The organism is Prauserella muralis (genome assembly GCF_003202285.1).
GTDB classification, from domain to species: Bacteria; Actinomycetota; Actinomycetes; order Mycobacteriales; family Pseudonocardiaceae; genus Prauserella_B; species Prauserella_B muralis.
In genome coordinates, this window is the sequence record NZ_MASW01000009.1 from 1 (window position 1) to 55435 (window position 55435).

The following is a 55435-nucleotide window of genomic DNA, read 5'->3' on the forward strand; positions in this document are numbered from 1 at the left end:
GATGAACGGCTGGCTGAAGCGAATCGCGGAGTAGTGGCGCTCGACAGCGTCCTCGACGAGCGTGACGTTGACGTGGGGTGCTTGGCACAGCCCCTTCTGCCGGCCGCGGCAGAAGAAGTACAGGTACTCCGCGCCCTTCGAGTTGATGGTCCGTTGAATGATCATCCGCCGCTTGATGCCGGCGCGTTGGCAGCGTCCACAGAAGAGCGATCCCTTGAGGTAGTGGTGGTGGACGCGACGGCGTTCTTGTGCCGTCATGCGCGATTCAAGGATCTCCTGAACTGTGTCGAAGAGGTCCTCGTCGATGAGCGGTTCGTGCCGCCCTTGGATTTCTTCGCCGTCGTATTCGACGTATCCGAGGTAGTAGCGATCGCGCAGCATTTGCGAAATCTTGTTCTCGGAGACCTTCTTGGCTGGGTGTCGCCGGGTGGCCCTGGTGTGTAGGCCGCGGTCGTAGAGCTCGTCAGCCAGCTCTTCTTGCGTGTAGTCGCCGGTGGCGAAGAGCTCGAAACCCAGCTGGACAAAGGGCGCCCGGTCGGGATCGACGATGATCGTGCGGATGACGCGGCCGTCGGAGTGGTCGATGTGGTTGAGGTAGCCGAGTTTCGCGCGTCCGAGCGTGCCGCCGTTGCGGGCCTTCTGGCCCATCTTGTAGGCGATGTCGGCACCGGACTGGCGGGATTGGTACTCGTTGAATGTGGCCAGGATGCCGTGCATCAGCTGGCCTACTGGGGTGTCGTCGATGGCCTCGGTGGCCGAGACCAGGGTGACGCCGCGCTTGCGCAGGTCTGCCATGACGATCGCGTCGTCGTAGCGGTTACGCGCCATGCGCGAGAGCTGGTAGATGATGATGACGTCGACGTCGCCCTGGCTGCGCACCCGCGCGAGCATCTGTTGGAATGCTTCGCGTTTAGTCATCTCCATGGCTGAGCGTCCGGGCTCGACGTACTCGTCGATGACCGTGACGCCCAGGTCCCGCGCCTTGCGCAAGCACGCTTCCCGTTGGGCCGGAATGGAGATGCCTTCTGGGTTGTAGTCGGTCCGGACTTGCCCGGTCGAGGACACGCGCAGGTAGATCACTGCGCGGGTGCCGGGGGCAAGGTCGTCCATCGGCGGCTGGATGGGGATGGTGACGTCCTGCTGCAGTTCATCGATGAAGTCGGCATAAGCGCTGGTCATGACACCTCCTTCTGAGGGCGGCCTGGACGGAGGACCGTGCAGCCGGCGAGTGGGTCCGGGCGGCTGGATCGCGCGCTGACGGTGAGCGGCGAATTCGTGGCCGGTTGCTGTTTCTCAACGGCTGCGGAACGGCGCGAGCATGCGTTGGAACAGCTGGCGTTTCGGCCGTCGCCAGAGTCGAGCGTGTGGGTCGACGTACTCGTCGATGAGCGAGAAGCCCAGTTCCCTGGCCTTGCGCAGACATGCCTCACGCTGGGCCGTGACGCTGTGGTCGGTCTCGGCCCGTCCGGGCGAGGCCACGCGCGTGTAGATCACCGCGTGGGTGGTGGGCATAGGGGCATCCGACGGCTGGAGTTCGTTGTCCGAGTTGGCGTAGGCGGTGGTCATGACACCTCGTTATGAGTCGGTCTGGATGGGGATGTGTGGGTCGGCGTAGTGGGCCCCGGCGGGATTTGCAGTTAGCCGGCGAGCGGCGACTCGTCGGCGGATTGCTGGTCGTGGCGACGCCGGTCGCGACGATCTGCGAGTGCGCCGGTCTGCTCGATCTCCGCGACGGCACTCAACACGCGTACGAGGAAGAGGCCGTGCGCGGTCTCCGTGTCGAGGGCGGGATCAGCGGCCGAGACGACCCGCACGCCTCGGGACGTTAACTCGTCGAGCACGAAGGCGAGGTGCTGCGTCTTGCGGGAAAGGCTGTACAGGTGGTTGACGACGAGCACGTCGATGACTCCGGATCGGGCTGCCGCCAATACCCGTTGCAGCCCAGGACGCTTCAGCGTGCCGCCTGATGCGTAGTCGCTGCTGCGGAGAGCGATGTGCCAACCGGGTTGGGACGCGACGTAGGTCTGCAGGTGGTCGCTTTCGCGGAGGGTGGGCCACCGCTGGTAGAGGCCGACGCGTACCGGCCGTCGAGCCCGTGGGTGTGCGGCTCGGCGGCTGCGGGGATCGCAAGTGGCAGGCGGCATTGTGGTGAACCTTCCTTTCGAGTCATTGGCGAGCGGCTTCGATCCGCTGGGTTCGTTGCGCAAGCGCGAACGCGCGACGTCATGCCGCGTCGCGGCAGTGATCGGGGTGGCTGGCGTCCGCGGTGCCTGGCTCGGCGGGCAGCGTTTGCTCGCTGGCTTCGGTCTGCGCCAGGTCTGCCGCGAGGCTGGCGACCACCCGCGCGAGCTTGCGCATGTCGGGGGGATCGCGGCGAACGCCGCGCACCACCACGTTGCGCACAGCTCTGCTCGCGCCAACGCGCCGTCGGGGTTGCCTGCTCGGCGCGCTGACGGGGCTTCCCTGCTGCTCTTGGTCGGCCGGAGCAGGAACGTCGGCGCAGTTGTTGTCGGCCTGATCGGGGTTGCGAGGTTGAGCGCACATGAGCGCCCCCTTCGTGCCCGTGAGGCCCGCGGCTGGCGGAGGTTCACGGGGCTGCTGGTCGGCGACAGGAACCGTCGACACAGCGGGCACTCCCAGCTGCCGACACCTGCGGTCGCCGATCCGCGCGAAGCGGGTTTCGCGGCGATGCGGGCACGCACCATGACGTGCGTTAAATGAGCTGGGACCGCCAAAGCTGTCACGACCAACGGGCCTCTGCTCCCCGCATGCGTCCGTGTGGGGCCGGCGCTCGTGGCCGTGCTGGACTCTTGCCGTTCGGTAGGACTGTGTGCCTTGCCGAACTGGTGCTGGGTCACCTCGTCAGCTCGGGGTGGGCGGTCGACGCGAGTCCAGAAGAGCGCTACCGGCGCTGACCGCGAACCGCGGCGCGTCGGCATGGCGATGAACGTGATGGGTGCCGAAGCACCTCCTCTCTGTTGAACCGGGGACAGATGCGCCATTCAATTAAGGTAACACCTGAATAGATCTAGTACAGCCTGTGTATCTCAAGTTCTATCTGTTCGTGGGTGTGTGTCTGCTAAACACGCCGAACGTGCGGCGGCCAGCTTCGGTCGCCGTCGGGGACACTGAGAGTCGGTTGGCGACGGCGCGAAGCGCCTCGGAGCGACGAACACGGGACGGCAGCGGGTGCAGATCGAGTGGCGGCTGCGGAAGGTCATGGCCTCCCGCGACGTCTGGACCGCGACCCAGTTGCGCGAAATCCTCATCCAGCGCGCCGGGTTCGAACTGTCTCTCCAGTCGGTTGACGTGCTGATCAAGAAGCAGCCGGTCCAGGTGAAAGTGGCGACCTTGCAGGCGCTGTGCACGACGCTGCGGTGCACGCCCAACGAGCTGTTCGGAATCGACACTCCACGCGATGTCTCGCTCGTCGAACCGGACACCACGGAGTCCCGCGGCGAGCAGTGAGCCCGCGGCGGCGAACGCGGCGACGGCCATCACGCGGCCCTCCCCAATACCTGCGGGGACACGGTGTCCGCAGACAGCCCTGCCGAACCCAGCGTGGTTCGGATCTGCCGATACCAGCTGAGCGCGAAGCGCAGACAGTTCGACTCGGTGCGATGGCTCGGACCGCATCCGGATACGTATCGACCGCGCATGCTCCAGGACATCGAGTCCGAACTGGCGAGAGCTTCGGCGTACCGGTTGAGGCCGGTGATCTTGATGCCGAAACCGTGGAGGTTCAACTCGCGCGTGGCGAAGGCGCGCATGATGCGCTCCACGTCGGCGCTGCTCTGGCGCCGGCACACCGTGCCGATCCCGACGAGCGGCTCGGCGGCCAGATCGATCCCGGCCTGCTCGTAGAAGTCGGCGCAGCGTTCGTAGTCCGACAGAGTCCAGCCTTGCAGCGTCGGCACCCAAGGGAGCTCAGGCGCGAGTTCCCGCAGGCGGACGAGGTTGCGCACGGTCCGCCGTTGATGCTCGCGGATCGTCAAGCCGGTGCGTTTCAGGATGCGCTGTTCGCACATCCAGTCCTGCGGCGCCGCCCAGGCGAGGTTGCCGATCTCGTCGGCGTAGCGCCGGACCGTCTGGACGTAATCCTTCTCGTCGATCTGCCAGCGTCCGTGAAGCTGCAGCTCTGTGAAGCCGCCGGAGTCGAGCGCCCATTCCGTGATGGCGCGGGGCAGGGTGCGGCGGTGGCCGAGCCGCCGGTGCGACACCAGCAGCGGGATGTCGGGCACGCGGGTCAGCCAGATGGGTTGGTGGACGCCGAGGTAGAACCTCACGCTGGCATCGCCCTCCGGCGAGCGCGGACACCAGCAAGCACAGCGACCGCCAGGGCCGTGGTGGTGGTCTTCCCGACGAGTTGGCCGGTGAGGTAGGTCAGCGAGCCGAAGGCCAGCGGCAGGAACAGCAGGCTGTCGACGAGCAGTCCAACCGTGTTCGACGCACTCACGGCGGCGAGGTGACTCCAGTCGCGCAGCGGGGTGTAGATGGCGAGGTCGACAAGTTCGGAGACGGCGAAGGCCGCCGCGCTGGCGAGCGCGATGCGCGGCTCGGCGACCAGTCCGGACAACGCCGCGCCGAGGGCGATCGCGAGCAGCGTTGTCCGGGTGCCGACAGCGTCCTGCAAGAGGTCCCGGACGGTGAATGCGAGCCCGGCGAAGAACGCGCCTGCGGGAACGTGCAGGCCCGCGATAGCGACCGCTGGCCAGAGTGAGGTGGCCCAGTTCGCGCCGGCGATCGTCGCCGCGTACCCGGCGAACAGGACCACGGCGGCGACGGTCCACCGGCGGATGTTCATGCCGCGCTCGGCGGGGAGTCGGCCGGGTCTGTCGCACTGGGCGGGAGTTCAGTGGGGCCGGGCTGGGCGCGGTGGAAGGTGCGCTCGTCGACGAGTGGCTCGTGCACCTTTGGCGCCGAGGTGACCCACTGCTCGATGGGTGCCGGGCGGCCGGCGATGGTGCGGGCCCAGACCTGGCGGCCGGTGTACTTGACGTTGGTGACGATCCGCCGGACGGCCTTGGGGGTCCACCGCCCGTTGGGCACCGGGGCTGCGTACTGGCTCGGGTCGCTGTTGAGTCGTGCGGCGATGACGGCGAACGTCAGGCCGTGGTCGGCCCGCCAGATGAAGATCTGCTTGACGGCGGCGGCGGTCTGCCAGTCTGGGACGAGGACCGCCCGCAGTTTGCTGTGTCCGCTGGGGTCGGTGACCCGGATGCGCAGGGCGCGGTAGCCGTAGGGCGGGGGCCCGATCTGGTAGCCGGCGCGGACGAGTTCGACCATCGCCTGGCGGGCGCGTCGGGTGGTCTCGGCGTGGTGCGCGGCGGGCGCGGCCCACTGGATGTGGTTGCCGCGGGCGTCGACCAATTCGCTGTTACTGGTCGGGTCGTCCGCACCTGCTTCGGTGTCGACGGCGGAGGTATCCGACTGCCTTGTCCACAGGTTTGTCCACAGGTGGGACCACCAGGGTGGACGCGTCTCGGGCACAGGTGTGCCGGTGCACTGGTGGCGGGCGGCGGCGCGAAGTGCAGCGCGCTTGCCGCGGAACTCGGGATGCCAGCCGCATTCACGGCAGTACAGGCGCGTCGTCATGCTGCTCGTCCCCAGCCGGGGTAGGTGACGCGGTTGACGGCGGGCCGGATCACCTCGTCCTCGGTCGGCCACGGGATGCCGACTGCCGCGGCGGCGGCGAGTTCGGCGTCGTGGGCGAGCTGGAAGACAAGCACTTCGTGGTGCGCGGAGAGCGCGGTCGGCGCGCCGGCAGCGAGTGCTCGGGCGGCAGCGCGGCGTTCGGCAAGCGAAGCGCGGGTGACCAGCCGGCTGCCGCGCAGTCCGGCGGTCAGTGCGATGCACCGCTCGACCGGTGCCAGCCCGGCCGAAGTTCCGGCGGCGAGCACCGGTGTGGCCAGGTCGACCAGCGAGCCGTCCGGACACCGGAGGGGCCGCGCGACGACGGCGACGTGTCCGCCGGATCGCAGCAGCGGCTCGCAGTAGAGCAGTGTTGTGGCAAGGTCGGCGAGGGCGGACTCGACCGGGTCGCGGCCCGGACCGGTCGCGCGGTCAGGCGCGGTGCGCAAGCTGGTCAGGATGAGTCCGACTCGTCCGATCAACCCTGCGGCCCGGATGGTCGCGAGCACCTTGGGGCGGGCGTCGAGGACCGAGCCGTCGCGCCACGCGCCTGTGGTCTTGGCGGCGGTGACGTTGGCGCGAGCGAGCGTCCACCACTGGGTGCGGGCGGTCAGTCCGAGCGCGCGACGGTCGGCGCGCAGCGCCTCGGTCAGCACGGTGCCGGCCCCGCAATCCGGGTCGAGAACGAGGTCGCCGGGACGGGTGTAGGTGGCGATCGCATGGGCGGCGACGGCGGGTGGAATCCGCTCGGTGTCGGTCTCGGTGCCGGGCACACAGCCGGTGTCGCGCAGCTGCGCGAGAGTGTCGCGCTGCCCGGTCGGCCAGACCGATAGGGACGGCATTGAGGGCTCCTCCCCCGGTGGCAGGGGGAGTGGCCAGGGCGACGTGGGACGGTCAGCCATTGGAGGTCTCCTCCCCGTCGGCGGTGTCGGTCGGGGCCGGCTGGCGGGTGAACACGAAGAGGTCGTCGTGCACCTGGATGTGCCGAGCGGGCGTCGCGAGCGGTCGTGCCGGAGCCTGGGAACGGGAGTGCGTGGCCGGGGTCGCGACGGCGAGTGCGCCGTCGCGGACGGGCACGCGCAGCAGGGCGATGCGATCGATATAGCGCAGTCCGGCATGGTGCGCGGCGCGCACGAGCGAGCTTGCGGGGTCGGTGAGCCGACCACGGGCTCGCTCACCGTGTGTGATGACGGCAAGGGTGCCGGTCGGGGTGAGCAGACCGGCCCAGTCGGCCGGACGGACCCCGTCGAGGGTGCGCGGTTCGGCCGTGGTGATGACGAGGTCGTAGCGGTCCGGACCGACGCCGGTCGCGGTCGAGTGCGGTCCGGGACGACGGTGTGCCCACGGCTCGGCGGGCTGGTCGGTGGTCGGACTGGCGGTGCGGGGTCGGGGTCCGGACTCGGCCTCGGCCGACGCGTCGCCGGAGTGTTCGCCGGCCAGGTTGGGGTGCGCGACGGCCGTCTGAGTCCGGATGCTGCGGCCGAGTCGTACCACGGTCCAGCCCGCTTCGTGTAGTCCGGCGTACGGGCCGGGCCGGGACTGGTTACGGCCCGCCGTTGGTGACCACGATGCGGGCGGCGCGAGGTAGGGCGCGGGGGCAAGCAGGAGCATTCGCTGGCCGGGCTGGGTGTAGGTGGTGACGATCTTGATGACCGCAGTCAGCAACCAGTTGGCGAGCAGCCCGGTGCCCTCACGGAGTTCGTCTTGAGCGCACGGCCAGACGGTGCTCGGCTGGGCGGGACGAGGATGGTGCAGCGTGAGGCGCAGGGTGCGTAGGCGTGGTGTTCGCCGCCTCTGCGGTAGCGGGATCGGGACGGTCGGGGGGTCGGTCGGGCCGTGCTCCTGGGAGCCGTCTCCTGGGGAGCCGTTGCCGTGTGTCGGGGTCATCGCGGGTCTCCTCCGACGAGGTGGGGCTGTGCGTTCTGACGCCCCTTAACTCTGTATTTCGACCCCGTTTTGGACACGCCTCGCCAAACTTATTTGAGATGGCAAAGGTGCATGTTAATGGCGACTTGGCGTGATTCGAACAGTTCTGCCAAAGCCTCGACGCTGAGCCGCTCGTTCCGTCGACCCAGGTCGGCGCCCACCGTCTTCTGGGCCACTCTGTGGTCAGATTTTTCAAGATTTTTCGGCGGTGCCAGGTTGAGCTTGAGTGCCGACTGTATCCGGGCGCAGTTCGGCTACTAGCGTCGTACTAGTGACCAACTATAACTGCAGTTCGTCGGCTACTAGCGTCGATCGGGTTACGCGGGCCACGAGGGCGCTTTGTTGATCTTGCTTCATGGTGTTCGTGGGATGAAATAGTAGTTCGCTAGTAGCCTCGGCGCGGTTCGCTAGTTGGCGCCTAGTAATGATGTGGTATTTCCGTGGTATCGGTCGTGGCTTCCTGACGTCGTTGTTGTTCACATCGACGCCGTGGGAGTCACGACATGGCAGCACAATCCGTTTTCCGTCGCGCTGGCGACGAGGCCGTCCCGAACTCATTGGATATCGCGCGGGACACGTTTACCTGGCTAGTGACCGGGCCGCACCCGATATCGCTGAACGGCCGGCTCTTTCCCGGTCTGCCGGACCGGCACATTGCGCTGGACGAGGTCCGCGACCGACTGCTGGCGCGCCGGTGCCCGCAGGCGACGCGGGACGCGGTGTGGGCGCATCTGGTGCTGCGCTCCCGTACTGAAGGAGCGACCTGGACGATCGCCGCGGTCGGGGTCGCACTGCCCGCGCTGACTTCTGTCGCGGCGACCTTGACCAACCGGTTCGCCAACGATCCGGCCGACGTGCACGCCGAGGTTCTGCGCGGCTTCCTGACCGCGTTGTCGACCATCGATCTGCGTCCGCCGCGAATCATGCTGCGGCTGCGGTGGGCCGCCTACCGGTCCGGCTACTACGCGCTCGCCGAGGCGCTGGCGGGTCCGACTCCGGTCGCGCCAGGGTTCCGATCCACCCCGCCGCACGCGCCGTGGGGTCACCCGGATCTGGTCCTTGCCCGCGCGGTCGCGGACGGAGTCCTGACTCAGACCGAGGCCGCGCTGATTGGTGCGACTCGGTTGGAAGAGGTGCCCGTCGCGGACTGGGCTGCGCGGCACCAGACCGGCGAGTGGGCGGTCTACAAGGCGCGCAAACGCGCCGAGCTCCGGCTCGCCGCGTACCTGCGCGAGGGCGTCGCCGAGACCGATCCGACCGACCCGTTGACCGACCAGGTAGCCACCGCAGTGGCCCTGGCGCGACCGGTCGCACCGGCCCGCGACTTGCCGCGGTCGTCACTGTCCGTGTCGGTTAGTGAGGTCGAGTCGGGGCAGAAAATTCAGGGTCGCGTGTCCAAAACGGATGCGAAATCCGGAGTTCAGGGCTGCGGGACATCCCCGCGCTCAGCCCGACCTTCGGAGGTGCCCCAATGCGCCTGATCGATCGATTCTTCCCCGCCGCGAGCGGACCGCGCAGCGCCCGCCTCGATGGCACTCCGCAGCCGCCGGCCGAGGCCCCAGCGTCGAGCACGCCGGCCGAGATCACCGGCAGCGAGCCGACCAGTGCTCCGGTCACTAGGCCGGAGGCCTGGGTTCCGGTCCGTCCCCGCCGCTGGTCGCACGTGGCGTTGATTGTCGAGCTGGCGGTCCTCGCGCTGCTGGCGTCGGCGTCGGCGGCGCACGCCGACACGATGGTCGTCGCTCTGGCAGATTCGGTGACCACGGTCCTGAACAACGTCCGCAACTGGATCATGGGCATCTTGGCCGGCTTGGCCACGGTGTTCCTGTCCATCGGCGGTGTCCGATACGTGATGGGCGGTGGCGACCCCGGCGAGGTCGAGAAGGCCAAGACCGCCTTCAAGTCCGCCGGGTGGGGCTACGGCCTGGCAGCGCTCGCGCCGCTGGTCGTGGAGATCCTCAAAGGGATCGTGGGGGCCTGACCGATGGCCGGCACCCCGCCCACGGTTCGCCCGTACCGCCGGTCCGGCGGACCGGTCGCGACCGCTGCCGCCGGACGAATCGACGGGGACCGAGCGATGCTCTCCCCGGTCTCCGACGCCAGCGCCGACCGGCCGCCGGCTGGTCGGCACTGGCGCTGGTACGCGGGCTGGATGCTGGCGCTGAGCGTCGTCGTGCTCCTGGTCGGGGTCCTCGCGGTCAGCGCCTCGGCGCAGCCGACCACACCGAACCCGGATCCTTGCTTGGGGCCTGAGCCGCGGCCGATCCCCTGTGCCCCGCCTCCCACACCGACACAGCCCACACTCCCAATGCCGAGCGCGCCCAGCCCATCGACGGCGCCGCCAAGCACGCCGTGCACGGGTGAGGACTGCATCCCGCAGCCGACCACGCCGCCACCGACAAGTGGCCCGCAGCAGCCCGGCAGCGGCAACGGTGTCAGCGACTCGGACTGCGGGATCACCGACATCGGTGCCTGCATCACCGAGGCCATCAACTCGGCGTTCCGCAGCATCGTCGAAGCTGCGCTCTCGCCGATCCTGGAACTGATCGGGCACACCGCGCTGTCCACACCGACGATCAGCGACCTACCCGGCATCGGCGAACTCTGGAACAACTCGTGGGAGCTCGTGGTCGCTGCCTACGGCCTGCTCATCCTCCTCGGCGGCATCGTCGTGATGGGCCACGAGAGCGTCCAGGCGCGCTACTCGATCAAGGAGATCGGGCCCCGGATCCCGATCGCGTTCATGGCCTCGGCATTGAGCTTGTTTTTCGCCGACAAGCTCATCCGACTGGCCAACGGCCTGACCCTGGGCATCCTCGGCGACGGGGTCAACGCGCCCTCGCTGGGCAACACCCTCAAGGACGCCGTCGCCGGCATCCAGACCGGCGGACTGTTCATCATCCTGGTCGGCCTGGTGCTCGTCGTGGTGGGCCTGGGCCTGCTGGTCGTCTACGTGGTCCGGATCGTCATCACCCTCGTCTTGATCATCTCGGGCCCCTTGTTCCTGATGTTCCACGCCCTGCCGCACACCGACCCGCTGGCCCGCTGGTGGTGGAAGGCGATCACCGCGACGCTGGCGATCCAGGTCGCTCAAGCGCTGGTGCTGATCACCGCAGTGCGCACGTTCCTGTCCGGCGGCGTGCATCTGTTCGGCTCGACGCTGTCCGCGCTCGGCACGCTGGTCGCCGCGATCGCCTTGTTCTTCATCCTGTTCAAGATCCCGTTCTGGTTGTTATCGGCCGCCAAAGTCAGCTCTGGCCGGTCGTTCCTCGGAGGGCTGGCGAAGGCCTACATCGCGGCGAAGACCTTCGGCATGGTCGCCGGGAAGACCGGCGCACTGGGCAAGGTCGGCGGCGCGGTCGGGGCGAAGAGCGGCGGCGGAGGTGGTGGGGGTCGCGGTGGCGGGTCGGCAAATTCGCCGTGGCCTGCTCAGGCGCGCCTTGCGCCCACCCCGGAGATGGTCAACAAGCGGCTCAAGGCGGCCCAGGACGCCGAGCGCGTCCGCGCGGCCCGCCGGTCGCGGCTGCCCTCGCAGACGCCGCAGTTCCTGCAGCCCTCACCCCAAGACACCACCCACGACCCCGCCGTCACCCCGGCAAACCAGGGACCAGCCATGCCTCCTGAGTTCAGTTCCGCACCCAGGCCCGCCACGCCGATCTCACCGCCGCGGCGAGGGCAGCGGCCGGGATCGGCGCCCCAGTTCCAAGCAGCCGGTGGGCCGCGTCGACGCGGCGCCACCCCGCCGCCGGCCCGCCCGATCCGCACCGCGTCTGTGCCCCCGCAGTTGCAGTTCCGACCCGCCACGCCGCCGGCACCGCAGCCGTCGTCGCCACCCACGTCGGCGTCCGCGCCTGCCGCGCCGGTGTTCCGGCAGGCACAGCCCGAGCCGCGCATCGGCGACGCCTACCGGCGCACCCAGTCCGTTCCGCCGGCGCTGTTCCGCACGCCGAAACCCGCTCCAAGAGGTGAAGGGAAATGAGTCAGCCCGTCCGGATTCCTGCCGACGTCGATCGCGAGGACCGGGTGATCGGTCCGCTGACGGCGCGGCAGCTGCTCATCCTCGCCATCACTGGGATTGTGCTGTACGGGACGTACACGATCACCCGCGAGTTCGTGCCGCTGGTGGCGTTCCTCATCGTCGCCATCCCGATCGGGGTGACCGCCGCGTTCCTCGCGCTCGGCCAGCGCGACGGCATCACCCTCGACCGGTTGGTGCTGGCGGCGCTGCGGCAGCGGATGAGCCCGCAGCACCGAGTGGCCGCGCCGGAAGGCATCCGCCCGGCCCCCGAGTGGCTGGGCAGACAGGTCACGAATACCAGCAGCAAGAGCCGCGCCCAGGGGAAGGACGGCGGGGACGCCGCGGCGTCGACGGTCTCGCCGGCCGCGCTGCGGCTGCCCGCCGAAGCGGTCACCGATACCGGCGTCATCGACCTCTGCAAGGACGGGGTCGCCGTCGTCGCGGTCTGCTCGACGATCAACTTCGGGCTGCGCACCCCGGGCGAGCAGGAGTCCCTCGTCGCCTCCTTCGGGCGGTATCTGCACTCGCTGACCGCACCCGTGCAGGTGCTCATCCGCGCGGAACGACTGGACCTGTCCGGGCAGATCGCCGAGCTCCGCGAACAGGCCGGCGGCCTGCCGCACCCGGCGCTGGAACAGGCGGCGCGCGAGCACGCCGAGTACCTCGACCAACTCGGCCGCGCCACCGACCTGCTGCGCCGCCAAGTGCTGCTGATCCTGCGCGAACCGCTGCTCACCACGGGCCCGACCGACGGACTCGGCAGCGCCTCGCCACTGGCCGCGTTGACCGCGAAACGCAGGGCCGCCAAGCAGGCCGCCCTGGTCGACGACGCCACCCGGCGGGCCGCCGAAGCCCGGCTGGTCCGCCGGCTCAGCGAGGCGGTCGAGCTGCTGTCCCCCTCGGGGATCGTGGTCACCCCGCTGGACGCCGGACAGGCCACCGCGGTGCTCGCCGCGGCCTGCAACCCCGACAGCGTGATCCCGCCGAACTCCGGTCTCGCCGCCTCGGACGAGGTCATCACCACCGCCCCGGACGACGGCTGGGACGCAGGCGCGTTCGGCCGCGCCGCGTTCCCCACCGACGACGAGTTCGGCGAGGCCGAGGACGCCTGGGATGACGGCTTCGACGACACCGCCGAGGACCCCGACGACTACGTCAACTCCGCGGGGAGGTACCGCTGATGAAGACCAAGGACAAGCGCCGCGGCCGGAAGGCCCAGAGCGTGCAGCCGCCGCTCGGGCGGGCCAGCGCGTTCACTCCGGACGCCATCTCCGTCCGTCCTCGTGCGCTGGAAGTCGGTGGCGAATGGGTCGCGAGCTTCGCCGTCGTCGGCTACCCGCGCGAAGTGCACAACGGGTGGCTTCAGCCGCTGCTGACTTACCCCGGACGGGTCGACGTCTCGCTGCACATCGAGCCGATCGACCCGGTCACCGCGGCCAACCGTCTCAAGAAGCAGCTGTCGAAGCTCGAAAGCGGTCGCCGGCACACCAGTGAGAAGGGCCGGCTGGTCGACCCGCACGTCGAAGCCGCCACCGAGGATGCCTACGACTTGTCCGCACGGGTCGCCCGTGGCGAGGGCAAGCTTTACCGGCTCGGGCTGTACCTGACCGTGCACGCTCCCACCGAGGAGGCCCTCAGCGACGAGGTCGCCGCGATCCGGTCGTTGGCGGCGTCGCTGCTGCTGGACTGCAAACCGACCACGTACCGCAGCATGCAGGGCTGGATCACCAGCCTGCCCATGGGTCTGGACCTCGTCGGCATGCGCCGCACGTTCGACACCAGCGCGCTGTCTGCGGCGTTCCCGTTCACCTCACCGGACCTGCCACCGCCCGACCCGACCTCGGTCGGCGCACCGAGCGGCGTGCTCTACGGCTTCAACGTCGGAAGCCAGGGGTTGGTCCACCATGACCGGTTCGCCCTGGACAACCACAACTCGGTGATCCTCGGCCGCTCCGGCGCGGGCAAGAGCTACCTGGTGAAGCTGGAGTTGTTGCGGTCGTTGTATCGCGGGATCGAGATCCACGTCATCGACCCGGAGGACGAGTACGCCCGGCTGGCCGCCGCGGTCGGCGGAACGTATGTGCACCTCGGTGCCGAGCAGGTCCGGTTGAACCCGATGGACTTGCCGATCCACACCCGCCCGGACGGGCGCCGCACTGCACCGCGCAACGCGCTGATCCGCCGGTCGTTGTTCCTGCACACGGTGATCTCGGTGCTGCTGGGCAGTGAGCTCGAAGCGACCGAACGTGCGGCACTGGACCGGGCTATCACCGCGACCTACCAGCGCGTGGGGATCACCTCGGATCCGCGGACCTGGACCCGCCCGGCGCCGCTGCTGGCCGACCTCGCCGAGGTCCTCGCCGGGACCGGTGACCCCGCCGGGGTGGAACTCGCGGCGCGGCTGCACCCGTATGTCACCGGCGCGTTCTCGGGGCTGTTCTCCGGCCCGACGTCGACCCGTCCGGAGGGACACCTGGTGGTGTTCTCGCTGCGGGATCTCGCCGACGAGCTCAAGCCGATCGGCACGTTGCTGACGCTCGACGCGGTGTGGCGGCAGGTCTCTAACCCGGCCATCCGCAAGCCCAGGCTGGTCGTGGTCGACGAGGCGTGGCTGTTGATGAAGGAGCCCGCGGGCGCGGAGTTCTTGTTCCGGATGGCTAAGGCGTCCCGGAAACAGTGGGCCGGTCTCACGGTGGCCACCCAGGACACCGCGGACGTCCTGGGCTCGGATCTGGGTAAGGCAGTGGTGGCCAACGCCGCGACGCAGATCCTGCTGCGGCAAGCCTCCCAGGCGATCGACGAGATCACCCGCACCTTCGACCTGTCTATGGGTGAGCGCCAGTTCCTGCTCTCCGCGGACCGTGGCCAGGGCCTCCTGTCGACCGGGACGCAGCGCGTGGCATTCCAGTCCATCGCCTCACCGGTCGAGCATCAATTGGTCACGACTGACCCCGCCGAAATCGCCGGGTATTCCGACACCTCGTCGGGAATCGAGAACTCCTTCGTCGAACTCGGCGCGGACGACACCGCGGGAATCGCGGACTCGTTCGACGATGGCAACGCGTCGCAGATCGAACTCGACGCCGCCTAATCGCAGGAATCAATCCGTATACACCGAATCGCACCCAGGGGATACCCATGTCTACGTCATTGCCCATTTCCGCCACCGTTAACCGGCCCACGCGGCTGCTCACGCAAAACAGCGAGATGCGCCAGATTGGCGTGTGGAACTGGTCGCTGCCGGCCTGGGCCGGCCGCTTGGCTGACGGTCGCACTTACAACACCTGTCCGTCGGCCGGAATCTGCGCGCAGGCGTGCTACGCCCGGCACGGCACCTACACCTGGCCGGTCGTCCGCGCCAAGCACCAGGCGAACCTGATGTACGTCCTGGACGACCTGGCCGGCTGGCAGGCCGCCATGGTCGCGGAACTCGGCGCGGCCAAGTTCCGGGGCGCCTGGATCAGAATTCACGACAGCGGCGATTTCTTCTCCGACGCCTACCTTCAGGCATGGCTGGATATTTGCCGGACTCGACCCGACACGAATTTCTACGCCTACACCAAAGAGGTGTCCCGATTCCGGACGCTCGTCGAGCCTGGCCCGCCGCCGAATTTTCTGTGGGTCTACTCGTATGGCGGGACACAGGATGCCGCGTTGAATCCCGCCGTCGACCGGATCGCAGATGTGTTTCCCGACGAGCCTGCGATCGCCGAGGCGGGCTGGGCCTCGCAGGAAGCCAGCGACCTGCTCGCGGTCCTGGGCCCGCGGCTGGTCGGGGTGCCGGCCAACCGCATTCCCGCCTACCTCAAGCGGCTGGCCGGGCGCCGGTTCTCCGCGTGGCAAGCCGAGGTCGACGCCGACCGCGCCGCCCGCCGAGGCCGCCGGCACCTGCGGCTCGTCGTCGACAACACCCGCCCCGACCACAGCCAGCAGCCCACGGCCGAGCCGGCTGACCAGCCGTGGGCGGCTTGACCGCAGCTCGCATCCGTCCCGTCGACCGCTTTGCGTGGGGAGGTCCCCGATGTCCTGGCCAATCACCGCCACACCCCTGTCCGCCCTCATCCCACCGCATATTGAGCAGACCGCGGACGTGCTCGCCTCACCGGTCGGCGACTACCTGCGTGACCCGCTCGGCGCGTTCCAGAACGTGCTGGCGCACCTGCGCGACCTCGCCCTGACCTGGGGCCCGATCGTCGGGCCGGTGCTCGCGGTCGCTGTCACCGCCGCGGTCGTCGCGCGCCGTCGGTGGCGCCGCCGCTACCACCAGCGCCTGATGATCGATGCTCGCCTGATCACCGTGCTCGCGCCGCCGACGGTCGACCCGTCCGGGGCGATCACGGTGTGGTCCAACCTCGTCGGATTGCTGCGGCCGGGGTGGCGGCGTCGCTTCGGCGGGCAGCCGCACCTGAGCTTCGAGCTGACATTCACCGACGACGGCGTGCAGATCCGGCTGTGGGTGCCGGGCCTGGTGCCGCCCGGCATGGTCGAGCGCGCGATCGAGGCCGCCTGGCCCGGCGCGCACACCCGCACCACCCCCGCCAAGCCCCCGATCCCGACCACGACGGCAGCGGGTCGGCGGGTCGAGGCGGTCGGTGGCGAGCTGCGGCTGGCGCGCTCGGAAGCACTGCCGATCCGCACCGAGCACCCGGCCGACCCGATTCGCGCGATGCTCGGCGCACCGGTCGGGCTCGGCCCGCACGAGCGGGCATGCGTGCAGATCCTCGCCCGCCCGGTCGCCGGCCACCGAGTGACCAAAGCCCGCCGCGCCGCCCGGCGGGTGCACGCGGGCGGGTCGGTTCATCTGGTCGGCCGGCTGCTCGACGTCATCACGCCGGGCAAGACCCCGAAGTCGTCGACCAGCACGCGGACGCCGGGCCTGGATCGGCAGACCAGCCTGGAGTACGCCGCCCAGGACCGTGCTGTGGTCGAGAAGCTGCGGGCGAACCAATTCGAGACCCGTATTTGCTACGCCGTGGCCACCACCGTGCCCGAGGACGCCACGTCGGGCGAGGTTCAGGCGGTGCGGGAGGTGCTGCGGGGTCGCGGGCACGCGATCGCCTCGGCGTTCGCCGCCTACTCCGAGCACAACTACTACCGCCGGGTTCGGATCCGTCGAGATCCGGTCGCCGTGCTGGCCGAACGCCGCCTGGGCAAGGGCGACCTGCTCTCGATCCTCGAGCTGGCCGCAATCGCGCACCTGCCGATCGACGAGTCCACCCCCGGCCTGCAGCGGGCCGGCGCGAAGGCCGTGCCGCCCCCGCCGGGTATCGCCACGGCCGGGGAGCAGATCAAGCCCCTGGGGCTGTCGGACTCCGGGCACTCCCGCCCGGTCGGCCTGCACGTCGCCGACGCCCGCCACCACCTGCACATCCTCGGCGCCACCGGTAGCGGCAAGTCGGAGCTGATGGCCCGGATGATCCTGGCCGACGCCGAGGCCGGCCGAGGTGTCGTCGTGGTCGATCCGAAGGGCGACCTCGTGTCGGACATCCTGATGCGCCTGCCCGAGGAGCTCGGCGAGAAGGTCGTGCTGTTCGACGCCGACTCCCGCGCCCGCCCGCCGGTGCTCAACCCGTTGGAGGGAGCGGATAAGGCCCGCGCGGTCGACAACCTGGTCTCGATCTTCTCCCGGATCTACGCCTCGTCGTGGGGGCCGCGCACCGACGACATCCTGCGCGCCGGGCTGCTCACCCTGACCGCGATGCCCGGTACCCCGACGCTGGTCGACCTGCCCAAGCTGTTGACCGTGCCGGCGTTCCGGCAACGGGCCTGCGACCAGATCGATGACGAGGTCCTCAAGGGCTTCTGGTCCTGGTACGACGACCTGTCCGAAGCCAGCCGCGCACAAGTGATCGCGCCGCTGATGAACAAAATCCGCGGCTTCCTGCTGCGCCCGTTCGTCCGCGCCGCCATCGCCGGTGGAACGTCCACTATGGACATGGATGAGGTGCTCAACACCGGTGGGATCTGCCTGGTGCGCATCGCTCGCGACGCGCTAGGGATGGAAACCGCGCGGCTGGTCGGTTCCATCGTCGTGGCCCGCACCTGGCAGGCCGCGACTCGCCGAGCTCGCGTCCCGCAGCGCCAACGCCGCGACTGCGGGCTGTACGTGGACGAGTGCCACAACTTCCTGAACCTGGCCTATCCATTGGAGGACATGCTCGCCGAGGCCCGCGGCTACCGACTCTCCATGGCGTTGGCACACCAGTACCTCGGACAGCTACCGAAGGAGCTCGAAGAGGGCGTCAGCACCAACGCGCGCAGCAAGATCTTCTTCAACGCCTCGCCCGAGGACGCCAAGCGGCTGGCCCGGCACACCATGCCGCGGCTGAGCGATCACGACCTGTCCAATCTCGGCGTGTACCACGTCGCCGCTCGGCTAGTCCTGGGCGGCGAGGAAGCGCCGCCGTTCACCGCGGTTACCGAGAAGCTCCCGCCCGCGATTCCCGGACGCGCCAAGGCAATCCGCAAAGCAGCCAGGGTCAATACCCGCCCGCCCGTCACCAACGCCGACAACGCAACGGGCCGCCCCGGTCAGCCCACTGTAGACCCCCGCCGCGCGGTCTGACCTGTCGGGCCTTGTTCTCCCGCAACGCATGTGGGCTCACCTATCGCGCCCGTTCCGCTCCGGTGATCCCGCATGCGTTGCCTTCACCTTCCCCCATTCCGGCCCAACGACTGGGAGGTGCCGACCCATGATTTCGAATCCCACGCCTCAGAGGGCATTGCGCGGGCACATGCCCCAACGCCCCACGCCACGGGCGGCCACCACCGGGGAGCACCACGCCCAGCTCGCCGGACGGCTCACCCTCCGGGACCGCTGGCTTGCTCGGATGCTGCACGAGCACAAGGTCTTCACCACCCAGCAGATCGTCGAACTCTGCTACCCGACCATGCGCGCGGCCAACCACCGCCTGCTCAACCTGTTCAAGTGGCGCGTCGTCGACCGCTTTCAGCCGTTCGTCAGCTCCGGCACCGCACCGATGCACTACGTGCTCGACATCGCCGGCTCGGTCGCCCTCGCCTACGAGGATGGTCTCGACCCCAAGCAACTGGGCTACCGCCACGAAGACGCCATCGGCATCGCCCACTCCCTGCGCCTCGCACACACCGTGGGCGTCAACGGCGTTTTCACCAGCCTCGTTGCACTCAGCCGACGGCCAGGTGCCCGCGGCCGCCTGACCGCGTGGTGGTCCGAGCTTCGCTGCGGCCGGCTCTTCGGCGACATGGTCCGCCCCGACGCCTACGGCCGTTGGCGCGAAGACGGCCACCAGATCGAGTTCTTCCTCGAATTCGACTTCGGCACCGAGGACCTCGGCAAGCTCGCCCGCAAGCTCCACGGTTACGAAAAGCTCGCCATCGCAACAGGAATCACCACACCCGTCCTGGTGTGGCTGCCCACCAACCGCCGCGAGACCAACGTGCTCACGGCGCTCGCCGACGCCCTGTCCCAGTTGGACCGGCCAGCGCTCGTGCCCGTAGCCACCAGCGCCGCAGATGTCGCTGGCGTGGCTGGCGAGGACAACCCCGCCGTCGCGCGGTGGTTGCCGATCTCCGGTCCGGCGTCGCGACGGCCGGGTCGACTGCGGCTCGTCGAGCTCGCGCGGTTCTGGCCCCACGTCGCACCGCCCACCGCTGTCCAGTCCTCGACATCGGCTCAAGCGCAGCAGGCGCCCGCGGACCTGGCCGCGCCGGACCCGCACCCACCACCCCTACCCACCAGCCACTTCCGGAAGGTGACTCCATGAAGATCGCCGTTGCCGCTGTCGCGGCCATCATCGCTATCCCCATCCTCATCGGGGGTGTCGGCAAAGCCATCGTCAGTGCGCTGTTCGGTACCGGTGGCACCGAGCCGAGCCAGGCCGCGGTCGCCGAGATCCCCAACGACTACCTGTCGCTCTACCGAGCCGCAGCCTCCGTGTGCCCAGGGCTGGACTGGACGATCCTCGCCGCGATCGGCGACGCCGAATCCAAGCACGGCCGCGGATCCGGCGACGGCATCACGGAAGGCGAGAACTACATGGGGGCCGGCGGCCCCATGCAGTTCCTCAAGCCCACCTTCGACGGTGTGATTGCACGCCACACGATCCCGCCCGGTGGCTCGAACCCGCCCTCCCGCTACAACCCGCACGACGCCATCTACGCCGCCGCGTTTTACCTGTGCGATTCCGGCGCACAGAAAGACATCCGCAAGGCGCTCTTCGCCTACAACCATGACGAGGAGTACGTCAACGGCGTTCTGGCTCAGGCAAAACGGTACGGCACCGCCACCGTCGGAACCGGCGACTGCAACAAGATCCAGGCACCCAACCCCGCCGCGATCATGGCAATCAACTTCGCCTGCGGCCAACTCGGCCTGCCCTACGTATGGGGTGGCAACGGACCAGCCGGCGGCCATGCCGGCTTCGACTGCTCTGGCCTCACCAAAGCTGCCTACAACGCCGCCGGCATCAACCTGCCTCGTACCGCGCAGACTCAGTACAACGCGGGTCCACTGGTGCCCGCCGGCCAACCGCTGCTTCCCGGCGACCTGGTCTTCTACGGCACAACCGGCAACGTCCACCACGTCGGCCTGTACATCGGTGCAGGGAAGATGGTGCACGCCCCGACGTTCGGCGAGCCGGTCCAGGTCAGCAACTACCGCTGGAACGGGGATGACTATCTGGCGGCCTCGCGGCCCACGGTCGATTCGCGCTTGTAGCAGAAGAATCGGTGCTCGTCAGCAGCGGACGACTTTCTTTGCAGCACGGGTTAGAGCAACGTACAGGACGCGATCGTCAAAACGTTCCTGTTTCAGCCCTGCCGTCAGCCTGGCCACCTCGACATCAGCGAGTCGCAGGCCGACAACTGGCCATTCACGTCCCTTTGCTTGGTGCACTGTCATTCCGGCGACCACATGTGGCTGGTTCATGCGGCGTGCCAAGGCGAGTAGCCGGTCTAGTTGGACAGCCTCCCCGGCTTCTGGCATGCGACGGAGTTGGCGAGGGCTTCCAAGTAGGCGAAGTACCGCCCTGAGTGCTGTGATCGCTGCCGTAGCCGCTTGCGTGGTTGCCGGTCGGAGTGTTTCAAGTACTGCTCCAAGGAGGGCTCCTTCAGCGCGGACTATGTCTGGCTCAAGACCGAGCAGCGCTGCTGCTTCGTCGGCGTAGATTGCAGCGTGTCCGAAGTGTCCCTGCACGAGCCGGTCCAGCAGAAGCGCGATCGCGGCATCAGTTTGGTTGTCCAATCGGCCGAATGACAAAGGCAGGATGCAGTCGGGGCCTGTCCAGAGGTTGTCCCACCTGTGCGCGAGAACTACGTTGCATTCGGTGGCGTCGTTGGTCACGTCGAGAGCGATCGGTCGGTGTGCTCGCGCCAACTCGGCGATGCCGATCATCGCCGGTGTCTCGAAGCGGAAAGACGCCGAGACGGGGAAAGATTCGAACCCCTCGTGTTCCACAAGTTGGGGAACGAGCTCTGGACGGGCACCACGGAAGTCGTACAGCGCCTGCCAAGGATCACCGATCACAGTGGTACTGATTCTGGCGGACGCCGCGAGACGAACGAGTTCGAGATCGAGCTCGTTTGCATCGAACACCTCGTCGACGATGATCGCTTTCGTGGTAGCGGTAAGGTACTTGGCTACCTCCATGCGCAGTTCGGCGCGTCGAAGAACAGCGGCGATGATCTGACGCACTTCGGTGTGCGTACATCGTCCAGCCGCCAGGTGCTCCTCGAAGTGTCTCTTGGCGCCGATGTTGTAGTCGGGCCTCGTGATCTTGACGCCATGCGATCCGACCGTGGTCCCGTGCAGCACGGCGATCCGCCGGTAGTCCATCTCTTTCGACATCCAGCGGGCCCCGGTCTGCCCTCTCCACGTGTCCAGAACGGTTAGTTCCGTATGGTCGCCCATCCAGGAGATGACCTGCCGTCGCAGGAGAAACGCCAGGATTTCGCAGTGCAGTGTGTCGAGCGTGAGGGCTTGGTGGGGCCAGGAGAGCGCTCCGCTACCCCAGCGGCGACGGATTCGAGCAGCGAGTTCACCGCGCGCCGATCTGGTGAAGCTGAGCGCCAGGATCCTGCGAAGATCGGTGGGAGTGTCGTACCGGATCACGCCAAATCGCTCTGCGGCAACGGTGGTTTTCCCTGATCCTGGTGCTGCCACGATGAACGCGCGGTTCGCCGTGGTCGTCGCGGCGGCGCGCTGTTCAGAGGTCAGCGGCGATCGGGTCGGCATCGTCGTCCTTTGCGGCGGCGTAGAGGAAATCGAACATCTTTGCCACGTGTTCAGGCACCGTGACATGTTCGCCGTCTTCGCTGCGGCGCATGAGTTCGTCTGCGAAGGCGAGCGCGAACTCGGCCTTGCGCTTCTTGCCTGTGGTGGCGAAAAGGGTGTCGATGGCGTCGGGAGTGAAGGGTTCAGGTGGCGTGACGCTGATCTGTGTCAGGGCTTCGCGCACGGCTTCCTCGTTGCCGGGGGTGAAGGCTGGTTCGAGCGTCGGCTGGTTGTAGAAGCCCTGCACGTTCTGGGGATCGCTTTTGCTGAGCCATTGGGGTTGGGTGAAGGTCTCGGGAGGCCGCTTATCGGTGTCGGTGAATATGGCGATGCGGCTGGCAATCTCGTGCCCAGGTGCCGCCAGAAGGTCGACTGGCCAGCGGCCTGGCTTGCAGCCCATCACGGTGATCGTGAGCGCCTCGATGAACCGGCGCTTGAGGTCGTCGGGTCCGGCCCAGAAGCGGCCGAACTGCCGTAGTACCGCCCCCTCGGTGACGCCTTCGGTGATGATCATGCGCTCCGCGAAGAGCGCGGACGACCGGGTCGTGTCAAGGTGCAGCCGTGCCATCCGCAAGGTTCGCTTCTTGTCGTGAATGGGCATGGTGGCCATGACGCGCGAGGCGCGTCGTCCGTCCTGCAGCCGCCGCAGCACGACCAGTTCATCCGGCTTGCACGCCGAGATGATGTCGCCTGCGTGACTGCTGATGATCGTCTGAAGCTCCGGCCGTGCGGAGGTGATTTGCCGCAGGTACCGGGTCAGGCCGTGTTGCAGTTGCGGGTGCAGGTGCGCCTCGGGCTCCTCGATAACGACCGTGACGTGAAACCGATCAGGGAAGAACGCGTCTTCTCGCGATTCCGCCTCAGCTTCGCGTTGGGCGTCCCGTTCTGCTTCAGTGAGTTCATCTGCTCCTTCCTGAGCGCCCGCATCGGCTCCGTCCTCGTCAGCTCCCGCGTCCCCTCCCTCTGGAGCCTCGGCGGACTTGGTCATGTCCGGAATGGCGGCGAGGGTGACGGCGATGTGCAGCAGGTTGACATATCCCAGGCCAGATACTTCGAGTCGCTGGGCGAAAGCTCGGTCGTCGATAGCGCCCAGGAGCAACTCCAGCACCCTGGCGAGGTACGCGTCGTCGACAACCTGCCCCCCGACGAATGCGAACTGGTGGCTGACTCCGGACGACAGCGCGGTGAGGTGACCGCGGACGCGCTGCTCGACGGCCTCGATGAGGCCGGTCTTAGTGAGGGCATCGAGCAGTCTCCTCGCGCGGGAGCGGAGGTCAGCCAAGTTTCGATGGCCGCTGCGGGCTTGTTGCTCCGCGCGGAACAACTCGATCAGGACCTGCGCCTCCCGGCGGGCCAACTCGTCGAGCGGGTTGCGGTACGCCGGCAGGTAGATGAGCCGCAGCGCGTCGAACTCTTCAGGTTCCGAACCAACGGTCTTCGCGCGGACGCGGCCAAGGTTCCGTTCGAGCTGACGGGTCCAAGTCGGTGCCGGCATCGCGAGGTTCTGCAACATCTGCCCGACCGGGCCCTCGTCCGCCTCGGCGCTGAATGCGTACGAGATGTCGATCTGGCGGGGCGGGGCGGTGGCGAGGGTGGCGACAGTGGGTCGAGAGATCTGCGGGAAGCTGTGCGGGTGCGCCAGGTACAACGCGTCCGCCACCGTGCTCTTGCCAGCGTTATTCGCCCCGACCAACAGCGAGAAGCGTCCGGGAAACTCGCAGACGATCTCCTCGTCGCCGGCAGCTCGGAACCCGCGCACAGCCACCCGCTGTAGATACACCCATCCTCCATGCGTTGGGGCCGGCGCCTGAGCGTGGTCGCCAGCGGTTCGGCGATAGCGCGGACGTCAGCCGGCCGTGGTGTCTTGTTCGGTTTCCTTGCCTTCGAGCAGCTTGTACAGGTTGGTCCGGTCCATGCCCAGGGCGCGGGCGACCTGCGCTTTCGGGACCTTGTCCTCGATGGCCGCGGTCATGCGATCGAACCGCACGTCACGGGCCTTCTTGAGCTCGTCGAGTGTCGTGACCCGCTGGGCCTGAAGCGCTGCTTCTTGATCACGGACGCTCTGGAGCCGATCCTGGAGTTCCTTGACCTCGGCAGCACTTTCCCGAAGCAGCTCGAAGTGCTGTTCCTTGTCCACTTCCTGCCTCCTTCCAGGTCGCTCGTGGTGCAGATCGTGTCGACCCGCACTCCATGTTGTATCACGCTGTAGAGGACAACACTCCAGTTCGACATCTGGTGGGTTTCGCGCCGGACCTGGCTGTTCGCACTGCGTCCGGCGCGGGACCCACCAGATTGTGCCAATGCGCCCCTCTTGCCCTGCGGTTTCAATCGCCGAGCCAAGCGTGACGGCCGACCTCGGCGAGTTCCGTTCGGCGCTGCTGCCAGTCCGGCATCCAGAGGTACATCCGCCGTTGTCATGCGCGGCCGTGGGCGCGCGTCCGTTTGGCTGGGTGGCGTGCGCCTGTTCGTGGACGAGCACGTACTCGATGAGCCGCATCGGCAGGCCGAACACGGCCCAGTGCAGCGTCGTCGTTTGCTTCGGCGGCCCCTCGTAGATGCCCTAACGGGCGCCGTCCGAGGTCGCGCACGGCGTAGCTCAGGCCGGCGATGTGGCCGTCCAGTTCGTAGTGGCGCCCTTCGCGGCGCAACCAAGCGAGCCCGACCTGCTGGTACAGCCCGATCACTGCCCGGCGGACCAGCTCTGGCCGCTGCCTCCGCGCGGACAAGACGCCGTCGGACGTGGTCAGAGGCAGCTGTGCGGTGCCCGCGGGCGAGGCGTCGACGAGCTGGAGCCGGTAACGCTGGCCGAGCAGGTCGAACTCCTCGCCGTCGACGAGCTCCTTTACCGCGTGATCCGGGGCCAACCGCGTGGCTCTCTCGACCTTCTCGGCGGATCCATCGACGATGGCTGCCGACAAACCGCGCAACCTGCTCCGGGGTGGCCGTCGGTGGGATCAGCACGGCGCCGCCTCCGGATTGACCTGAATGCCGGTCTTGCGCCGTCGTGGACGGATGGCCACCTCGACCTGCCACTCGGGCGGCAGGTCGAGGGCGGTCAGTGCGGTCAGGAAGGCGTCCGGGCCGGTCATCGCACTCCCTCCTGGTAGTTGATGTGCTCGACCGAACTGGCCACGGTGGCGGCGCCGGTGCGCAGCAACTCGTTCACGCCCTTCGACGTCACGAAGTGGATCGAGCCCGGCACGCCGTAGACCCGGCGGCCGAGTTCTCCAGCGGCACGGGCCACGGCGAGGGCACCGCTGCGCTGTCCTGCCTCGACGATGACGGTCGCCGCGGCGAGAGCAGCCAACAGCCGGCACCGCGCGTGGAACCGGATGCGGGTCGGTCGTGTGCCGATCGGGTACTCGCTGACCAGCAACCCGCCCTGCTCGATCACCGCCTGGTAGAGCCGGGCGTGCTGGTGCGGATGGGTCCGGTCAACCCCGTTGGCGAGCACGACGACCGTCCTGCCGTCTGCGGCCAGTGCGCCGCGGTGCGCTGCTTCGTCAACGCCGAGGCTGCCGCCGCTGAGGACGGTCACCCCGGCACGGGCGAGTTTGTAACTGACGTCCCCCGCGACTGTGTTTCCGCACTCCGTCGACGCGCGGGCGCCCGTGATGGTGACGGCGAGGCTGGTGAGCTCGGCCAACGAACCGCTGCCGCGCACCCAAAGCGCGAGCGGAACGCCGAGGCCGGCTAGGCCGATCCGCCTTCCGAGCGGCCAGTCGCCGTCTTCGGGCTTGAGCAGGCGGGCCGTGCAGTTGTCGAGTGCCCGCAGGTCGTCGTCGATCCGAGCGTCAGGCCGGGTGACCTCGCTGAGCACGGCGGCGGGGGCGGTGCCGCGCCGAATCTGCGCGACGGCGTCGACCGGCCCGTGGACGGCGACGTAGTGGTGAAGGGCGGGCGCGGGTGGTTCGGCCGCGCGCAGAAGGAACAGCCGGGCGTGCAGTTCGTCGTGTGAAGGCATGGTTCAACTCCTCGATGGGCAGGGCTTGCTCGGGTCGGTGGACTCCACAGCTGCGGTTGGCGCTGGTCCGGCTAGGGCTCGGTGCGGTCGTGCAGCGGGATGGGCAGTCAGTGCCCGATCAGCTCGCGCCAGCGCCCATCACCCGTGTGGAGGTGAGCGCCGGAGGCCATGAACCACTTGCCGGGCGGAGCGTCTGCCGGGCGCACGACGTAGCGGCCGTACTGGAACAACAGGTAGACGCTCGGCGCGTCGTCGGAGGGTTCGGAGATCGGGGCGAAGGCTGGCAGCGTCCGGTCTTCCCCAACACCGAGGATGGTGACGTGGCGGACGCGGTAGGACAGGCCCTTGTTGGGGCAGTGGATCGGGCCGGTCAGGACCTCCGCGCGCAGTCCTTTCTGGATCACCGGGACCTCGATGACGCCGTCGCCGACTTCGGGGATCTGGTCGAGTTCCGCGATGCCCCAGGGTGTCTCGGTGTAGGCAGCTAGAAGCCGGTAGGCCGGGACATAGTCGGTGCCATGGCGTACGGTCGCTTTGGCCTCGGCGGGCAGCCGGGTCAGCACCGTCTCGCGTAAGCGACGTGTCCAATCGTGCGCCTCGCTTGGTGCCCGACGATCGTGCCGCTGGCCTGGTACTCGTAGCATTCCAGCAGGCACAGCACGGCGATCGGATGCAGCGTGCGGTCGGTCACCGTTGCGACGTAGTCTGGCGGCTCGCCGTCCTCCTGCTCGACGTCGCGATGGGGTCGGTGCTACTGAAGTGGCTCTGGTCCGCCGCCTCTTGCACGAGAACAGCGTCGCCGTGCAAGATCGCTTCGGGCCTGGCCTGCTTCTGCTTCTGTTCGGGCAGCCATTGTCCAAACTAGCCCGACTGAGACGTGACCAGATCGTCCATGAGGATGGCGAAACTCGGATCGTGCTGGGCGCCGAGCCAGTGGACTTGCCCAGTCCGCTGGACGGTCTCGTGTGCCAATTCGCCGACGACCGGCGCGGGCACGCCGTCCTCGGCCACACCGACCAACCATCCGTTGGCTGTTTCCCGGAGGCGCTCCGGGACGGCCGATCAGCGCCGCCCGCCTCATGACCAGACTTCACCCACTGGGTATCCGGGGCCCGGCTCCGCACGCAGCACTGTCCTCATGGACCTCGCCAGCCAGCTGCCACCAGTCGTGCTCAGCAAGCTGCTCGGCATCCACATCAACACCGCCACATACTGGGCCCACCAGGCCAATAGGTCTGGCGCCGCCTACGCCGCCGACCTAGCCCGCCGCACAACCCGTCAGGGTCCGTAACGCGAACGGAATTTCCGGCGTGGCCGGCTCGCCCGCACCGGGGGTGAGCGCTGGTCCACCTCCTACTTGTCAACGTGCAGCAGGTCGTCGAGCTCTGCCACCCGACCATGCGTGCGGCCAACCACCGCCTGCTCGACCTGTTCAAGGGGCGCGTCGTCGACCGCTTCCAGCGGTTCGTCGCACTCAGCCGACAGCCCGGCGCCGCCCGCGGACGACTGACCGCGTGGTGGTCCGAGCTGCGCTGCGGCCGGCTCTTCGGCGGCATGGTCCGCCCCGATGCTTACGGCGCGTCGGCACGAAGACGGCTACCCGATCGCGTTCTTGCTCGAACTCGAACTCGACCTCGGCATCGAAGATGAATTGTTGCGGTTGACCCGGCCCCGCCGATGGCTTCGAGATGCAACGGGAGTTGTCGCGCGACAGGTCGAGCTACCGGACGTGGCGCATCTGATGCTGGATTCGGGCATGAACTTCGTGGTCCGACCCGCAAGTGTTCGAAGACCATGCTGGGGAACTGGCCCGACAGCAGGAGAGCCGGTTTCTGGTAAGGCGATCGCGATCGCACCGCAGGCGGTCCAACCTCTCCTTGGATGTCTCGGTGCACAGCAGCAGGCGGGTCACATGGGGCGCATTCCGCAATCCCGCATGAGCTGCGCCATACCGGGAGAGTTCATCATTTGCCGCATCGCCTGCGCCAAGGCAGGGTTGTCCTTGGCATTCTGCATGAGCTGCTGCATGGCTGAGCTGTCCATCATCTCCTGCATTGCCTGGGCCAATCCCGGTGGGCAGCGGTCAGCACCTGCACCACGGTTCTCCGACGCAGCGGCTGCTGGGGAGACACTCCCTATGGTGAGAGCGGCAGCGAGGGCGGTGGCGCCGATCGACAGAGCAGCTGAGCGCAGCGTGCGGGGCATCATGACGTCTCCTCTATCGCCTACTGATTGCTGGTCCACCGGGTTTCCCTTCGCAGGCCTGCTCAAACCATTGCCGTACTCGGCTTGCTCGAACGAGGGATGGCACGAGTAGGCGCCTCACTGCTGGGGCGTTCCGACCATCAATCGTAGCGCGAGCTGACGGGGGAGGTCCCGGTCCGAGACACCGGCCGCCGTAATTCGTGGACATCAGCGTCGTCTGCAAGACACGGCGTGCGAGCCAATGTAATTCAGCCCGGGGTTTTGGCTACGGTGACGCCGGGTTAACAAGCACAGGGTGCCTGGGTTTCGGTACCGCTACTGCGCCAGATCGGGCAAGCGGATTTCGAGAGCGCGAAGCCTCCGAAGTACTAGCACGTTGGGGACGACGAGGGCAGCAATCATCCCCATGGGCAGTAGTGGCATCAACGGAAATCTGGGAGGTTTCATGGTCATACTCCACGTTCCGGCTGTCCTTGACGGCAGCACAATGGCTGGTGTCGGTTGATTGATTGGCTCAGTTCAGGTCGGTTCGTCGGCTGCGGTACTCCTGCTCGTCGATCTCGCCGCGGGCATATCGCTCGTCGAGGATCCGGTGCGCGGAGGAGGTGCCCTCTTGGGCACCGCCGTGTCGGTCCTGCATGAGCCGGTAGATCAGGTAGGCCAGCAGGGCTAGTCCGATCAGCAGGAGTACTGGCCAGAGCCAGAACCAGCCCATCATGGAACCGTCCATCATGGTCGTCACACTCCAGTCGCCCGTGCTTGCGTCGCCTCTGCGGGTTTCACGGTCCGAGGCACCGCTAAACGCTGCGGTGGGTCAGAGCGTCGAGGGCGGTGTTGATGCGTTGTCCGGCTTCGTCGGCGATGGGCTGAAGTTGGTCGAGTTCGGGCACGGTGACCATGACCTGGGGATCGAGGGCCTGGACCACGGTCTGGTTGTCCCCGTCGGCGCGGACCACGACGTTGCAGGGCAGCAGCAGTCCGATTTGCCGGTCGATGTCGAGGGCGCGGTGCGCGAGTTGGGGATTGCACGCGCCGAGGATGACGTACGGCTCCATATCGGCGTCGAGCTTGGTCTTCAGCGTGGCCTGCACATCGATCTCGGTGAGCATACCGAACCCCTGCTCCTGAAACGCCTCCTTCACCGTCGGCACGGCCTGTTCATACGGTAGATCGAGCGTGATCGTCCGGGCGTAATCCATGATGATCTTCCTTGACGTGTGGGTTGCTTTAACGGTGTCATGCTGTACTCGGTCGCGCTGGTCACGGCCAATGCCAGTGGCTAACGCCGTTAGCGCGTCACCGCACTGTGCTGGGCAGCGGCACGGAAAGGGGCGCCGGTTGCGGCAGCCTGGTCAATGTCGTCGTCAATCACGACGACATGGCGGCCGGCGGCGGCCAGGATGGAGGCGGCGATGGAGGCACGGTAGCCGGAGCGGCAGTGCACCCATACCTCGCCGGGGGGGACGTCGGTAAGCCGGTCGAGTAGGTCGTGCAGCGGGATGTGGACGGCGCCGTCCAGGTGACCGGTGGCCCATTCCTGGTTGCGGCGCACGTCGAGGACCACGACCGGACGGTGGTGGAGCACTGTGGCCAGGTCGGCGAAGTCCGCGACAGCCAACGACTCCAGGGGCGTGTCGCCGGACCACTCGTGCGGGTCGCCGGTGGCCGCGGCTTCGATGCGGTCGAGGCCGATGCGCACCAGTTCACGCTGCGCCTCGGCGACCTGCTCGGCGGTGTCGCCCAACAGTGTCAACGGGGTGCCCCAGGGGATCAGCCAGCCGAGGTAGGTGACGAAGTTGCCGTCGGCGCCGAAGTTGAGGGTGCCGGGAACGTGGCCGGCCGCGAACGCGGTCCGGGTGCGCAGGTCCACCACCCATTCACCGGACTCGAGGCGTCGGCGCAACTCGGGGGCGTCGGCCTGCTCCGGCGGGGACAGATCCGGCGCCTGTGGCCCAGCAGTGTTGAGCGGCATCATGTGGGTGTAGTAGGCCGGGTAGTCGTCCAGGCCCTGCAGCAGGGAGTGGACGTAGTCCTGCTCGTCCTGTGTCAGGGCGGGGTTGGTCTGCTTTTCCTGGCCGATGGTGGATTGCTCGCCCTGTGCCTGAGTGGCCGAGCAGAAGCTGCCGAACCCGTGGGTGGGGTAGATTTCCGCATCGTCGGGGAGTTCGGTGGCCAACCTCCGTGCCGAGCCGTACTGCGCGTGCGCGAGTTCTTCGGTGTGCACGGTCCCCAGCAGATCCGGCCGCCCGGTCGAGCCGTAGAGCAGCGAGCCGCCGGTGAACACCGCCGGTGGGCGGCCGGGGGTTTCCAGCACATAGGACAGATGCGTGAAGGTATGGCCTGGGGTGGTCAAGGCGCGTACCCGCATCGCCGGGCCGATCTGTACCTCGTCGCCGTCACTGATCGGCTGGCGATCGAAGGACACGGTGTCAGCCGCGTTGACGTGGTAGGCCGCTCCGGTGGCCTGCGCCAGTGCCAACCCTCCGGTCACGTAGTCGTTGTGAATGTGCGTTTCGAACACGTCGGTGACACACACACCCCGCTGCTGGGCGAGCGTGAGGAATCGGTCGATGTCGCGCTGCGGGTCCACCACGAACGCCACGTCGCCATCGGTGACTAGGTAGCTACGGTCGCCCAGCGTGGGCGTGTCGAGTGCGATGATGTCTACCATCTTGCTTCTCCTCGTCTCACAATCTTCAGCTCAGACGTTGTCTGGTCGCAGGCCCCGCTCCACGGGATTCGGGTACTCGGCGTCCGCGCTGACGATCGCGATCGGATCATCACGGTCACTGTTCGGCGAGTTCTTGCCGAACCTGGCCCATATCGACCTCGCGGGCCTTCCCGATCAGGTCCTCGAGCGCACTCTCCGGCAGCGCACCGGGCTGCGCATACAGCACCACGCCATCACGCGCGACTATCAAGGTGGGAATCGAGGAGATACCGAACCGCGCCGCCAGTTCCGGCTGCGCCTCAGTGTCCACTTTGCCGAACCGGACATCCTCGTGACGCTCGGATGCGCGCTCGAACACCGGCGCGAACTGTCGGCACGGCCCGCACCACGCCGCCCAGAAATCCACCAGCACCATGCCATCCGCGCTGATGACCTCGTCAAAAGTGTCATTAGCCAGCTCGATTGTTGCCATCATGCACCTCCTTCTCATACCCCCCTGGGTATTATAACAGTCTCGCAGTGGCTGGCATTCCACGTATCGACCGCGCGGTCGTTCAGCTGGCGGCGACATACCCCCGGGCGTACAACGGTGGTATGGGACAGGATGCGCAAGCAAGAAGCAGGGAAGAGCAGGCCCGTGACCTGCTCGACGCGGCAGACACCGTGCTCGCGGTGGTCGCGCACCCGGACGACGAATCGTTCGGACTTGGCGCGGTGCTCGACCACTTGGCCACTGCGGGAACGTCGGTGACGGTGCTGTGTTTCACCCACGGTGAGGCCTCCACCCTGGGCGGAGAGCACGCCGATCTGGGCGCATTACGGGCCGACGAGCTGGACGCGGCGGCCACAGTACTCGGTGTCAAGCGCAGCGTCCTGCTGGACTACCCCGACGGAGGCCTGACCGACGTGTCCGTGGACGAACTCGCCGGTCACGTCGAGTCGCTGGCCGCCGAGGTGAGACCGACCTACCTGCTGGCGTTCGACACCACCGGCGTGACGTCCCACCCCGACCACGTCCGTGCCACCGAAGCTGCCCTGGCCACCGCCGACCATCTGGGTCTGCCCGTCCTCGGCTGGACGTTACCGGCCCAGGTCGCCGACCAGCTCAACCCGGAGTTCGGCAGCCCCCTGGTTGGCTCACCGCCTGACTTGGTCGACCTCACCCTGCCCGTCTCCCGGACACGCCACCATCAAGCCATCGCCTGCCACCGTAGCCAGTCCACCGACAATCCACTCCTGCACCGGCGCCTGGACCTGCTCGGTGACACCGAACACCTCCGCCTGCTCCGCCCACACCGGCCGGCCCCGCGCGCTCGCGCGGACGACCACTGAGGCCACGACTCAGGCTGGTGACCAAGCGGCCTGGGCCTGTCCGCGGTGGGGCGGGGTGCCGTTCGGGGCGCCAGGTGGCGACGAGGGCAGCGGCGAGGAGGAGTTCGGCGATGTCGCCGCCGTAGTACATGATCTCGGCGCCTCCCCGGACCTCGACGATCGGGGCGTGAATGTTGATCCAGAAGCCCCCGTACATCAACTGCGAGATCACGGCGTGCAGCGCGATGGCGCAGCCGAGGTAGACCAGCCGGGTGCGGACACCGGGCCGCGCGGGCGCGGGGTCGGGGCCGGCGATGGCGTAGGCGAACAGGTAGCCAGCGAAGAGGAAGTGGGCGTGCAGCAGCCAGTGACCGGTCGGCTGACTCGTCATCGCGGTGTAGAGCGGCGTGAAGTACAGCACCGCGAGGCTGCCGGTGGACAACATCAGGGCGGTTGCCGGGTGGGCCAGGAGATGGGCCGGGCGGCTGTGCAGGATGGCGGTCAGTTGGCGTCCGCGGAGCGTGGGCAGGGCCCGCAGCAGCACGGTGACAGGTGCACCAAGCACCAGGGCGAGTGGGGCATACATTCCAATGAGCAGGTGCTGCGCCATGTGGCCACGGAAGTCAGTGTGGGCCCATGCCGCGACCGGCGGCAGCAGCGCCACGGCCAGCAGGAAGAGCCCGGTGAGGAAACTGGCCGTGCGCCACCGGCTCCAGCCCTGCACCGGGTTGCTCACGCGGGCACGCCGTGCCAGGTAAAGATAGACCCCGGCACAGACGAGGAGCGTGAGCGTGACCAGCAGCAGCTGGATGGCACTGCTGGTTGCGCCATAATCAGGTGGATGCGGGTCGTGGCCCATCAGTCATGTCGTCCTGCCTGCCCACCGCTGACAGCGTGGGGGTCGACGGGTCGGCCACTGCGCTGGAGCAGGTAGCCGCCGACGAGCAGGAACGCGCCCATGACGAGGAAGCCGAGGTCCCACCACAGCTGATGAGGGCCGCCGTGAACGTGATGGATCCCCAGGATGTGGTGGTCCAGGACACCTTCGACGAGATTGAAGATGCCCCAGCCCGCCAGGATCCAGCCCCACAGCACGCGGGAAGTCCACACCTGGCGGCGGTTGTGGGTGACCCGGGAGTACAGGATAGCCAAGCCCAGCAGGACGGCGAGCCAGCACACGGTGTGGAAGACGCCATCCCAGACGGTGTTCATCTCCAGGCCCGACACCGTTTCGGGATCGTAGTACTCTACTCCGATATTGTCGGTGTTCGTGCTGGTCAGCATATGATGCCATTGCAGCAGCTGGTGCAACAGGATGCCGTCGACGAACCCGCCGAGCCCCACGCCCAGCACGATGCCCGGCAGTTGGAGGCCTGCCGGCGCCGCGCCTACGGGAGCCTGCCTCTCCGCACTCGTCATCGTGTTCCCTCTCTTGTGGACAACTGTCGCGTCCTTCCCGGCGCCCCTGCGCTACGGTCAGGCAGCGAGTGCCTGCAGGGCGGCGTGGATGCGTTGTCCGGCGTCGTCGGCGATGGACTGGAGCTCGTCGAGTTCGGGCACGGTGACCATGACCTGAGGGTCGAGGGCCTGCACCAGGGTCTGGTTGTCGCCAGCGGCGCGGACCACGACGTTGCAGGGCAGCAGCAGTCCGATTTGCCGGTCGATGTCGAGGGCGCGGTGCGCGAGCTGGGGATTGCACGCACCGAGGATGACGTACTGCTCCATGTCCGCGTCGAGCTTGTTCTTCAGGGTGGCCTGCACGTCGATCTCGGTGAGCGTGCCGAACCCCTGCTCCTGAAAGGCTTCCTTCACCGTCGGCACGGCCTGCTCATACGGCAGGTCAAGGGTAATAGTACGGGCGTAATCCATCGCAGTCCTCCATGAGAGAGCGCTTGTGTCAGGTTGTGGTCGGGTAGCTCGCACGCTGCCACGCGGTCATACCGCCGGCGACGTTGATCACCGGGATGTCGCGTTCTCGCGCGAGCAGGCTGGCGGCGACCGACGAGCGGTAGCCGCTGCCGCACGTGACGGCGACAGGTTTGTCCGCGGGGACCTCGTCGAGCCGGTCGGGTAGTTCGGCGCCGGTGATGAACGTGGCGCCGGTGACGTGGCCGGCGGCCCACTCCGCGGGCTGGCGCACGTCGAGCAGAGTGACCGCGTCCTCGTCAAGCCTGCGTTTCAGCTCGTCCACTGTGATCTGCGGGGTGCGGTCGATCGGCCGTGCCGAGGTGCGCCAAGCGCTCATGCCCCCGGCCAGCCACCCGACGGGCATGCGGTAGCCGATGCGCAGCAGTTGCCAGACCGTCTCCCACAAATCCCCGGAGCGGTCGAGCACGAGCAGGATCTCCGCGTCGGCGGGGAGCACGGTGCCAGCCCAGGTGGCGAAGGACGAGCCGAGGCCGACATTGACGGCGCCGGGGATGTGGCCGCCGCCGAAGGCTTCCGACGAGCGGGTGTCGAGCACGACGGCGCCGCCGTCGAGGGCAGCGGCGACGTCGTCGGGTGGTAGTGCCGGTGGCTCGGTGAGTACGCCGAGGGGGTCGACGCCGGCCATGTTCTGGGTGCGCATACGCCGCCAGTACGGGGGCACGGCGGGGAGGTTGTCCAGCCGGATGCATTGCCGCACGAATTCGTCTTTCTCGGCGACCTCGGCCAGGGTCGCGTTCGTGCGTTTCTCGTATCCGAGTGTGGTCGACAGGCGGGACCCGATGTTGCCGCCGCACAGTGATCCGGCCACGTGTGTGGGGAACACTTCGACGTGGTCGGGCAGCGTGAGCAGCTTGGTCTGGATCGTGTCGCAGTAGACCTCGGCGTGGCGGCGGGCCTGCTCCTGGCCACCGAGCAGGTCGGGGCGGGCGAGGTCACCGACAAGCAGCGCCCCGCCGGAGAGCAACAACGCTGGGGTATCGGCGCTGGCGGAGCGATCGTAGACGAGCAGGCTGATGTGCTCGGGGGTGTGCCCGGGCGTGTGCATCACTTCGATGCCGACGTCGCCGAATTCGATCTGCTCGCCGTCGGCGATCGGCCGGTGTGCGTAACTCAGCTCGCCGGCGGCTGAACCCCATACCTGCGGCGGGTGCGCGGATCCGGCCAGTTCGCCTAACCCGGACAGGTAGTCGTTGTGCCCATGGGAATCACACGCGTAGGTGATCCGGAATCCCTGGTCGCGGGCCGTCTGTCGATAGATCTCCACATCGCGGCGGGGGTCGAACACCAGCGCCTGACCGGTCTTCTCGTCCCCGATCAGGTAGGAGGCGTGTCCGAGGCTGTTGAGGTAGAACTGCTGGAACCACATGGTTCACGCCACCCTTCCCGGCTTGCCGTCAGGGGTGGTGAAGGGGAGTGCGGCCTCCTGCCATGCCTGCATCCCACCGTCGGTGTTCTCCGCGGAATAACCCTGTTGCCGCAGGAATTCGGCTGCCTGTCCACTGCGGTGACCGCTGCGGCACACGGTCACCACGGGCCGCGTGGTGTCGAGCTCGGTGAGCCGGGTGGGCACCTCGGCCATCGGAATGTGCCGGGCGCTCTCGATGCGGCCGGCCTGCCATTCCTCGGGCTCGCGCACGTCCACCAGCTGTACCTCGTTTCGTCGCCGGTAGAGCTCCTCGACCTGCATCCTGCACTCCTTCCTTTCCGTGGTTTCTCATGTCAGCGCGCTGGTGTTGATCAGGGCCTGAACCGCGACGAATACCGCGACCGCGATCACCAGGTAGGCGAACCAGCGGCGCAAACGGTCGGCGTCCACGCGGCCGGCAAGCCTGCCCGAGGCCACCGACGCCGCGAGGGCGGCGATCGTGAAGGCCGCGACCACGGGATAGTCCAGTTCGGTCACCGCGTCCCAGTGAGCCGCCAGTCCGGCGATCGAGTTGATCGTCACGATGAGCAGGGAGGTGGCAACCGCGGCCGGCATGTCCAGCCCGAGCATCAGGACCAGGGCGGGCACTACGAGGAAGCCGCCGCCGACGCCGAACAGGCCGGTCAAGAATCCGACGGCCGCACCCACACCCAGTGCCCGGGGCAGACACGAGCGCCAGTTCACCCTCCCACCAGAGACGGTGCACGCCCCGCGCGGTTCGGTCGGCCCGAGCAGCATCCGCACCGCCGCGGCCACCATCACGACGGCAAACGCCAGCAGCAGCACCTGCGCGGACACCAGCCGGCCCACGGCTGCTCCACCGAAGGCCGCTCCCGCGCCTGCCGCACCGAACACCCCCGCAATCGGCCACCGCACAATGCCCTGACGTAACCGGGGGACGACCCCACCCATCGCCGAAAGCCCCACCATCACCAACGACGCCGGGATCGCCTGGCGCACCGGCTCGCCCATCCCGTAGACCAGGGCGGGCACCGCCAAAATGGACCCACCCGCGCCGAGCAGACCCAGCGTCACGCCGATCACAAGCCCGAAACCCGCCGCGAGGATCACCCGAGCCCACCAGCGACCGGAACACGTGCTCCAGCTGTTCCGACGGGCGGCTGCATCCACGTCCTCCCTTCATCCTGCCCGACTACCCGTGGGGGTATCCGGCGAAACACCGCTCACCTACTGCTGCAACGCGCCCCTGCCGCTACTGGCGAACCGCAGCTCGGGCAGCGGTCTGACACGCAAGCGCAGGCCCTCCCCTTCACCCACGCCCGCACGACGATACCCCATGGGGTATTTTTTGGTAGTGTCGTTCGAGGAGATACCCACATGCGGAAGATCCGGCGGCTCGGGGATCCGCTTCCTCGACGGCGCCGACGTTGTTGCGACGGCGCAGCAGAACCTGGCACTCCAGGCGCCACCTGATCGAGCGTCCCCGGCACGGGGCCGCGGTGGCACATGCCCGACGACATACCCCTAGTCCATATCTGGAGGAAACCGGATGACCGCGTCAACCCGTACCGACAGCCACCCGCCGGACACCGCGGCGTTGTCCCTGCAGCGAAGCGGCCCGTTGGGCAGACTCGGCACGCGGATGGCCGCCCGGGCGTGGTGGGTGGTCGCGGCGTGGGTGCTCGTCGTCGGCGCGCTGGGTTCCCTCGCTCCGACAGTGTTCACCTCCCTGGCCGGCGCCGGGTGGCAGGCCAACGGATCCGAGTCGGTGCAGGTCCGTGAACTCGCCCAGCAGCACTTCGGCGGGAACGCATCCTCGGCCATCCAGGTCGTCGTGCAGTCCGACGACGCGCCGATCAGTGATCCAGCCGTGCAACAAATCCTCGGCCAGGCGGCGGATGTGCTCGCCCAGGACAACCGCATTGGGCAGCTCGTGCCGCCGAAACCGGGGATGACGATCAGCCCGGACGGCCGCACCGGCATTCTGCTCGCCGGAGCCAACGCGAACACCGATGACATGGTCCGCGCGGTCGATGATCTCAAGGCCGACTTGACTGGGCTGTCCACGTCGTCGGTGCACGTCTACCCGACCGGGGCCTCGGCACTGTGGAGCGACTTCAACGAAGCCAACCACGACGCGATGATTCAGGCCGAAATGGTGTCGTGGCCGGTCACCCTGGCGATCATGGTGCTCGCGTTCGGCTCGCTCGTGGCCGCAGGGCTGCCGTTGCTGCTGACCCTGGCCGGGCTCGGCGCCTCCGCCGGTGCGCTGGTGCTGCTCAACGAGATCACCCCGATCTCGGTGTGGGCGATGAACTTCGCCATGATGTTCGCCCTCGCCCTGGGCATCGACTACGCGCTCTTCCTCGTCGTTCGCTTCCGCGACGCTCTGCGCAAGCTGGCGGACGCGCGGGCCGCGGTGGCCGAAACCATGGACACCGCCGGCAAGGCCGTCCTGTTGTCCGGCATCACCGTGCTGGTCAGCCTCTCCGCCGTGCTGCTCGTCCCCGCACCGGCGGTGCGGACCATGGCCGTGGGCATCATGCTCGCCGTCGTCTTCGTCCTCGCCGCCACCCTCACCCTGCTCCCGGCCGTGCTGGGCAAGCTCGGCGGCCGGGTCAACTCCCTCGCCCTGCCCTGGGCCAAGCGCACCGAGGCCCACTCGCCACGGTTCTCCCGCTGGGGGCAGTTGCTGAGCCGTAAACCCTGGCCCTTCGCCCTCGGCGCGCTGCTGGTGTTGATCGCCCTGTCCCTGCCGGTGTTCGGGCTCAAGGTCGCGATGCCCTCCATCCAGGTCGTCCCGAACGATGCCCCGGTCCGGCAGGGCTACGAAGCCGTTCAAGACAGCTTCGGCGACGGCGCCCCCGGCATGCTGCAGATCATCACCCCCGCCGCCGACGCCCAGGCCACCGCCGCCCAGGCCGAGGACACCGACGGCATCGCGCTGGTCACCCCGCCGCAACCCGCCTCCGACGGCTCCGACTACGCCCTGGTCCAAGCCATGCCGACCGTCGATCCGTCCTCGCCCCAACTGGGCGACACACTCGACCGGCTGCGCGACACCCTGCCCGACGGCGCACTCGTCGGTGGCGCGCCGGCGGAGAACCTGGACCTGCAGACCGCACTGAACGACTACCTGCCGTTGGTCGTCGGGGTGATCCTGGCCCTCGGGTTCGTCCTACTCCTGGTCGCCCTGCAAGCCCCGGTCATCGCGCTGCTGGGTACCGTCGTCAGCCTGCTCTCCACCGGCGCCGCGTTCGGCGTGGCGAAGCTGATCTTCCAGGACGGTCACCTCGCCGGGCTCCTCGGCTTCACTCCACAGGGATTCCTCGACGGCTGGGGGCCGGTGTTCTTCTTCGCGATGATCTTCGCCATCGCCATGGACTACACCGTGTTCCTACTCGCCAGCGCCAAAGAACACTACGAACTCACCGGCAGCCCGCGGCGCGCCCTGATCGATGGCCTGGCCCACTCCGGACGCGTGATCTTCGCCGCCGCCGCCGTCATGGTCGCCGTGTTCTTCACCTTCGCCCTCGCCGACCCGCTACCCCCGAAGGAAATGGGCATCATCCTCGGCGTCGCGGTCCTGCTCGACGCCGCACTCATCCGACTCGTGCTCCTGCCGGTCCTGCTCCGCATCACCGGCCACTCCGCCTGGTGGTCACCGCGCTGGCTCCGTAAAGCACTGCCGACCATCACGTTCTCCCACTGACACGTCCCGAGGGGTGGTCGTGACCACTGCTGTCGCGACCACCCCTCGGACCCGAAACACATCACCCGTGGGACTCGGTGAGATGGCTCCGCGCGTGTGGCGCTGGTGTGGGTCACAGGCCGCATCGTCGACGACGAGAGGAGAAGATCAAGCCATGACCACACCCCCGCCAGCCCGGGCAGCCGCAATCCCGACGTCACAGGCACGACGCTCGATCGCCGGGATGGCCGGTTTCATCCTGGCCCTCAACGCGCTCGGCTGGGGAATGCTCCTTTTCGTTGTCATACCACAGCACCACACCCTCAACAGCTCACAGGTGTTCGGCATCGGGCTGGGTATCACCGCGTTTACACTCGGCGTCCGCCACGCCTTCGACGCCGACCACATCGCCGCCATCGACAACACCACCCGCAACCTGCTCGCTCAGGGACAACGCCCACTCTCCGTGGGATTCTGGTTCTCCCTCGGCCACTCCACAGTTGTGTTCGCGCTCTCCATAGCGTTAGCGATGGGCGTGCGGGCACTGGCCGGTGCAGTACAGGACGAGGAATCGGCACTGCGTCACACGGCTAGTGCCCTCGGCTCGGCGGTATCAGGCACCTTCCTCTACGCCATCGCGATCATGAACCTTGTCGCGCTGGCCGGGATCATCAAGGTGTACCGGCAGATGCGCCACCGGGCGGCCACAGAAGCAGATCTCGACAACCAACTCAACAACCGCGGGTTCCTCAACCGACTCCTCAAAAGCACCACCAAGGCAGTCCGCAAACCCTGGCACATCTACCCAGTCGGAGTGCTCTTCGGCCTCGGATTCGACACCGCTACTGAAATCGGTCTACTCATACTCGCCGGCGGAGCCGCACTGTCCCTGCCCTGGTACGCCATCCTGGTACTACCCGCCCTCTTTACAGCAGGCATGACCATGTTCGACACAGCCGAGGGTGTCCTCATGAACGTCGCCTACAACTGGGCCCTCACCAAACCCCTTCGCCGAATGTTCTACAACATCATCGTCACGACACTGTCCGTCGGCAGCGCGTTCCTCATCGGCACGGTGCAACTGGCATCACTACTCACCGACACACTCCACCCCGATTCCGGCCCCATCACCACCATCGCCGAATTCGACCTCAACTACGTCGGATTCGCACTTGTTGGACTGTTCATCCTCGTCTTCGCCCTCGCACTGCTGACCTGGCACCTCGGCAACTTCGACACGAAACCGCCGAAACACGACATAGAGCCGACACACGACATAGACCAGAAAGCCACGATTCGCAAAGACACGACATGACACCGCCCGCGCTCTACGCGGACAGCCGACTCCTCCAGTACCCCCGCGCTCAGGGCTCCATGACAGCCGTTCTTTGACCCATGGGCCGGGGGACATTCACTTTACCGTGTTGCGGCAATGACTATTCCGTTTCAACCATCACGGACACACATAGGCTCAAGGAATGCGCCCCTCTCACGCTTTCCGGTCCATTGGAGTCAGGGCGAGTGAAGGGCAGGATCAGCGTCGACGCAGATCCTGACAGGGTGTCGCGGGTCCTTAAACATCGGTGACGAACGTGCAACTCGTACCGTTCGAGGGTCCTGTTCGACAGCGAGCCGAGCACCTCGGTGTGGCGCCCGGCTCCCTGTGGCCGCAGTGATCAACGGCGGCCGAACATTTTCCACCACTTCCGCTCGGATCCGCCCTGCTCTGGTTGACACTGACACCGCCGTGACGCGGGCACACCGGCGAGCACCTGCTCGACATGGCGCCCACACCCGGTGTAGGTGGCCTTCCCGCAGGTCGAACACACAGCACGTTGACACATCGTTGAACCTCCTATGGCGACCAGGTTTACTATAATACCCCAGGGGGTATCAGCCAATCAAAAATGGGGCCGTCATCGTCTCTCCCCCGGCCACTGTCGCTCGTTATCCCGCCCGCCGACGGGTGCCAAGGAAGGTTCAGAAGTCGCGCGAGGTGTGTGGGGGCGAGTCAGCTGTCAGCGGTGGTCGCCGCTGGCGGCGCTGGAGTCGGGCGTGGGCGCGACCGGTGGCGAGGTACCACTGGACAGCGAGGACGGCCGCGAGAGCGATCTCCACCAGGTCGCCGCCGTAGTACATCAGCTGCGCACCCGTGTGCAGGTCGACCGCACTGTAGGTGGTGGCGGGCGGGCGGGCGACGTACAGGGTCTTGGCAAGGATGGCGTGGCCGGCACCGGCGGCCAGCAGGGTGAGGCCCCGCCAGGCGAGGTTCCAGCGGTGGCGTAGCGGGTCGAGCTGGCAGATGGCGAAGGTGAACAGCAATCCGGCCAGCACGACGTGGACCTGGACTGCGGCGTGTATCAGCGGCTGGTGATGTGTCGCGGCCAGCAATGGGGTGCGGTAGAGCAGCCACAGGCCGCCGATGTCCAGCAGTGCGGCCAGGGGCGGGAAGACAAGCCACGTGACGGGCCGGGAGTGCGCCAGGGCCAGCAACACTCGCCGCGCACTCTGAGGAGGCAGGGCGCGCTGGGCCAGAGTGAGGGGACGGGCGAGGACCAGCAGCAACGGGGCGATCATGGCGACGACGAGGTGCTGGGCCATGTGGGCGGTGAACGGCCCGCCGGACAGCGGGAACAGCACCGCGGACGCTGTGCGTCTGCGCGAACGGCCAGGGCCGCGCCGACGGTCAGCAGGACGAGTCCGGCGCCGTTCCAGGCGAGGTCGTAGGGCAGGATGTCGACGCCGTAGCGGACCTGATGGATGCGCAGCAGCTTGTGGTCGACGATGCCGTCGAAGAGCTGGAACGCGCCTAACCCGAGGAACAGCCCGGCCCAGGCCTGCGGCGGGGCCAGAGTGTGGTGGCGCCGCAAATCCGCATACAACACGAAGCCGGCGACCAGCCCAAGCAGTTCGGCGGTATGCAACAGACCGTCCGAGAGCAACCCGACGGCACGCGTGGAGCGGTCGTAGAAGTGGTGCCAGGCCAGGATCTGGTGAAAGACGATCTCATCGAGCGCGGCCATCACCGCCACACCCAACAGCGCACACCGGCAGAGACCGCCGCGGCCGCTGGCGCCCAAGGATGCAGCAGGTCGAGTCGCACCGGCCGGGCCCCGGGCAACGACACGCCGCGATCCTGCCCGGCCGCCACTCCGACGTCGGACCACCGCCCCGCGAGGACACCTACAGCCGCTAGGCAGAGCGCGACAAGTCAAGGCACCGCTCTCACGCGGGCCCTACGCCCACCAGCCTTCTTCACCTCGGACTGTGCACGCTTTCGGGCGCGTCATCGAATGATCGACGCCCAACCTGTCGATCACGAGTTCGGCCTGCTGCCCATAGCCGAAACTGTTGACCAACAAGTGCAGGTTGCTGGATTTTCGTACGAGTTGGCCCGGTGGTGCGGTACGCACGTCTCACAGGTCTCGTTGCGGGCCAGCCTCGGCCACACTGGTCCACGCACACGATCGACAGTACGAATCGCCGAATTTCGTCCACCAGGCAGCCGCCGCCTGTCGCCTCAGCCCGAGACTCCACCGGCGCCGTCAGGAAGCGAAGCGAACTCCCCCCACTGGCGATACCTCACGGGGTATACTGGTGCCAGGTCGGGATTACTTTAGGAGGGTTCGTATGACTGGGGACGAAGAAACCATCACGCAGGTACTCAATCGGCTCCGCCGTGCGCAAGGGCAACTCGCGGGTGTAATTACCATGATCGAAGCTGGCCGAGGCTGCAAAGACGTCGTCACTCAGCTCGCCGCCGTCTCACGCGCCCTCGACCGTGCCGGATTCAAGATCGTAGCCACCGGCATGCGCCAATGCCTCACCGGCAACGATGACAACAACCAGGAACCCCTGACCGAGGCCGAACTCGAGAAGTTGTTCCTCGCCCTCGCCTGAACCCCTGATACGCCGGTGGACACGAGCTTGGGAGCGTGGCGGTTAACTACCACGGCCCCGACTCCCGACCGCGCCGCATCTGGCCGTGACGTCTATATCCGGACAGAATGGGGCAGGTGGGCGATGAACGATCATCCCGGCAGGCTGCCAACAGTGAGGCGCTGGGGCAGGTAGCGCACGCTCTCAGCGAGGTGGCCCGGTCACTGACCGCGGAACCGGATCTGCACCAGACCATGAAAGGGATCGTGACTGCCGCGGTGGCAACGATCCCTGGCGCGGAGTACGCCGGGGTGTCGCTGCTGGAGGCCGGGCAGCTGCGCACCGTCGCGCCGTCTGACGATCTCGTGGCCCGCTTGGACGAGTTGCAGCATGAGCTGGGCGAAGGCCCATGCGTGGATGCCATCGCCGAGCACCACACCTACCGCACCGGCAACCTCGCCGACGACTCCCGCTGGCCCAAGTTCGCCGACACCGCGGCCAGCCTCGGTGTGGCGTCCGTGCTGGGGTTCCGATTGTTCGCCACCAGCACCACCCTGGGCGCGCTGAACCTGTACTCCTCACAGCGCGACGCGTTCGATGCCGATGCCGAGCACATCGGTGAACTGTTCGCCGCTCACGCCGCCGTCGCCCTGATCGGCTCCCAGGAACAGGCCCAGCTACGCACCGCGCTCGGGACCCGCGACGTGATCGCCACGGCCAAGGGCATCCTCATGCACCGCCACCGCCGCACGGACGCGCAAGCGTCCACGATGCTTCCGACGGCTGGCAACTGAGAACATTGCGCCTCACTCACCAGCAGGGGTGGCCATGGGTCGCGCAACTTCTGCACGTGTCGGCCTACGTGGCGCGCCACCTCGGAGCGCATTGCACGCGCCGAACCGGACGTCCAGGACGGGGGAAAGTTGCGGCAGAGGCGGGCGATTAGGCCTGCTGGCCATCTACTTCAGCTCAGGCATTCGGCAAGTCGTGATTCCGGTGATTACCAGTAAGGTCCGGCATTTCGGTGGTTTACGAGTTCATGAATAACCTCTTCATCAACGTGACGCGATGAGTGTCCTGATTGGACGAGCAGTGGAATCGTTCGACGATGCGCGAATGGCGCGAGCGCGGGCCGACGCTCGCGCGATCGGTTTGTCAGCCCCCGAACGTGACGTCGCCCTGGACGCAGATGCGCAGTGGAACCGTGCTGTCCCTGTCGTTGCGCAGCAGCCACGACTCGGTATCGTCGAGATCGATCGAAACTCGGACCTGCCGGCTGGCCGGATCGACGTAGAGCGCGACGACAAATCGGTGTTGCCGGTGCTGTTCATGATGATCTCCTCGGACGGCGGGCTGCCGTCATCACGGCCCGCGCGGACGCGGGCGGTGCCGTGCGGGTGGGGTGGTCCGGCCGTGTGGCCGGAGGCAAGCGCGGTGCCTGGTACTAGCGGTCGGCGTCTGGGTTGCGCTGTGCCTTGGTGATGTCGCGGTAGTCGGTGCTGCGGTAGCCGGTGTCGCGGTCGGTCGTGGGCGTCCAGCCCAGAGCGGCGAGCAGCGGCCGGATGCCGGCCCACCAGCCACCGGGGAACCGTCGGAAGACCCATTCCTCGGCGGTGTAGCGGTCTTCGTCGTCAGTGGGGCCGCGGGATCACAATCGAGATGGGACGCGAGGTGAACAGGTCGATCGTGATCACCAGCGCGCGGAAGGTGCCGCCGGGCGCGGTACCGACCATGCTGGCGCTGGGTGCTGCGTTGATCAGCGTGGCGTGGTAGCGGGTGGCGTCACCGGGGGCCCACCATGCCCAGCGCGGGCGTTCCGTGGGGATGTTGATCTCGGCGATGAGTTGCCGGGCGTCGTGAATGTCGTTGGTAGTCATGGCGATTCGAGCTACTGCGGATGTGTATCAGCCCACGCAGCGCGATGCCCTCCCCGTGGCGAGTTGGTGCTGGGGAGGGCATCGCGCCGATGTGGCGTAGCTGGTAGCCGGAGTGGTCAGGTGTGGCGGTGTCGCCGGAGGGCGTGCTCGACAGCTTTGGTGATCGTGTCGCCGTTGGTCTGCGCGCTCGCGTGCTGGTAGAGCGGCCAGGACCAGACGCAGTCGCGGCCGTCGCAGTAGATGCGGACGTGCCCGTCGTCGTTTTCCTGAAGTACCAAGGGAAGGCGGTGCCGCTCGGGCTCCGGCCGCCGGGGCGTGCTGCCTGATGTGGTGAGGCGCGAGCCGTCCTGAAAAGCCACGTCGACCCCGCGCTCGGCGAGGTGCTGCACGACGCGGCTGACCAGGTCTTGCGCGTTGACCTTGCCGACGGCCGAACCGGGCCGGGCCGGGCGGGATCTTCGAGGTAGTTGTAAACCAGGTCTTCCAGCGTTTCGACCAGAATCATCGGTAGGGGTCCTCTCGTGGGAAGCGGATAGGTGCGTAGGCAGGGGACGCGTTCCAAGCCAGACACAGGCGACAGAGGGCGCCGCTACTTGTATTCGCGCTTCCACCTGGCTTCGACCTTGGGAGCCAGTTCGGCGCGCAAGTCGTCCTCGGTGCGGCCAGCGCGGCCAGCGCGGCCAGGATGAGCTGCGCGTCCTCGCGGTACTCGGCGATGGTGTCTCGGTGGTGGGCGATGCTTGCCCTGGTCAGATACCGGGCGTAGGCCAAGGCGTCTAAGTAGGAGCGACGGGCCGTGAACTCGGTGTCGATCTGCCCGTACCCCTTAGTGCGCAAGGGTGTTCCGTCCGGCGCGGTGATCGCTTTCGCGGCCTTGGCTTTCGCGCGTTCGGCTTTCTCGGCTTCCCGCGCGAGTTGCTCGGGGGTCTTGATCCGTCTGGGCTGGTTGCGAATGTCGACCGGCGCGCTGGGGTAGCACTCGGTGCATGCGGCCTTGCCGGCCTGCTCGACGATCTCGGTCTCGTCGTGCCCGGAGAGCTGGGTGAGCCAGGCGAACCGGGTGGAGGGGAAGCAGGTGCGGCACTCCATGGTGCGGTGGACGTGGCCGCCGGTGTTGAGGACCAGCCAGGCGCGGGTCCAGCCGCCCCGACGCTCGAACTCCGCATCGAGGGGGCGCGCGGCGGCCTCGCACTCGGCGATGGTCTGGCGGGCCTGCTCGATCCGGGGCTGCAACTCGGTCGCGTACTCGGCCATGCCGTCGTTCACCAGACGGTGGACGCGGGCGGTGAGCCCGTTGACGGTGTCGGTGGCCTTGGCATGCTCGATGCCGAGCCGGGCGAGCTCTTCGTCGATCTCGGACGGGGTTGCGGTCGTGGGGTCGTCGATAGGCATGGTGTTCACCTCGGAACGGGTTCGGGCCAGGCCGTGTCGGCCAGGCGGGGGCGTGGGAAGGCGTCGCCGGTGCGCCAGGCGCGGATGGCGGGGGCGAATTCGCTGGTAACGGCGCGGTCGAGGTCGCGGATGTCGATCGTGGTCCGGCCGTTGCGGCGGGCGTCGGCCCACAGGTCGAGGACCTTGGTGAGGCTGTCGGCCAGCAGCGCGGTCAGGGCGGTGGGCGGGTAGTCCTCGGCGACCGCGGCCAGCAGGCCGGCCATCTCGGTCAGCGGCCGGGGGTGGTGCAGTGGCCGAGCTGGCGGACCGGCAGCGTGACCACGTTCTCGGGTCCGGGCTGGGCGCCGGCCAGGGTGACCGTGCCGAGATGGACGTCGGCGCCGAGTTGGAAGACGTAGACCCATAAGCCCATGCGGGTGAGCGACTGGCGCGGAAGGTGGCGGTCCCGCGCCACGTCGAGCGCCTTGGCGCGGTTGGCGGGCACGGTGTGCACGTCGTCCAGACGCAGCCGTGACAGGTCGAGGCGGTCGTAGAACTTCATGAACACGAAGGGCTCCTTTCTTTGTGGTGGCGCGATTCACGCGCGGGTCTGGGCGAGTTCGCGGGGTGGCAGGGCGGTGGTGGTCCAGCCGTAGAGGTCGAAGACCTGGCGGGCGTGGGTGCGGTAGTAGAGGTCGAAGGCGCCGCCCTGGCCGGCGTGGGTGGCGCGGCGGTGGCAGTAGCGCGGCGCGCCGCCGTTGCCGAACTCGGTTTGCCAGGTGCACACGCGCAGCCGGTGGACGCGGATGACGAGGCCAGGGCCGCCGTTGACGCCTGCCCAGCGGCCTCCGTCGACGTCGGTGGCGTGCCAGACGTAGCGGGTCCACATCCCGCCGGACGGGGTGTAGGTGCGCCGGCCGACCTGGTGGGCGTCGGTGGGGTCGATCGTGGCCAGGTGCCCGCCGGGCGCGGTAATCAGCGCGTCGCCGGCCGAGGACACGTAGGCGACGAAGGTGTTCGCGCGGGTCATCGCGTGGCGTTCGCGTTCGTTCGAGCACGGGTAGCAGCTCGTGGCGCCGGTGGTCGGGTCGATCGCGCGGCCGGTGCCGATCCCGCTGGGGTCCGGGGTGGGTGGGTGGCCGCAGTCGAGAACGTCCGCCACGGGGGCGGTGGAGGAGGTGGTGGTCATGGCGGTATCGGTCCCTTCGGGCCGGAAGTGAGCGGAATCGGCAAGGGCACAGGCCGGCCGTTCGGCCACCGGAGGGGTGGACCGAACGGCCGGAGGTGATCAAGGAAGGTGTCCGAACGTGGCCAGCAGCCGGGCGAACTCGGTCACCCGGTCGTGCGGGACGCGGACGGTGAACACCGAGTCGGACGCGCCGGGCCGCACGCAGACTCGGCCGTGGACGCCTGCGTCGACCGTGCCGAAGTGGAAGTCGGTCGCCTGGTCTTGGCGCTGCACGCCCAGGCGGGCCGCGACGGTCGCCGCGAGTTGCTCACGGGCGGCGGCGATGCCGTCGCTGGCGTGCTTCTCGTCCCAGGCCGCGTGCAGCGCGGTCTCATAATTCGGCAGCAGCCGGCGCCGGGTCTCGTGGGCGATCACGTCGGGCGGTTTGCACCGGCCCACGGTGATCTTGTGGTCCTGCTCGTGGTCCTGCGGGACATGGTTGCGCAGGAAGCCGAGGTGACCGATAATGATCAATCGGTCCCGGTCGGTCTTGCGGCCGGTAGTGGTGCCGTCGACCAGGTCGAGGACCTGATCGTTCGGTCCGGCGAGATGGGCTTCCGAGCCGTCGTCGGCCTTGCCGGTGTAGGCGCGCCATCCGGTCCCGAGGTGCTCGGCGACAGTGTGCGCGAGGTCGAGGGTTGTCATTGGGGTTCTCCGTGGGGTTGCTGGTCGACGAGCCAGTCCGAGCCGAGCCGGCCGACTTGGTGGTGAGGTGTGGCGGTAACCGGCGCACGACGAGGCGCCGGCCGACCGTCGACGGACGGTCGGTCGGCGGGTGCGGAAAGGGGCTGAGGTCAGCGGCAGTGGCCGGTGATCTGGACCAGGTGGGCCATGTCGACCACGGGCCCGGCCCAGTAGCGGACGTGGGCCGGTTGGTTGCCGATTCCCCAGACGTAGAGCCGGAAATCGGGGTCGCTCGGGCAGGCCCACACGGAGCGCTTACCGGGCCCCTCGGGCGCGGGGGCGCCGTGTTCGTCGCACCGATCATCGACGACCAGGCCCCCACCCCAGGACGACCGCAGGTGCGCGAACACCCGGACGTACGGGGCATCGAACGGCACCGTGTGCGCCTGCTGCCGGGCCGCGACCCATTCGGCCAGTGCGTCCGCGGACAACGGCCGGCGGGAGGTGATCACGGCACGTACGCCGTCGACGTCGGTGAGCCGGCCGTGGTCGCTGCTGTCCGCGTAGGCCAGTGCGCACGGCCCGGTGAACCACAACGTGATCCATTGCGGGCCGCGATGCCAGCCGCGCGCATAGCCGCGCCGGTCGCCCAGCTCGGTGATCGGGATCGGTGGCAACACGCCGTCCAGGCCCCGGTCCGGTCGGGGCGTCCACCCGTGTGCGCGGAGGTCGTCGTCCACGGTCGGGTAGATCATGTCCGTGGTCCGGGCGCCGGAGTAGCCGCGTGCCGCGCGGCTCAAGGTCGTCGCCAAGCCGTCCATGCGGCCGGTGACGTTGCGCAGGCCCTGTACAGGCATCGGGTTCGAGCTCAGCGCGTCGTCGTGCAGGTCGGCAACCTGGCAGCGGAGTTCCTCCGCGAGCCTGGCCAGGCTGGTGAGGCTGCCGGCCTGCACACGGTTCACCGTCTCCAAGGAGTCGGCCCGTGCGCGTTCCCGGTCGAGCTCCGCGCGCAGAGCGTCCAGGGTGGTCGAGTGGCCTGTGGTCAGCGTGGGTGCTCGCTTTCGTCGGTCGAATTGCGTGAATGTGCGGAGGTGATGGGAAAAGGGCGTCACTGTTCTGCGAGCACGCGGTCGAGCTGATCAAGGAAGTAGTCGACGTCCGTGTTCGGGCGCATCGCGTCGCCGGACGGCATCCAGTAGGAGTCGTCGACGTAACCGGTGCCGGCGACCTGGTCGAAGGTGTCGACGTAACCGGTGTGATCGCATTCGCAGCAGTCCGGCGCGGTCACCGGGTACAACTGGCTTCCGACATTCAGGCAGGCGGTGGCCAACGCGCGTTCCCGGAACGTGGGCGCGGTATAGGTGGCGATCGCGGTCACCACGCGGGCGGCCGGGAATCGGGCGAACAACTCAGCCAGCACGTCGTAGTGGGCGTGCCAGCACGCGGAAATGGTGCTGCGCCTGCCGTTCGGGCCGGTGCCCTTGCCGAACGCGGACGCGCTTCCCTTGGCGCCGGAACCCGCTGTGTCGGTGGTGCGAAGGGTGAACGTGGCGCGGGGTCCGGCGCGGTTGCTGCGATCCTCACCCGTGTGCGTGGTTATGTTTCCGTCGTAGAGCGCGCTGGACACGTCGCGTACGACGCTGTGAATATCGGTGATGGACACGCCGTACACGAACATGGTTGAACTCCTTTACTGATTCGGGAAACGGTGGTGATGACGTGCGCGCGGATGAGTCGAACAATCCGCAACGGAAAGCAGAGCCGTTGCAACCATTGCGTGCGGGTGAGAGCTGCGCGGCGCCCGTATGAACGGGCGCCGAGACACGCGGCTGACTATCAGTGAAATTTCGGGATGCGCTGGACGATTGCGCTAGATCCAGGAATCGACTCGGCGGACCGTGGCGCCGCACTTCTTGGCGACGTACTCCGCAGCGTCCGCCAGGTCCGAAAGTCGGTACCGATAGGCGGACAGCGGCACCGGACCGGCTTCGCCGTCGGTGGACTCGATACGCCAACGTCCGCGCGGTGCCCGCTCGCAGGCGACGAACGCACACCCGTCACGAGTGAACGCGACCGCGCTATCGGCGTCCTGTTCGCCGTACGTGTCGTCTGTCATGACGTAGCCGTTTTGGGCGTACTGAAAGTGGAGCTTAACGACGTTGGCCGTGTCCGTGTCGGTGGACATGTCGCCTCCCTTGGCGTTGACCGGTAGGACGAGGGAAGGTGCGCGGGTTTCAGGCCCAGCGCGGTTGGAATTCGTCGCGCAGCCCGCCAAAGGTCCACGCACCGAAGATGCGGAACTGTCCGCAACGCACGCGCACGTGTGCGCGCGGAACACAACCGCTCGGGGTGAATGTGGTGTGTTCGCCACGGCGGTAGGCGCCGCGCGTGGCGGTCACCAACACGGCGATTTCGCCGCGCGGGGTGTACCCGCTCACCTTGGCCGGTACGAGTCCGGAGAAACTGTCCAGGAATATGAGATCACCGATCCGAATCACGGTTGTCGGAATCGAACGGTGTTGTGTGTCAGTCATCGTGACCTCACTCGGGATGCTTTAGGCGGCTGACTGGTAGCCCGTACCGGGGCACGTGGCTAGGTCGGGCAGGAACACGGTGCGGAATTCGTTCCATGCGCGTTCGGAATTCGCGCGAGCCTGGTTGCGTCCCTTGTCCAGCCGGTTGGGGCCGCGCCGTTGTTCGGCTTCCTGGTTGAGCCGTTGACGGACCAACCAGGTCACGGCCTGGACCTGGTGCGCCGAGATCCGCTCTCCCGTGCGTGTGGAGATCAGGTCCGCGGCACGGCGGTACAGGCTGACCACGTGGTCGTACTGCCGACGGGAAATCGATCCGTCCTTGCGGCGGAACCCGTTGACCGGCGCGGAGTCGTACTCCTCGGAGGTGAGCGCGCGACCGTGCGCCACCGAGAGCGCGTGTCGATCGATCACCACATGCGGGTCATCCGAGTCTTGATCTCCGCCGAACTCGATCAGGTGGGCAAAGTCGCGGATTTTCGGACCGTTGAGGATGTCCTCATACCGTTCGCCCTTGAGTAGCCGATCCGCGGCGCGTTTCTGGCCGGTCGTGGCGAACATTCCGGAACCGGGCCCGCCGATTCCCTTACGCTCGCGCAGTACGCGAGCGGCATTAAGGACGTTGCCGATCCATCCCTGTTGCGGTGAGTAAATCGCGAGCATTCCGGCGCCGAGATGAGCGTCATCGTTCCCGATGGCGGTTGCCACGTGGTGAGCATCGGCATACCAGCGCATTCCTTGCGCGATTTCGTCGGATGTGGCCTGTTCCCAGTGCCACACGATGTTTTCGTGGCTCACGGGGTGCGCCCGGAACCATGGGTGATCACTGGGGGCAGGCATGACAATTCAGTCCTCTTAGGTGTGATTCACGCTTACCGGCGAGTCGTCCCACAAGCGGGACCATCCCGATTGCACGGGACGCGCGCCGGCCGTTCGTACGTATTTGTCCAATGCGAGCAATTCGCGTCGCACTTCTCCGACGTCCAGTTTCCACAGCTCACGGGAGATCTCATCCCGCACGCGGTCAAGGTCAATCGCGCCCGATGACGCGAGGGAATACAGAGCGGACGACATACCGCTATGCCACTCGAAAGCGATGCGTCGCGCTTGTCCGTCACTGATCATGACGATGACTGCACTCATCGGTTTCACTCCTTGACTCATGCCGCGACCGTGACCGGAATGGATTCCATAGCGGAAAAATCGAAAATGGCGAGCTGGGCGGTTTCCTGCGCGAGGGTCACTGCCTCGGACAGGTCCGCGGTCACGACGGAAACGTCCAGGTAGACGCGACCGGTCGCAGGGTCGCGCCATCCGCCGAGAACGCGACCGCGCAGCGAAAGAGCGTCTTTCGCTCGCGCGATGTACTCGTTTAGGTCGTTGCTGGTCACGGTACCGTCGAAAACGCGTTCGTGTTCCGGATGAACGGCAACCGCATAGCCGGTACGGACGTCCGAACCGTCGTCAGGTTTGACAGAAAAACCGCCGTCCGGAACGGACAGAGCGTCCGCCATCGCGCTAATACGGGCGGACCAATCGATCAGAGACATAGTCATGGCGGTACTCCATTTCGTATACGAAAGTGGTTGACTGGCAGCGATTCAGGCCAGTTGTGAACTGGCATCGAGGCGCGCAACCCTCGCCCTTGTGAGATCTCCGCAAAAGGGACACATCCTGGTATCCGGGCAATACGGCACTGCTCACGGGTGAGGGTTGCGCGTTTCGATGGCACATTCCCTGAATCTCTAAAACACTGTTGGGATAAGCCGTTATGTCTAGCGCACAATGCCAGGAACCATGCCCGTAAGGGTTTGGCGTGCTATGGGCAGGCGAGAGCGACGCTCTCAAGCCAGAGAAACCCAATGTCGGCAACCGCCTAAAACAACCCCGAACGCCTACACATTGCGACGTTTTTCGGTGCTAGACCACCATTGACTTATCTTGGGGACATACCTGTGGCAGGCATGCCATTTATGCGCGCTTCTCCGCTCTATAGCAAGAGCTTTACGTCGCGAAGCTGCAAGCGCAGTTACTACGCACTCCAGATTAGAAATGCGCGTTTGGCTACGCGTCGTTCTTCACGCTGCTCTGCACGGTTTCGCTGCTGTCCGCACGGCCCAAGCCGTTGCCCGCGCTTTACGGGACTACTGTCATCTCGACACCCGGAAGGAGGTACTGACCGAATCGGAGAGCTCGCAGGGACGCCGTGCCCTGGTCCTCACCCTCTCGATTCGTTCCGTTGACTTCTTGGCGTGGAGTCGACATGTAGAAGTACACACCCTGAGTCCACACTTTGCAAGCCCAAGAGGACTCGTCGTTACCGTTCCGTTACCTCGTGGCGCAAAGTCGCTGGGTCAGAGCTGCGCAGAGTCAGCCGCGCCCCCTCGGGGTGACTGTCCAAACCGGGCATAGAAGAGCCGACAGCGGCAAGGCACGGCGACGCCCAGCGGAGCGGACAGCTCATCTCTTGCTTTTCTGGGTTTATGAATGGCGAAATGCCGAGAAATGGTAATCGCGAGCGCGTCTAGTCCTCATTTCAGCTCATGCGATTCAACCCGAGAGAACTCAAACCAAGTTTGAGTATTGACATGCGGTCGAAATTGTGATTGTCAAGCGCAAGCGACAATCGGCCGCGAATTGATACAAAGTGTCAGATTCGGACGGAGTTGATCAGCGGCGAATGCGCGACAGGGGATGCGACCGAGCAGCGGAGCAGCGAGAGTCGGGCCAATGCATGGCCATCAAACAGCGGGAAGTGGGGTACGGACCGGGTGGTGAGCAACGCAGCCAGGGTGACCACGGGGTCACGAGTAACGGCAGGTGACCCCCCACCCAAATCGACTGTTCATGTGCCTGCCGGCCACCGAGTCGGGCGTTACATCGGTAGCCCCCGCGGACTGCGTAACCAGGCACTTCGCAGGGTTGGAGGGCTACCGCTCTAGCAGGCAGCTGAATCGGACCGTCGCCGGGTAGGTGGCCAGGACGCTACAAGAGGATCACTGACCGTGCTGTTGATCTACTAGTTGGTCACTCGATGTGGTGACGCCTGTTCGTCCTAAGTAGAAATACCCTGCACGGGGTACCCCGTTTGACGTAGCGTTGACAACCTTGACACTGATCAACCGAGGTGGCCGATGGCGGAGACGATTATACGCCTTCTGGCCAGAAAGGAGGCGATTCTCATTTTTGAATATCAGGGTCGCCTGTGCCGCGGGGGCGGGGTGTAGGCGGGCCGTCACGAACGATTATGGGGGGTGTACATGGTAACGGGGGACGCTAGGTACCTGGCGCGGTCGCGGGATCTCCGCCACGTGCTGAACGGGGAATGGATCACGCACATTTTGGTGGCGTTGAGTGCAGGTCCGCTGCATTACAGCGAGCTCCATACCGCCATTCAGGAAATGACGACGTTCGATCCGTGGACCGGGACGGTTCGCAGGATTCAGAGCCGGGCGTTGGGCCGGACGTTGCGGCGGATGGAGACCGCCGGTCTGGTGGATCGGGTCGAGGAGCGGACGTTTCCGCGGTCGGTGGTGTACTCGCTGACTCCTGCCGCCGCGGATTTACTGGTCCGGGCGCGGCCTCTGATCGACTGGGCGGAAGAGAACCTCGATCTGATCGAGCGCTTGCAGAAGGCGCCGGACGATGGCGAGTCGTCGCAGGATGACGACGATCAGCCCGACTGAGGCATCGCTGCGCTGTCGGATGCGGTTCAGCTGGCCGCGGCGTTGTCGGTGGAGATCGGCTTCCGGGTGCTGCCGCGGCGTTGGAGGAAGTCGGCGAGGTTGAGCGTGTCGGGGCTGGGGCGTTGGCCGATCTCGTCCAGTGTGGTGGTCAGCAGCGCGAGGGTACGTGGGATGGCGGCGTACTGGTCGAGACGGGCTTGGGTGCGGATGATGTCGCGGTAGACGCCCTCGTTGTAGCGGTCGAGCTTCCGGGTGCGTTCCAGCAGTGTGAGCATGGTTTCTGGATCGCTGTCGCCGTGAGCGCGGATCAGGGCGCCGAGCGCGTCCAGGACGTCGCGTCGGGTGGCCTCGCGGAACGGTTCGATCCAGGGCACGAGTAGGTCCTCGGCGAGGTCGCTCTGGTAGAGCTCGACGGCGTCGTGCAGCTGAGCCTGGGCCTCGGTGTCGGTGGGGCGTGGTGCCTGTAGGGCGTGCTGGAGTTGCCAGTAGTCGACGACGAGTTCGTCGTTGAGCTGGTAGCGGCCATCGTTGTTGAGGACGAGGTTGTTGATCCTGCCGTCGGTGGCGTCTGTGAGCGCGCGGCGCAACATGGACAGGGTGTTGTGGAACGAGTTGTACGGCCGTGGCGGACGGCTGTCGGGCCAGACGGCCTCGTTGAGGACTTCGCGGCGGACGCCGTGGGGGTGCAGCGCGAGGTAGACGAGCACTTCCCGTTGCTTCGGCGTCAGCACGCCGCTGAGCACACGGTCTCCCTCGTCGTCGTGCAGCGTCAGGTGCAGGCGTCCCAGCACGCGCACGACCAGCGGGCGCTGTGATGCTGCGCCGTGACCGTTCTTCGGCTGCAGAGATTCCTCGGCGGCCGGTGCCTGATCGGCGGCTGGCTTGACGTCCTCGGCGGCCGTGCGGCGGTCCTCGGTGTCATCCCGGCTGGCTGAGGTCGGGCTCGTCGGCTGGACATCCACGGGGATGGGCTGGACGTCCAGCAGCTGCAGGCTCGGGCTCGGTGGGGGCTGCTCGCCGGCTTCTTGTTCTAGCGGGCGGGTGGATTCGAGCTGGGTCATCTCGTCGACCGAGCGTTGCTCGGGGACGGGTGGGGTGGGTACGACGTCGTGATCGTCCGCAGGCGGTGTGTGCTCGTCGCCGGTGAGGCCACTGGTTGCGTAGTCGTGTGTTGTCAGGTCGGCGGGGCCTTCGGCGTCCCGGAGCACAGCAAGCAACTCGGTGGTGTCGGTGGCGGGCAGGCTGAACAGGCGT

General features: G+C 67.3%; 63 protein-coding genes and 1 pseudogene (1 of these 64 cut by a window edge). 18 read left to right on the forward strand and 46 right to left on the reverse strand.

What is annotated here, in order from left to right; all coding sequences use genetic code 11:
- The 4 genes from BAY60_RS34970 to BAY60_RS34985 form a co-directional block, all read right to left on the reverse strand.
- The coding region (locus BAY60_RS34970) for a recombinase family protein (RefSeq protein WP_146771132.1) at positions 1–1179 on the reverse strand (1179 nt) is incomplete at its 3' end.
- A 114-nt stretch (positions 1180–1293) separates the two neighbouring features.
- Positions 1294–1566: a recombinase family protein gene (locus tag BAY60_RS34975; protein WP_112285673.1), complete on the reverse strand. Its 273-nt coding sequence runs from the start codon at positions 1564–1566 to the stop codon at positions 1294–1296.
- A 71-nt stretch (positions 1567–1637) separates the two neighbouring features.
- A complete protein-coding gene (locus BAY60_RS34980; protein WP_112285674.1) occupies positions 1638–2144 on the reverse strand; it encodes a recombinase family protein in 507 nt (168 codons plus the stop codon).
- A 79-nt stretch (positions 2145–2223) separates the two neighbouring features.
- Positions 2224–2403: a hypothetical protein gene (locus BAY60_RS34985; protein WP_043830790.1), complete on the reverse strand. Its 180-nt coding sequence runs from the start codon at positions 2401–2403 to the stop codon at positions 2224–2226.
- A 786-nt stretch (positions 2404–3189) separates the two neighbouring features.
- On the opposite strand from BAY60_RS34985, the gene BAY60_RS34990 reads away from it, so the two are divergent.
- Entirely contained in the window at positions 3190–3468 is a 279-nt protein-coding gene (locus BAY60_RS34990) for a helix-turn-helix domain-containing protein (protein WP_043830792.1), read from the forward strand.
- 29 nt (positions 3469–3497) lie between these two features.
- Here BAY60_RS34990 and BAY60_RS34995 read toward each other — a convergent pair whose 3' ends face one another.
- The 5 genes from BAY60_RS34995 to BAY60_RS37430 are packed head-to-tail and all read right to left on the reverse strand — an operon-like array spanning position 3498 to position 7518.
- Positions 3498–4286 (reverse strand): deazapurine DNA modification protein DpdA family protein, encoded by a 789-nt coding sequence (locus BAY60_RS34995; protein WP_043830795.1) that lies wholly within the window; start codon positions 4284–4286, stop codon positions 3498–3500.
- Positions 4283–4804, reverse strand: coding sequence for a VUT family protein (locus BAY60_RS35000; RefSeq protein WP_043830797.1), 522 nt, complete (start codon positions 4802–4804; stop codon positions 4283–4285). The genes BAY60_RS34995 and BAY60_RS35000 overlap by 4 nt, the downstream gene beginning before the upstream one ends.
- Positions 4801–5595 (reverse strand): recombinase family protein, encoded by a 795-nt coding sequence (locus tag BAY60_RS35005; protein ID WP_081684792.1) that lies wholly within the window; start codon positions 5593–5595, stop codon positions 4801–4803. The genes BAY60_RS35000 and BAY60_RS35005 overlap by 4 nt, the downstream gene beginning before the upstream one ends.
- Positions 5592–6473, reverse strand: coding sequence for a DNA methyltransferase (locus BAY60_RS35010; protein WP_051171987.1), 882 nt, complete (start codon positions 6471–6473; stop codon positions 5592–5594). Before BAY60_RS35010 ends, BAY60_RS35005 begins: the two co-directional genes overlap by 4 nt.
- A 52-nt stretch (positions 6474–6525) precedes the next feature.
- Positions 6526–7518: a hypothetical protein gene (locus tag BAY60_RS37430; protein WP_072029967.1), complete on the reverse strand. Its 993-nt coding sequence runs from the start codon at positions 7516–7518 to the stop codon at positions 6526–6528.
- Between the two features lie 542 nt (positions 7519–8060).
- Here BAY60_RS37430 and BAY60_RS35015 point away from each other — a divergent pair.
- From BAY60_RS35015 to BAY60_RS35055, 9 genes are all read left to right on the forward strand, one after another.
- The gene (locus BAY60_RS35015; RefSeq protein ID WP_043830802.1) at positions 8061–9038 is read left to right on the forward strand and encodes a hypothetical protein; all 978 of its coding nucleotides are present in this window, start codon (positions 8061–8063) and stop codon (positions 9036–9038) included.
- A gap of 251 nt (positions 9039–9289) precedes the next feature.
- Positions 9290–9538 carry a pilin gene (locus BAY60_RS35020; protein ID WP_225950548.1) on the forward strand — a complete coding sequence of 83 codons (249 nt, stop codon included), beginning with the start codon at positions 9290–9292 and terminating at the stop codon, positions 9536–9538.
- Positions 9539–9865: 327 nt separating this feature from the next.
- Positions 9866–11536: a TrbL/VirB6 family protein gene (locus tag BAY60_RS35025; RefSeq protein WP_228714066.1), complete on the forward strand. Its 1671-nt coding sequence runs from the start codon at positions 9866–9868 to the stop codon at positions 11534–11536.
- Positions 11533–12756, forward strand: coding sequence for a PrgI family protein (locus BAY60_RS35030; RefSeq protein ID WP_043830806.1), 1224 nt, complete (start codon positions 11533–11535; stop codon positions 12754–12756). The genes BAY60_RS35025 and BAY60_RS35030 overlap by 4 nt, the downstream gene beginning before the upstream one ends.
- The gene (locus tag BAY60_RS35035; RefSeq protein WP_043830809.1) at positions 12756–14666 is read left to right on the forward strand and encodes a VirB4 family type IV secretion system protein; all 1911 of its coding nucleotides are present in this window, start codon (positions 12756–12758) and stop codon (positions 14664–14666) included. The genes BAY60_RS35030 and BAY60_RS35035 overlap by 1 nt, the downstream gene beginning before the upstream one ends.
- Positions 14667–14713: 47 nt before the next feature.
- Positions 14714–15547, forward strand: a complete 834-nt coding sequence (locus BAY60_RS35040) for a GP88 family protein (RefSeq protein ID WP_043830811.1) — start codon at positions 14714–14716, stop codon at positions 15545–15547.
- Between the two features lie 49 nt (positions 15548–15596).
- A complete protein-coding gene (locus BAY60_RS35045) occupies positions 15597–18140 on the forward strand; it encodes a helicase HerA domain-containing protein (RefSeq protein ID WP_112285675.1) in 2544 nt (847 codons plus the stop codon).
- A 127-nt stretch (positions 18141–18267) separates the two neighbouring features.
- The gene (locus tag BAY60_RS35050; protein WP_043830813.1) at positions 18268–19320 is read left to right on the forward strand and encodes a replication-relaxation family protein; all 1053 of its coding nucleotides are present in this window, start codon (positions 18268–18270) and stop codon (positions 19318–19320) included.
- On the forward strand, positions 19317–20273 hold the full coding sequence (locus BAY60_RS35055; RefSeq protein ID WP_043830815.1) for a C40 family peptidase: 957 nt from the start codon (positions 19317–19319) through the stop codon (positions 20271–20273). Before BAY60_RS35050 ends, BAY60_RS35055 begins: the two co-directional genes overlap by 4 nt.
- Positions 20274–20291: 18 nt before the next feature.
- Here the strand turns inward: BAY60_RS35055 and BAY60_RS35060 are convergent, their stop codons facing one another.
- The 9 genes from BAY60_RS35060 to BAY60_RS37440 form a co-directional block, all read right to left on the reverse strand.
- Positions 20292–21788 carry a UvrD-helicase domain-containing protein gene (locus BAY60_RS35060; RefSeq protein WP_076153523.1) on the reverse strand — a complete coding sequence of 499 codons (1497 nt, stop codon included), beginning with the start codon at positions 21786–21788 and terminating at the stop codon, positions 20292–20294.
- On the reverse strand, positions 21760–23607 hold the full coding sequence (locus tag BAY60_RS35065; RefSeq protein ID WP_076153525.1) for an ATP-dependent nuclease: 1848 nt from the start codon (positions 23605–23607) through the stop codon (positions 21760–21762). Before BAY60_RS35065 ends, BAY60_RS35060 begins: the two co-directional genes overlap by 29 nt.
- A gap of 66 nt (positions 23608–23673) precedes the next feature.
- Positions 23674–23964 (reverse strand): hypothetical protein, encoded by a 291-nt coding sequence (locus tag BAY60_RS38210; RefSeq protein WP_043830820.1) that lies wholly within the window; start codon positions 23962–23964, stop codon positions 23674–23676.
- Positions 23965–24241: 277 nt separating this feature from the next.
- On the reverse strand, positions 24242–24745 hold the full coding sequence (locus BAY60_RS37435; RefSeq protein ID WP_072029960.1) for a SprT family zinc-dependent metalloprotease: 504 nt from the start codon (positions 24743–24745) through the stop codon (positions 24242–24244).
- 36 nt (positions 24746–24781) lie between these two features.
- Positions 24782–24916, reverse strand: coding sequence for a hypothetical protein (locus tag BAY60_RS38440; RefSeq protein ID WP_264082894.1), 135 nt, complete (start codon positions 24914–24916; stop codon positions 24782–24784).
- Positions 24913–25791 carry a DNA-processing protein DprA gene (locus BAY60_RS35075; protein ID WP_051171989.1) on the reverse strand — a complete coding sequence of 293 codons (879 nt, stop codon included), beginning with the start codon at positions 25789–25791 and terminating at the stop codon, positions 24913–24915. Before BAY60_RS35075 ends, BAY60_RS38440 begins: the two co-directional genes overlap by 4 nt.
- A 107-nt stretch (positions 25792–25898) precedes the next feature.
- The gene (locus tag BAY60_RS35080; protein ID WP_043830822.1) at positions 25899–26354 is read right to left on the reverse strand and encodes a hypothetical protein; all 456 of its coding nucleotides are present in this window, start codon (positions 26352–26354) and stop codon (positions 25899–25901) included.
- Positions 26348–26482, reverse strand: a complete 135-nt coding sequence (locus BAY60_RS38445) for a hypothetical protein (RefSeq protein WP_267284186.1) — start codon at positions 26480–26482, stop codon at positions 26348–26350. The genes BAY60_RS35080 and BAY60_RS38445 overlap by 7 nt, the downstream gene beginning before the upstream one ends.
- A gap of 170 nt (positions 26483–26652) precedes the next feature.
- Positions 26653–26802: a hypothetical protein gene (locus tag BAY60_RS37440; RefSeq protein WP_157376277.1), complete on the reverse strand. Its 150-nt coding sequence runs from the start codon at positions 26800–26802 to the stop codon at positions 26653–26655.
- Positions 26803–27156: 354 nt separating this feature from the next.
- On the opposite strand from BAY60_RS37440, the gene BAY60_RS36905 reads away from it, so the two are divergent.
- Positions 27157–27441, forward strand: coding sequence for a hypothetical protein (locus BAY60_RS36905; RefSeq protein WP_143101991.1), 285 nt, complete (start codon positions 27157–27159; stop codon positions 27439–27441).
- A 258-nt stretch (positions 27442–27699) separates the two neighbouring features.
- On the opposite strand, the gene BAY60_RS36910 is transcribed toward BAY60_RS36905, so the two are convergent.
- From BAY60_RS36910 to trxA, 5 genes are all read right to left on the reverse strand, one after another.
- Positions 27700–27999, reverse strand: a complete 300-nt coding sequence (locus BAY60_RS36910) for a hypothetical protein (protein WP_137095937.1) — start codon at positions 27997–27999, stop codon at positions 27700–27702.
- Between the two features lie 511 nt (positions 28000–28510).
- Positions 28511–28729 carry an SHOCT domain-containing protein gene (locus tag BAY60_RS35085; RefSeq protein WP_043830825.1) on the reverse strand — a complete coding sequence of 73 codons (219 nt, stop codon included), beginning with the start codon at positions 28727–28729 and terminating at the stop codon, positions 28511–28513.
- A gap of 64 nt (positions 28730–28793) precedes the next feature.
- On the reverse strand, positions 28794–29195 hold the full coding sequence (locus BAY60_RS35090; protein WP_043830827.1) for a DUF302 domain-containing protein: 402 nt from the start codon (positions 29193–29195) through the stop codon (positions 28794–28796).
- 89 nt (positions 29196–29284) lie between these two features.
- Positions 29285–30667: an MBL fold metallo-hydrolase gene (locus BAY60_RS35095; protein ID WP_043830829.1), complete on the reverse strand. Its 1383-nt coding sequence runs from the start codon at positions 30665–30667 to the stop codon at positions 29285–29287.
- Between the two features lie 115 nt (positions 30668–30782).
- Positions 30783–31139 carry a thioredoxin gene (trxA, locus tag BAY60_RS35100; protein WP_043830913.1) on the reverse strand — a complete coding sequence of 119 codons (357 nt, stop codon included), beginning with the start codon at positions 31137–31139 and terminating at the stop codon, positions 30783–30785.
- Between the two features lie 122 nt (positions 31140–31261).
- Here trxA and BAY60_RS37680 point away from each other — a divergent pair, with 122 nt between their 5' ends.
- On the forward strand, positions 31262–31999 hold the full coding sequence (locus tag BAY60_RS37680; protein WP_051171991.1) for a PIG-L deacetylase family protein: 738 nt from the start codon (positions 31262–31264) through the stop codon (positions 31997–31999).
- Between the two features lie 79 nt (positions 32000–32078).
- Here the strand turns inward: BAY60_RS37680 and BAY60_RS38215 are convergent.
- The 6 genes and pseudogenes from BAY60_RS38215 to BAY60_RS35135 all read right to left on the reverse strand — a co-directional run.
- Positions 32079–32837: pseudogene (locus BAY60_RS38215) on the reverse strand (cytochrome c oxidase assembly protein); the annotation flags it as partial.
- Positions 32837–33397 carry a DUF2243 domain-containing protein gene (locus BAY60_RS35115; RefSeq protein WP_043830831.1) on the reverse strand — a complete coding sequence of 187 codons (561 nt, stop codon included), beginning with the start codon at positions 33395–33397 and terminating at the stop codon, positions 32837–32839. The pseudogene BAY60_RS38215 and the gene BAY60_RS35115, both read right to left, overlap by 1 nt.
- Positions 33398–33454: 57 nt before the next feature.
- Positions 33455–33847, reverse strand: a complete 393-nt coding sequence (locus BAY60_RS35120) for a DUF302 domain-containing protein (protein ID WP_043830833.1) — start codon at positions 33845–33847, stop codon at positions 33455–33457.
- A 28-nt stretch (positions 33848–33875) separates the two neighbouring features.
- Positions 33876–35273 (reverse strand): MBL fold metallo-hydrolase, encoded by a 1398-nt coding sequence (locus tag BAY60_RS35125; RefSeq protein ID WP_112285676.1) that lies wholly within the window; start codon positions 35271–35273, stop codon positions 33876–33878.
- Between the two features lie 3 nt (positions 35274–35276).
- Positions 35277–35594 carry a rhodanese-like domain-containing protein gene (locus tag BAY60_RS35130; RefSeq protein ID WP_043830916.1) on the reverse strand — a complete coding sequence of 106 codons (318 nt, stop codon included), beginning with the start codon at positions 35592–35594 and terminating at the stop codon, positions 35277–35279.
- 27 nt (positions 35595–35621) lie between these two features.
- Positions 35622–36404: a sulfite exporter TauE/SafE family protein gene (locus BAY60_RS35135; RefSeq protein WP_043830836.1), complete on the reverse strand. Its 783-nt coding sequence runs from the start codon at positions 36402–36404 to the stop codon at positions 35622–35624.
- Between the two features lie 439 nt (positions 36405–36843).
- Between BAY60_RS35135 and BAY60_RS35140 the strand changes: the two genes are divergently transcribed.
- Positions 36844–39006 (forward strand): MMPL family transporter, encoded by a 2163-nt coding sequence (locus BAY60_RS35140; RefSeq protein ID WP_043830838.1) that lies wholly within the window; start codon positions 36844–36846, stop codon positions 39004–39006.
- A 154-nt stretch (positions 39007–39160) separates the two neighbouring features.
- A complete protein-coding gene (gene nicT / locus BAY60_RS35145) occupies positions 39161–40300 on the forward strand; it encodes a Nickel transporter NicT (protein ID WP_112285677.1) in 1140 nt (379 codons plus the stop codon).
- A 665-nt stretch (positions 40301–40965) separates the two neighbouring features.
- Here the strand turns inward: nicT and BAY60_RS35150 are convergent.
- Both BAY60_RS35150 and BAY60_RS35155 read right to left on the reverse strand, forming a co-directional pair.
- Positions 40966–41625 (reverse strand): cytochrome c oxidase assembly protein, encoded by a 660-nt coding sequence (locus tag BAY60_RS35150; RefSeq protein ID WP_197684734.1) that lies wholly within the window; start codon positions 41623–41625, stop codon positions 40966–40968.
- Positions 41559–42017 (reverse strand): DUF2243 domain-containing protein, encoded by a 459-nt coding sequence (locus BAY60_RS35155; RefSeq protein WP_228708117.1) that lies wholly within the window; start codon positions 42015–42017, stop codon positions 41559–41561. Before BAY60_RS35155 ends, BAY60_RS35150 begins: the two co-directional genes overlap by 67 nt.
- Before the next feature lie 598 nt (positions 42018–42615).
- Here BAY60_RS35155 and BAY60_RS35160 point away from each other — a divergent pair.
- The 3 genes from BAY60_RS35160 to BAY60_RS36915 all read left to right on the forward strand — a co-directional run bounded on the left by BAY60_RS35160 (position 42616) and on the right by BAY60_RS36915 (position 44346).
- Entirely contained in the window at positions 42616–42885 is a 270-nt protein-coding gene (locus BAY60_RS35160) for a metal-sensitive transcriptional regulator (protein ID WP_043830840.1), read from the forward strand.
- 107 nt (positions 42886–42992) lie between these two features.
- Positions 42993–43658, forward strand: coding sequence for a GAF and ANTAR domain-containing protein (locus BAY60_RS35165; protein WP_112276657.1), 666 nt, complete (start codon positions 42993–42995; stop codon positions 43656–43658).
- 274 nt (positions 43659–43932) lie between these two features.
- Positions 43933–44346, forward strand: a complete 414-nt coding sequence (locus BAY60_RS36915; RefSeq protein ID WP_144024177.1) for a hypothetical protein — start codon at positions 43933–43935, stop codon at positions 44344–44346.
- A 149-nt stretch (positions 44347–44495) separates the two neighbouring features.
- On the opposite strand, the gene BAY60_RS35170 is transcribed toward BAY60_RS36915, so the two are convergent.
- The 14 genes from BAY60_RS35170 to BAY60_RS35225 form a co-directional block, all read right to left on the reverse strand.
- Positions 44496–44741: a hypothetical protein gene (locus tag BAY60_RS35170; protein ID WP_043829842.1), complete on the reverse strand. Its 246-nt coding sequence runs from the start codon at positions 44739–44741 to the stop codon at positions 44496–44498.
- A gap of 116 nt (positions 44742–44857) precedes the next feature.
- Positions 44858–45130, reverse strand: a complete 273-nt coding sequence (locus tag BAY60_RS35175) for a hypothetical protein (protein ID WP_043829844.1) — start codon at positions 45128–45130, stop codon at positions 44858–44860.
- A 112-nt stretch (positions 45131–45242) separates the two neighbouring features.
- Positions 45243–46133, reverse strand: coding sequence for a hypothetical protein (locus BAY60_RS35180; protein ID WP_112285678.1), 891 nt, complete (start codon positions 46131–46133; stop codon positions 45243–45245).
- A gap of 5 nt (positions 46134–46138) precedes the next feature.
- Positions 46139–46396: a hypothetical protein gene (locus BAY60_RS35185; protein ID WP_043829846.1), complete on the reverse strand. Its 258-nt coding sequence runs from the start codon at positions 46394–46396 to the stop codon at positions 46139–46141.
- 5 nt (positions 46397–46401) lie between these two features.
- The gene (locus BAY60_RS35190; protein WP_146771135.1) at positions 46402–46674 is read right to left on the reverse strand and encodes a hypothetical protein; all 273 of its coding nucleotides are present in this window, start codon (positions 46672–46674) and stop codon (positions 46402–46404) included.
- Between the two features lie 36 nt (positions 46675–46710).
- Complete coding sequence (locus tag BAY60_RS35195) at positions 46711–47301, reverse strand: hypothetical protein (protein WP_043829849.1); 591 nt, start codon at positions 47299–47301, stop codon at positions 46711–46713.
- Between the two features lie 99 nt (positions 47302–47400).
- Positions 47401–47985: a hypothetical protein gene (locus tag BAY60_RS35200; RefSeq protein ID WP_043829851.1), complete on the reverse strand. Its 585-nt coding sequence runs from the start codon at positions 47983–47985 to the stop codon at positions 47401–47403.
- Between the two features lie 149 nt (positions 47986–48134).
- The gene (locus BAY60_RS35205) at positions 48135–48917 is read right to left on the reverse strand and encodes a hypothetical protein (RefSeq protein WP_143102011.1); all 783 of its coding nucleotides are present in this window, start codon (positions 48915–48917) and stop codon (positions 48135–48137) included.
- Positions 48918–49072: 155 nt separating this feature from the next.
- Complete coding sequence (locus tag BAY60_RS35210; protein ID WP_146771136.1) at positions 49073–49636, reverse strand: hypothetical protein; 564 nt, start codon at positions 49634–49636, stop codon at positions 49073–49075.
- A gap of 198 nt (positions 49637–49834) precedes the next feature.
- On the reverse strand, positions 49835–50149 hold the full coding sequence (locus tag BAY60_RS35215; protein WP_043829857.1) for a hypothetical protein: 315 nt from the start codon (positions 50147–50149) through the stop codon (positions 49835–49837).
- A gap of 49 nt (positions 50150–50198) precedes the next feature.
- Entirely contained in the window at positions 50199–50498 is a 300-nt protein-coding gene (locus BAY60_RS36920; RefSeq protein WP_091680093.1) for a hypothetical protein, read from the reverse strand.
- Between the two features lie 21 nt (positions 50499–50519).
- Positions 50520–51293 (reverse strand): DUF7178 family protein, encoded by a 774-nt coding sequence (locus BAY60_RS35220; protein WP_144024176.1) that lies wholly within the window; start codon positions 51291–51293, stop codon positions 50520–50522.
- Positions 51294–51350: 57 nt separating this feature from the next.
- Positions 51351–51638, reverse strand: a complete 288-nt coding sequence (locus BAY60_RS36925) for a hypothetical protein (RefSeq protein WP_043829862.1) — start codon at positions 51636–51638, stop codon at positions 51351–51353.
- A 17-nt stretch (positions 51639–51655) separates the two neighbouring features.
- The gene (locus BAY60_RS35225; RefSeq protein WP_112285680.1) at positions 51656–52051 is read right to left on the reverse strand and encodes a hypothetical protein; all 396 of its coding nucleotides are present in this window, start codon (positions 52049–52051) and stop codon (positions 51656–51658) included.
- 1755 nt (positions 52052–53806) lie between these two features.
- Here BAY60_RS35225 and BAY60_RS35230 point away from each other — a divergent pair.
- Complete coding sequence (locus BAY60_RS35230) at positions 53807–54181, forward strand: winged helix-turn-helix transcriptional regulator (protein WP_158077475.1); 375 nt, start codon at positions 53807–53809, stop codon at positions 54179–54181.
- Positions 54182–54207: 26 nt separating this feature from the next.
- Here BAY60_RS35230 and BAY60_RS35235 read toward each other — a convergent pair whose 3' ends face one another.
- Positions 54208–55435, reverse strand: the end of a protein-coding gene (locus BAY60_RS35235) for an AfsR/SARP family transcriptional regulator (RefSeq protein ID WP_043829866.1). 1817 nt of this gene lie beyond the right edge of the window; only the last 1228 of its 3045 coding nucleotides appear in the window; the start codon falls outside the window, past its right edge; it ends in the stop codon at positions 54208–54210.

Bases quoted from the DNA above. Each gene is read 5' to 3' on its own strand.
- BAY60_RS36925 (WP_043829862.1), bottom strand. From the start codon at position 51,638: ATGAGTGCAGTCATCGTCATGATCAGTGACGGACAAGCGCGACGCATC.
- BAY60_RS35165 (WP_112276657.1), top strand. From the start codon at position 42,993: ATGGGGCAGGTGGGCGATGAACGATCATCCCGGCAGGCTGCCAACAGT.
- BAY60_RS35055 (WP_043830815.1), top strand. From the start codon at position 19,317: ATGAAGATCGCCGTTGCCGCTGTCGCGGCCATCATCGCTATCCCCATC.
- BAY60_RS35010 (WP_051171987.1), bottom strand. From the start codon at position 6,473: ATGCCGTCCCTATCGGTCTGGCCGACCGGGCAGCGCGACACTCTCGCG.
- BAY60_RS35195 (WP_043829849.1), bottom strand. From the start codon at position 47,301: ATGACCACCACCTCCTCCACCGCCCCCGTGGCGGACGTTCTCGACTGC.
- BAY60_RS35115 (WP_043830831.1), bottom strand. From the start codon at position 33,397: ATGACGAGTGCGGAGAGGCAGGCTCCCGTAGGCGCGGCGCCGGCAGGC.
- BAY60_RS35060 (WP_076153523.1), bottom strand. From the start codon at position 21,788: ATGCCGACCCGATCGCCGCTGACCTCTGAACAGCGCGCCGCCGCGACG.
- BAY60_RS35185 (WP_043829846.1), bottom strand. From the start codon at position 46,396: ATGGCCGGCCTGCTGGCCGCGGTCGCCGAGGACTACCCGCCCACCGCC.
- BAY60_RS35170 (WP_043829842.1), bottom strand. From the start codon at position 44,741: ATGACTACCAACGACATTCACGACGCCCGGCAACTCATCGCCGAGATC.
- BAY60_RS35225 (WP_112285680.1), bottom strand. From the start codon at position 52,051: ATGACTATGTCTCTGATCGATTGGTCCGCCCGTATTAGCGCGATGGCG.
- BAY60_RS36915 (WP_144024177.1), top strand. From the start codon at position 43,933: ATGAGTGTCCTGATTGGACGAGCAGTGGAATCGTTCGACGATGCGCGA.
- BAY60_RS35005 (WP_081684792.1), bottom strand. From the start codon at position 5,595: ATGACGACGCGCCTGTACTGCCGTGAATGCGGCTGGCATCCCGAGTTC.
- BAY60_RS35075 (WP_051171989.1), bottom strand. From the start codon at position 25,791: ATGCCTTCACACGACGAACTGCACGCCCGGCTGTTCCTTCTGCGCGCG.
- BAY60_RS36910 (WP_137095937.1), bottom strand. From the start codon at position 27,999: ATGATGCCCCGCACGCTGCGCTCAGCTGCTCTGTCGATCGGCGCCACC.
- BAY60_RS35215 (WP_043829857.1), bottom strand. From the start codon at position 50,149: ATGTCCACCGACACGGACACGGCCAACGTCGTTAAGCTCCACTTTCAG.
- BAY60_RS35040 (WP_043830811.1), top strand. From the start codon at position 14,714: ATGTCTACGTCATTGCCCATTTCCGCCACCGTTAACCGGCCCACGCGG.
- BAY60_RS35035 (WP_043830809.1), top strand. From the start codon at position 12,756: ATGAAGACCAAGGACAAGCGCCGCGGCCGGAAGGCCCAGAGCGTGCAG.
- BAY60_RS35015 (WP_043830802.1), top strand. From the start codon at position 8,061: ATGGCAGCACAATCCGTTTTCCGTCGCGCTGGCGACGAGGCCGTCCCG.
- BAY60_RS38440 (WP_264082894.1), bottom strand. From the start codon at position 24,916: ATGACCGGCCCGGACGCCTTCCTGACCGCACTGACCGCCCTCGACCTG.
- BAY60_RS35000 (WP_043830797.1), bottom strand. From the start codon at position 4,804: ATGAACATCCGCCGGTGGACCGTCGCCGCCGTGGTCCTGTTCGCCGGG.
- BAY60_RS35020 (WP_225950548.1), top strand. From the start codon at position 9,290: ATGGTCGTCGCTCTGGCAGATTCGGTGACCACGGTCCTGAACAACGTC.
- BAY60_RS35120 (WP_043830833.1), bottom strand. From the start codon at position 33,847: ATGGATTACGCCCGTACTATTACCCTTGACCTGCCGTATGAGCAGGCC.
- BAY60_RS35160 (WP_043830840.1), top strand. From the start codon at position 42,616: ATGACTGGGGACGAAGAAACCATCACGCAGGTACTCAATCGGCTCCGC.
- BAY60_RS35085 (WP_043830825.1), bottom strand. From the start codon at position 28,729: ATGATGGACGGTTCCATGATGGGCTGGTTCTGGCTCTGGCCAGTACTC.
- trxA (WP_043830913.1), bottom strand. From the start codon at position 31,139: ATGGCAACAATCGAGCTGGCTAATGACACTTTTGACGAGGTCATCAGC.
- BAY60_RS37430 (WP_072029967.1), bottom strand. From the start codon at position 7,518: ATGACCCCGACACACGGCAACGGCTCCCCAGGAGACGGCTCCCAGGAG.
- BAY60_RS34975 (WP_112285673.1), bottom strand. From the start codon at position 1,566: ATGACCACCGCCTACGCCAACTCGGACAACGAACTCCAGCCGTCGGAT.
- BAY60_RS35095 (WP_043830829.1), bottom strand. From the start codon at position 30,667: ATGGTAGACATCATCGCACTCGACACGCCCACGCTGGGCGACCGTAGC.
- BAY60_RS35200 (WP_043829851.1), bottom strand. From the start codon at position 47,985: ATGACAACCCTCGACCTCGCGCACACTGTCGCCGAGCACCTCGGGACC.
- BAY60_RS34980 (WP_112285674.1), bottom strand. From the start codon at position 2,144: ATGCCGCCTGCCACTTGCGATCCCCGCAGCCGCCGAGCCGCACACCCA.
- BAY60_RS35090 (WP_043830827.1), bottom strand. From the start codon at position 29,195: ATGGATTACGCCCGGACGATCACGCTCGATCTACCGTATGAACAGGCC.
- nicT (WP_112285677.1), top strand. From the start codon at position 39,161: ATGACCACACCCCCGCCAGCCCGGGCAGCCGCAATCCCGACGTCACAG.
- BAY60_RS35050 (WP_043830813.1), top strand. From the start codon at position 18,268: ATGATTTCGAATCCCACGCCTCAGAGGGCATTGCGCGGGCACATGCCC.
- BAY60_RS35045 (WP_112285675.1), top strand. From the start codon at position 15,597: ATGTCCTGGCCAATCACCGCCACACCCCTGTCCGCCCTCATCCCACCG.
- BAY60_RS35030 (WP_043830806.1), top strand. From the start codon at position 11,533: ATGAGTCAGCCCGTCCGGATTCCTGCCGACGTCGATCGCGAGGACCGG.
- BAY60_RS37680 (WP_051171991.1), top strand. From the start codon at position 31,262: ATGGGACAGGATGCGCAAGCAAGAAGCAGGGAAGAGCAGGCCCGTGAC.
- BAY60_RS36920 (WP_091680093.1), bottom strand. From the start codon at position 50,498: ATGACTGACACACAACACCGTTCGATTCCGACAACCGTGATTCGGATC.
- BAY60_RS35130 (WP_043830916.1), bottom strand. From the start codon at position 35,594: ATGCAGGTCGAGGAGCTCTACCGGCGACGAAACGAGGTACAGCTGGTG.
- BAY60_RS35140 (WP_043830838.1), top strand. From the start codon at position 36,844: ATGACCGCGTCAACCCGTACCGACAGCCACCCGCCGGACACCGCGGCG.
- BAY60_RS35180 (WP_112285678.1), bottom strand. From the start codon at position 46,133: ATGCCTATCGACGACCCCACGACCGCAACCCCGTCCGAGATCGACGAA.
- BAY60_RS35025 (WP_228714066.1), top strand. From the start codon at position 9,866: ATGCCGAGCGCGCCCAGCCCATCGACGGCGCCGCCAAGCACGCCGTGC.
- BAY60_RS35125 (WP_112285676.1), bottom strand. From the start codon at position 35,273: ATGTGGTTCCAGCAGTTCTACCTCAACAGCCTCGGACACGCCTCCTAC.
- BAY60_RS35190 (WP_146771135.1), bottom strand. From the start codon at position 46,674: ATGAAGTTCTACGACCGCCTCGACCTGTCACGGCTGCGTCTGGACGAC.